The sequence below is a fragment of the Hyphomonas sp. genome, from assembly GCF_037969335.1.
Taxonomy (GTDB): Bacteria; Pseudomonadota; Alphaproteobacteria; order Caulobacterales; family Hyphomonadaceae; genus Hyphomonas.
Window position 1 is genome coordinate 1 of the sequence record NZ_JBBKXE010000021.1, and the last position, 43815, is coordinate 43815.

General features: G+C 61.3%; 33 protein-coding genes and 1 tRNA gene. 15 read left to right on the forward strand and 19 right to left on the reverse strand.

The genetic code is table 11. The features are described from left to right. Together AADA04_RS01320 and AADA04_RS01325 are read left to right on the forward strand one after the other, a co-directional pair. On the forward strand, positions 1 to 845 hold an 845-nt coding region (locus AADA04_RS01320; protein WP_340691425.1), incomplete at its 5' end, for a DUF817 domain-containing protein. A 48-nt stretch (positions 846 to 893) separates the two neighbouring features. Further along, positions 894 to 2798: a biotin carboxylase N-terminal domain-containing protein gene (locus tag AADA04_RS01325; RefSeq protein ID WP_340691426.1), complete on the forward strand. Its 1905-nt coding sequence runs from the start codon at positions 894 to 896 to the stop codon at positions 2796 to 2798. Here the strand turns inward: AADA04_RS01325 and gltX are convergent. Continuing rightward, positions 2795 to 4138: a glutamate--tRNA ligase gene (gene gltX / locus AADA04_RS01330; protein ID WP_340691427.1), complete on the reverse strand. Its 1344-nt coding sequence runs from the start codon at positions 4136 to 4138 to the stop codon at positions 2795 to 2797. The genes AADA04_RS01325 and gltX overlap by 4 nt on opposite strands. Before the next feature lie 134 nt (positions 4139 to 4272). Between gltX and AADA04_RS01335 the strand changes: the two genes are divergently transcribed. Beyond that, positions 4273 to 5094 carry a hypothetical protein gene (locus tag AADA04_RS01335; protein WP_340691428.1) on the forward strand — a complete coding sequence of 274 codons (822 nt, stop codon included), beginning with the start codon at positions 4273 to 4275 and terminating at the stop codon, positions 5092 to 5094. Between the two features lie 3 nt (positions 5095 to 5097). Here the strand turns inward: AADA04_RS01335 and AADA04_RS01340 are convergent, their stop codons facing one another. The 3 genes from AADA04_RS01340 to parE all read right to left on the reverse strand — a co-directional run bounded on the left by AADA04_RS01340 (position 5098) and on the right by parE (position 9773). Continuing rightward, a complete protein-coding gene (locus tag AADA04_RS01340) occupies positions 5098 to 6747 on the reverse strand; it encodes an NAD+ synthase (protein ID WP_340691429.1) in 1650 nt (549 codons plus the stop codon). 140 nt (positions 6748 to 6887) lie between these two features. Continuing rightward, positions 6888 to 7541, reverse strand: coding sequence for a peroxiredoxin (locus AADA04_RS01345; RefSeq protein ID WP_340691430.1), 654 nt, complete (start codon positions 7539 to 7541; stop codon positions 6888 to 6890). A 228-nt stretch (positions 7542 to 7769) separates the two neighbouring features. After that, positions 7770 to 9773, reverse strand: a complete 2004-nt coding sequence (gene parE, locus AADA04_RS01350; RefSeq protein WP_340691431.1) for a DNA topoisomerase IV subunit B — start codon at positions 9771 to 9773, stop codon at positions 7770 to 7772. 53 nt (positions 9774 to 9826) lie between these two features. Here parE and AADA04_RS01355 point away from each other — a divergent pair, with 53 nt between their 5' ends. The 4 genes from AADA04_RS01355 to AADA04_RS01370 all read left to right on the forward strand — a co-directional run bounded on the left by AADA04_RS01355 (position 9827) and on the right by AADA04_RS01370 (position 14642). Continuing rightward, on the forward strand, positions 9827 to 11128 hold the full coding sequence (locus AADA04_RS01355) for an NADH:flavin oxidoreductase/NADH oxidase family protein (protein WP_340691432.1): 1302 nt from the start codon (positions 9827 to 9829) through the stop codon (positions 11126 to 11128). A gap of 165 nt (positions 11129 to 11293) precedes the next feature. Next, positions 11294 to 13711, forward strand: a complete 2418-nt coding sequence (lon, locus tag AADA04_RS01360) for an endopeptidase La (RefSeq protein ID WP_340691433.1) — start codon at positions 11294 to 11296, stop codon at positions 13709 to 13711. Between the two features lie 129 nt (positions 13712 to 13840). Further along, positions 13841 to 14479, forward strand: a complete 639-nt coding sequence (locus AADA04_RS01365; protein WP_340691434.1) for an SDR family oxidoreductase — start codon at positions 13841 to 13843, stop codon at positions 14477 to 14479. Between the two features lie 87 nt (positions 14480 to 14566). Further along, positions 14567 to 14642 (forward strand) — tRNA-Val (locus tag AADA04_RS01370). Positions 14643 to 14731: 89 nt separating this feature from the next. Here AADA04_RS01370 and AADA04_RS01375 read toward each other — a convergent pair. Next, complete coding sequence (locus tag AADA04_RS01375) at positions 14732 to 16126, reverse strand: TetR/AcrR family transcriptional regulator (protein WP_340691435.1); 1395 nt, start codon at positions 16124 to 16126, stop codon at positions 14732 to 14734. Here AADA04_RS01375 and AADA04_RS01380 point away from each other — a divergent pair. Together AADA04_RS01380 and AADA04_RS01385 are read left to right on the forward strand one after the other, a co-directional pair. After that, positions 16102 to 18423: a TonB-dependent receptor gene (locus tag AADA04_RS01380; RefSeq protein ID WP_340691436.1), complete on the forward strand. Its 2322-nt coding sequence runs from the start codon at positions 16102 to 16104 to the stop codon at positions 18421 to 18423. The genes AADA04_RS01375 and AADA04_RS01380 overlap by 25 nt on opposite strands. Beyond that, the gene (locus tag AADA04_RS01385; protein WP_340691437.1) at positions 18362 to 19564 is read left to right on the forward strand and encodes a serine hydrolase domain-containing protein; all 1203 of its coding nucleotides are present in this window, start codon (positions 18362 to 18364) and stop codon (positions 19562 to 19564) included. The genes AADA04_RS01380 and AADA04_RS01385 overlap by 62 nt, the downstream gene beginning before the upstream one ends. Before the next feature lie 120 nt (positions 19565 to 19684). Here AADA04_RS01385 and AADA04_RS01390 read toward each other — a convergent pair whose 3' ends face one another. After that, positions 19685 to 20848, reverse strand: a complete 1164-nt coding sequence (locus tag AADA04_RS01390) for an acyl-CoA dehydrogenase family protein (protein WP_340691438.1) — start codon at positions 20846 to 20848, stop codon at positions 19685 to 19687. A 284-nt stretch (positions 20849 to 21132) separates the two neighbouring features. Further along, positions 21133 to 21633, reverse strand: a complete 501-nt coding sequence (locus tag AADA04_RS01395; RefSeq protein WP_340691439.1) for a Fe2+-dependent dioxygenase — start codon at positions 21631 to 21633, stop codon at positions 21133 to 21135. 80 nt (positions 21634 to 21713) lie between these two features. Here AADA04_RS01395 and AADA04_RS01400 point away from each other — a divergent pair, with 80 nt between their 5' ends. Beyond that, positions 21714 to 22577, forward strand: a complete 864-nt coding sequence (locus AADA04_RS01400; RefSeq protein ID WP_340691440.1) for a hypothetical protein — start codon at positions 21714 to 21716, stop codon at positions 22575 to 22577. A gap of 341 nt (positions 22578 to 22918) precedes the next feature. Here AADA04_RS01400 and AADA04_RS01405 read toward each other — a convergent pair whose 3' ends face one another. The 5 genes from AADA04_RS01405 to hlyD are packed head-to-tail and all read right to left on the reverse strand — an operon-like array spanning position 22919 to position 28575. Beyond that, positions 22919 to 23572, reverse strand: coding sequence for a CerR family C-terminal domain-containing protein (locus AADA04_RS01405; RefSeq protein ID WP_340691441.1), 654 nt, complete (start codon positions 23570 to 23572; stop codon positions 22919 to 22921). Beyond that, entirely contained in the window at positions 23573 to 24673 is a 1101-nt protein-coding gene (locus AADA04_RS01410; protein ID WP_340691442.1) for an ABC transporter permease, read from the reverse strand. It lies immediately after the preceding gene. 1 nt (position 24674) lies between these two features. Further along, positions 24675 to 25811 carry an ABC transporter permease gene (locus AADA04_RS01415; protein WP_340691443.1) on the reverse strand — a complete coding sequence of 379 codons (1137 nt, stop codon included), beginning with the start codon at positions 25809 to 25811 and terminating at the stop codon, positions 24675 to 24677. Next, positions 25808 to 27559 (reverse strand): ATP-binding cassette domain-containing protein, encoded by a 1752-nt coding sequence (locus AADA04_RS01420; RefSeq protein WP_340691444.1) that lies wholly within the window; start codon positions 27557 to 27559, stop codon positions 25808 to 25810. The genes AADA04_RS01415 and AADA04_RS01420 overlap by 4 nt, the downstream gene beginning before the upstream one ends. A gap of 8 nt (positions 27560 to 27567) precedes the next feature. After that, positions 27568 to 28575, reverse strand: coding sequence for a secretion protein HlyD (hlyD, locus tag AADA04_RS01425; protein WP_340691445.1), 1008 nt, complete (start codon positions 28573 to 28575; stop codon positions 27568 to 27570). A gap of 488 nt (positions 28576 to 29063) precedes the next feature. On the opposite strand from hlyD, the gene AADA04_RS01430 reads away from it, so the two are divergent. Both AADA04_RS01430 and AADA04_RS01435 read left to right on the forward strand, forming a co-directional pair. Continuing rightward, a complete protein-coding gene (locus tag AADA04_RS01430) occupies positions 29064 to 30491 on the forward strand; it encodes an aldehyde dehydrogenase family protein (protein WP_340691446.1) in 1428 nt (475 codons plus the stop codon). Positions 30492 to 30524: 33 nt separating this feature from the next. Beyond that, the gene (locus tag AADA04_RS01435) at positions 30525 to 31829 is read left to right on the forward strand and encodes a 3-hydroxyacyl-CoA dehydrogenase NAD-binding domain-containing protein (protein WP_340691447.1); all 1305 of its coding nucleotides are present in this window, start codon (positions 30525 to 30527) and stop codon (positions 31827 to 31829) included. Between the two features lie 21 nt (positions 31830 to 31850). Here the strand turns inward: AADA04_RS01435 and AADA04_RS01440 are convergent, their stop codons facing one another. The 4 genes from AADA04_RS01440 to AADA04_RS01455 all read right to left on the reverse strand — a co-directional run bounded on the left by AADA04_RS01440 (position 31851) and on the right by AADA04_RS01455 (position 38872). Continuing rightward, positions 31851 to 35075, reverse strand: a complete 3225-nt coding sequence (locus AADA04_RS01440; protein WP_340691448.1) for an efflux RND transporter permease subunit — start codon at positions 35073 to 35075, stop codon at positions 31851 to 31853. Continuing rightward, positions 35072 to 36148: an efflux RND transporter periplasmic adaptor subunit gene (locus AADA04_RS01445; RefSeq protein ID WP_340691449.1), complete on the reverse strand. Its 1077-nt coding sequence runs from the start codon at positions 36146 to 36148 to the stop codon at positions 35072 to 35074. Before AADA04_RS01445 ends, AADA04_RS01440 begins: the two co-directional genes overlap by 4 nt. A gap of 177 nt (positions 36149 to 36325) precedes the next feature. Further along, the gene (locus AADA04_RS01450; protein ID WP_340691450.1) at positions 36326 to 37354 is read right to left on the reverse strand and encodes a zinc transporter ZntB; all 1029 of its coding nucleotides are present in this window, start codon (positions 37352 to 37354) and stop codon (positions 36326 to 36328) included. Continuing rightward, positions 37355 to 38872, reverse strand: coding sequence for an amidase family protein (locus tag AADA04_RS01455; RefSeq protein ID WP_340691451.1), 1518 nt, complete (start codon positions 38870 to 38872; stop codon positions 37355 to 37357). It abuts the gene before it with no gap. 77 nt (positions 38873 to 38949) lie between these two features. On the opposite strand from AADA04_RS01455, the gene AADA04_RS01460 reads away from it, so the two are divergent. Beyond that, positions 38950 to 39864: an aminoglycoside phosphotransferase family protein gene (locus AADA04_RS01460; RefSeq protein ID WP_340691452.1), complete on the forward strand. Its 915-nt coding sequence runs from the start codon at positions 38950 to 38952 to the stop codon at positions 39862 to 39864. Here AADA04_RS01460 and AADA04_RS01465 read toward each other — a convergent pair. After that, the gene (locus tag AADA04_RS01465) at positions 39857 to 40444 is read right to left on the reverse strand and encodes a superoxide dismutase family protein (protein ID WP_340691453.1); all 588 of its coding nucleotides are present in this window, start codon (positions 40442 to 40444) and stop codon (positions 39857 to 39859) included. The genes AADA04_RS01460 and AADA04_RS01465 overlap by 8 nt on opposite strands. A 70-nt stretch (positions 40445 to 40514) precedes the next feature. Here AADA04_RS01465 and AADA04_RS01470 point away from each other — a divergent pair, with 70 nt between their 5' ends. After that, complete coding sequence (locus AADA04_RS01470; RefSeq protein ID WP_340691454.1) at positions 40515 to 41246, forward strand: TlyA family RNA methyltransferase; 732 nt, start codon at positions 40515 to 40517, stop codon at positions 41244 to 41246. Here the strand turns inward: AADA04_RS01470 and AADA04_RS01475 are convergent. After that, positions 41240 to 41983, reverse strand: coding sequence for a hypothetical protein (locus tag AADA04_RS01475; protein ID WP_340691455.1), 744 nt, complete (start codon positions 41981 to 41983; stop codon positions 41240 to 41242). The genes AADA04_RS01470 and AADA04_RS01475 overlap by 7 nt on opposite strands. A gap of 117 nt (positions 41984 to 42100) precedes the next feature. Between AADA04_RS01475 and AADA04_RS01480 the strand changes: the two genes are divergently transcribed. Then, a complete protein-coding gene (locus tag AADA04_RS01480; protein ID WP_340691456.1) occupies positions 42101 to 43174 on the forward strand; it encodes a class I SAM-dependent methyltransferase in 1074 nt (357 codons plus the stop codon). Here the strand turns inward: AADA04_RS01480 and aroC are convergent. Next, positions 43171 to 43815 (reverse strand): chorismate synthase (gene aroC / locus AADA04_RS01485; protein WP_340691457.1); only part of this gene is annotated, 645 nt, incomplete at its 5' end. The genes AADA04_RS01480 and aroC overlap by 4 nt on opposite strands.

The following is a 43815-nucleotide window of genomic DNA, read 5'->3' on the forward strand; positions in this document are numbered from 1 at the left end:
CCCCCTTGCCGCACCGCCTGCACACCGCCCGCGCCACCCTCCACGCCCGCTGGGTGAACGGGCCGGTGTCGCAAAGCCTGTTCGAATTCCTCGCCTTTGGCATCAAGCAGGCCTGGGCCTGCCTGTTCGGTGGCGCCATGCTCGGCCTGCTGCTGCTGACTTTCCTGTTCTACCCGGACGGGGCCCCGGTCTCGCGCTACGATTTCCTTGTGCTTGCGGCGCTTGCGATCCAGGCCACCATGCTCCTGTCCGGGCTGGAAACCTGGGAAGAGGCGCGGATCATCCTCGTCTTCCATGTGGTCGGCACCATTATGGAACTGTTCAAGACGCAGGCCGGCAGCTGGATCTATCCCGAGGAAAGCTTCCTGCGCATCGGCGCCGTACCGCTCTTTTCCGGCTTCATGTATGCCGCCGTCGGCTCCTATATCGCCCGGGTCTGGCGCATCTTTGCCTTCCGCTTCACGCATTTCCCGCCGCTCTGGCTGCAGGGCCTGCTGGCCGGGGTCATCTATGTGAATTTCTTCGCCCATCACTGGCTGCCGGACATCCGCCTCGCCCTCTTCGCCGCCACGTTCCTGATCTATGGCCGCTGCTGGGTGCGCTTCCGGCCCGACGTTTCGTACAGGCGCATGCCGCTGGTCGTCGGCTTTGGTCTGGTCGCGCTGTTCATCTGGTTCGCCGAAAATCTCGGCACGTTCGCGCAAGCATGGGCCTATCCGGGGCAGGAGGATGGTTGGGAAATGGTATCGCTCGCCAAGCTCGGTTCCTGGTACCTGTTGATGATCATCAGCTTCGTGCTGGTCGCCACGGTCCACCGCGTGCGGCCGGCAGACCTGACGGCCTGAACCGCTCGCAACTTGTCTTTTCAGGCAAAATCGGGTCTTGCTGCCGGCATGATCAAAAGCCTCCTAATTGCCAATCGCGGCGAGATTGCCTGTCGCATCATGGCCACCTGCCGCGCCCTCGGAATCCGCACGATTGCCGTCTATTCCGACGCTGACGCCTACGCCAAACATGTCCGGGAAGCCGACGAGGCCGTGCATATTGGCCCGGCCCCGGCTGCTGACAGCTACCTGCGCGCCGACAAGATCCTCGCCGCCGCGAAAGCTGCAGGCGCTGACGCCATCCATCCCGGCTACGGCTTCCTCTCGGAGAATGCCGAATTCGCCGAAGACGTGCGCAATGCCGGCCTCGTCTGGGTCGGCCCGCCACCCTCCGCCATCCGCTCCATGGGCCTCAAGGACGAAGCCAAGCGCATCGCCGAAGAGGCGGGCGTGCCCGTGCTGCCCGGCTATCGCGGCGAGGCGCAGGACCTGAAAACCCTCACAGCCGCGGCGAAAGATGTCGGCTACCCGCTCCTCATCAAGGCGATCGCCGGTGGCGGGGGCAGGGGCATCCGTCTCGTCGCCAAAGCGTCCGCCCTGAAGGACGAACTCGAAAGCGCCGTGCGCGAGGCTGAAGCCGCCTTTGGCGATGGCCGCGTCATGCTGGAAAAGCTGGTCGAACAGCCGCGCCATATCGAAGTCCAGGTCTTCGGCGACAGCCACGGCAATGTGGTCCACCTGTTCGAGCGCGACTGCTCGCTGCAACGCCGTCGCCAGAAAGTTCTGGAAGAGGCGCCTGCGCCCGGCATGCCGGATGACGTCCGCAAGGCCATGACAGACGCCGCCGTGAAACTGGCCACTGCGGTCAAATACGAAGGCGCCGGCACGGTGGAATTCATCGTCGATGGCAGCAAGCCGTTGAGCACTGAGAGCTTCTGGTTCCTCGAAATGAACACAAGGCTGCAGGTCGAACACCCGGTCACCGAAATGGTCACGGGGACAGACTTGGTCGAATGGCAGCTCCATGTCGCCGGCGGCGGCGAACTGCCCCTTGCACAGGACGAGATCACGCTTCGCGGCCACGCCATCGAGGCCCGCATCTGCGCCGAGGACCCGTCCGAAGGCTTCCGCCCCGGCGCGGGCCTCATCCTCGAGTTCGGCCTGCTGGAACCGGTGGACGGTGAACTTGTCCGTTGGGACACCGGCTTTGAAACCGGCGACCGCGTGCCCTCAAGCTATGATTCCATGATCGCGAAACTGATCGTGTCCGGCGACGACCGCGACGAGGCCGTCGACCGCCTGATCGACACGCTCGCCCACACCCAGCTTGTTGGCGTGCCCTCGAATGCGGGCTTCCTGCGCCGCTGTGCCATGTCAGACGCCTTCCTCGATGCCACCCATCATGTGAACTGGATCGCGGAACAGGGTGACGCCCTGACCGTTGCACCTGACGAACACGAACTGGCCTCCATCCTCGCTGTCAGCGATATTCAGCTCGACGCGCCGGAAGCGGCCGCGCCATGGGATATCAAGGACGGCTGGCGCTCGAATGGAGCGCCCATGCACCGTGCCGCGGTCGCCGTGGGCGCGGATTCCGACTGGATCGACCCCGATGCCTGGGACCTTCCTGAAGACATCCCGTTCCCGCTCGTGACGGATATCTCACCTCGCCGCTACGCCGTCACCACGGCGGGCGACAGCGTATTGGTCGAGGTGCCGGACTATGACGCCGATGTCGAAGCGCTGCTCGGCGGTGATGCGGTGAAGGCCCCGATGCCCGGCAAGGTCATCGCCATGAACGTCAAGGTCGGCGACACGGTCACACACGGCCAGACGCTCGCCGTGATGGAAGCGATGAAGATGGAACATTCGCTCTCAGCGCCGCGCGACGGCGTCGTCGAAGCCGTCGGCGGCACCGTTGGCGAACAGGTGGCCGAGGGTGTCGTGCTGGTTCAGTTGGTGGAAGAGGCCTAGGCCGCCTTGAGTCGTGCCAGCGCCCGCTCCCGTCCGATCAGCGGCATCAGGCTCGCCATGTCGGGCCCGTGTTCCTGACCGGTCAGCGCCTTGCGCAGGGTCATGAATAGACCCTTGCCCTTGCGGCCCGTCGCGGCTTTCACCGCATTGGTCCACTCGCTCCAGGTCTCGGCGGTCAGGTCACCAGCGGGCAGAAGGTCAGCCGCCTGCAGCACGAAATCCTTGTCCTCGGCATCGACCAGCGGCGGCACATCGCCGAACACCGTGTCGACCCAGGCTTTGACGTCCGGCAGCAGCGAACAGTTCTGGCGCACCACAGTCCAGAACGCTTCATCAGCGGCCTTGGGATCAATCGCCGCCAGCCGGTCCTTCACCTCATCAAAGGGCAGGCCGTGCAGGATCGCGGCGTTAAGCGACAGGAGGTCGGCTTCGTCAAACCGCGCCGGAGCCCGGCCGATCTTGCCGAAGTCGAATTCCTTGGCCAGCTCGTCGAGGCTGGTTCGGGCTTCGACATTGTCCGACGTGCCGATCTTGGCCAGCAGGCTGGTGATCGACATCGGCTCATAGCCTTGTTCGCGCAGTTCACTCATCGACAGTGAACCGAGCCGCTTTGACAGGCCCTGTCCATCGGCGCCGATCAGCAGCGGCGTGTGCGCCATTTGCGGTGCGGTGCCGCCAAGGACATGGAAAATCTCGATCTGCGCACCGGAATTGGTGACATGGTCTTCACCGCGCACGACATGCGTGATCTTCGCATCGATATCGTCGACCACCGAGGGCAGCGTGTAGAGATAGCTGCCATCCTCTCGGATCAGCACGGGATCTGACAGGCTCGACGTGTCGATGCTCTGCGGTCCGCGCACCAGGTCGTCCCACTCTACCCGGTTGCCGGACAGTTTGAAACGCCAATGTGGCTTCACGCCATCGGCTTCCAGCTTGGCTTTCTCGTCGTCGCTGAGGTCCAGCGAGGCGCGGTCGTAGACCGGCGGGCGCCCGCGCGAGAGGGCGATCTTGCGCTTGCGCTCCAACTCGTCGGCGCTCTCGTAGCAGGCATACAGCAGGCCCATGTCCTTCAGGCGCGCGGCGGCCTTGTCATATTCGCCAAACCGGTCCGACTGGCTGAACGTGTCGGCCCAGACAAGGCCGAGCCAGGTCAGGTCCTCGCGTAGGCCGTCTTCATAGGCCTTTGTCGAGCGCTCAACGTCCGTATCGTCGATGCGCAGGATGAATTTCCCGTCCTGGGACTGCGCAAACAGCCAGTTGATCAGGGCCGTGCGCACGTTGCCGACGTGCAGGCGGCCTGTGGGTGAGGGGGCGAATCGGACAATCGGGTGGGTCATAGGCGTGGTTTTCCAGTCATCAGAAGCCGCTTTCGACATCAAATTGCTTAAAAAGCCAAGGCATAGCCGTCACAATCTTGCTATTGTTTGTGCTAATCATCGAGACTTAAGCGAGTCGCCCGAAGGAGTGGGACATGAAATCTGGTTGGATCTTCGCCGCCGCCATCGCGCTGGCCGCCTGTGGTCAATCGCCCGATGTGCCACAGGAAAGCGATATTGTCGCCACGGACGGCTCCGAGCTTGATGCGGCTGATACTGCCCAGCAGGCCCGGGCGAGCGATTATGTTGCGCCCGACTATGCCAAACTGTCCGGCTATGGCGAGGGCTGGTACATCTCGCCCGGCTGGCCCGGCGAATATCCGGCCGGCTTTGTCGTGCTCGACGAGGGGGTCACCCTGCAGGGCCGCGCGCGCCCCAACCCGGCTGCGCCCAGGGAGACGGCCTGCACGCTGCCCCGCCTCGCCAATTACCAGCTCTGGAACTATCCGCGCGTCTCGGCTGACAAGCTTGAATTCTTCGTCGCCACGAAAACCTTCCCGGTCACACTCACGCAGGATGCGGCTATCGAATATGTCAGCGATGCTGGCAGCATGCAGCTGCTCGACCTGAAACAGGGCGACCAGCTCAACTACCTGCGCTATCTCGGTGAAGGCTTTGCTATCCTGTCATTCGGCGGCACCGAATATGACATCAATGAAGCCGAACTGATGGACACTACCGACATCCGGGATTCCAAGGGCGAGGAAGACGAATGGGTGCGCGTCACCTGTGCCGACGGCTCCCAGCCATGGCTCCTCTATGACGAAGTCGTCGCGGTGCCTGGAATCGCACCCTCGCCGATCACCGGCTATGGCGACGCGTCCGACATCACCGCCGACCAGGTCGACTCGATCCGGTTTGACGCCGAAGTGAATGCCGCCGCCGCCGCCGAGGCCGCGAACCAGCCGTTCGAATAGGACTCAGTCGTCGCGGAAGCGGTTGGTGATCGGATAACGCCGGTCGCGGCCGAAATTCTTGCCGCCCACCTTAACACCCGGCGGCGCTTGGCGGCGCTTGTATTCGGCAATGTACAAGAGATGCTCGATGCGCCGCACGGTCGCCGCGTTATGCCCGCGCTTCAGAATGTCGTCGATATCTTCCTCAAGGTCCACGAGGCCGCGCAGGATATCGTCCAGCACTTCGTAGGGCGGCAGGCTGTCATCGTCGCGCTGGTCTTCGCGCAGTTCCGCCGACGGCGGCTTGGTGATGATCCGTTCCGGGATGACCTCGCCACCCGGACCCAGCGCGCCGCGCGGGATCTGCGTATTGCGCCATTTCGCAAGTTCGAACACTTCGGTCTTGTAGAAATCCTTCAGTGCATTGTAGCCGCCGCACATGTCGCCATACAGCGTCGCATAGCCGACCGCCATTTCGCTCTTGTTGCCCGTCGTCACCACCATGTGGCCAAATTTGTTCGACAGGGCCATCAACGTCACCGCCCTCAGGCGCGACTGGATGTTCTCTTCCGTCGTATTCGGTTGCGTGTCCTTGAACTGCTCGGCCAGCATCTCGTCCAAGGCATCCACGCCAGGCCGGATGTTGATGATGTCATACTTGCAGCCGAGAAGTTCGGCGCAGGCCTTGGCATCTTCCAGGCTATCCGAACTCGTATATTTCGACGGCATCATCACGCACCAGACGCGCTCGGCGCCCAGCGCGTCCACCGCCATCGCCGCCGTCAGCGCGCTGTCGATGCCGCCGCTCATGCCCAGAACGACGCCCGGGAACCGGTTCTTGTTGACATAATCGCCCAGCGCCAGAACTGCCGCACGGTATTCCGCTTCCCAGCCCTCTGTCAGCGTCTCCTTTGGCCCACTCTGGAAGCTGCCGGTCGCGCCATCGAACGCGACCATGGCCGTGCCCGTTTCGAAATCGCCCAGCAACTGGTGTTCGGTGCCATCATCGTCCACGGCATAGCTCGAGCCGTCAAACACCAGCTCGTCCTGCCCGCCGACCTGGTTGACGAACAGATAGGGCAGGCCGGACTTGCGCCAGGCCGAAAAGGTCGAATGGCGCTCGGCATGCACCGTCCGGCGCCAGGGCGAGCCATTCGGCACGACCAGCACCTGCGCGCCCGCGCTTTTCAACGCCAGCGGCACCCGGTCGAACCAGATATCCTCACAGATCGCGACGCCCACTTTCACGCCCTTTAGCGAGAACACGAAGGGCGCTCCGGTGCCCGCATCAAAGATGCGCTTCTCGTCGAACACGCCATAATTGGGCAGTTCGCGCTTGTCACAACGTCCGGCCACATGGCCGTCTTTCAGCAGTACCGAGGAATTGTGGACCTTGTCGCCGTCCCGCCACGGCGCGCCGATCAATATGGCCGGGCCGCCTGCGGTCTCGCCTGCCAGCGTCTCCACAGCCGCCATCGACAATGTCACCGCCGAAGGCTTCAACACCAGATCTTCCGCCGGATAGCCGAGAATGAAGAGTTCGCTCAGCACCAGCAGGTCGGCGTCACGTTCCCGCGCCTCGGCATAGGCCTCGCGCGCCAGCGCCAGGTTGCCATTGATGTCACCAACCACAGGGTTCAGCTGCGCCGCGAGAATATCCAGGACTTTGCTCATTCTGAGCATTTAAAGGGGGAGGTTGGAGATGTCATGTATTTTACGCGCCGTCCTTCTACCAGCGGAGAAGGGTGGGCTCATTGCATGCATGAAAAAGCCGGCGGAACCCCGCCGGCTTTTTCAGATTTGTCCGGTTGGCCTCAGCCCGGGAGCTTGGCCTTGCGCAAATAGGGCAGGACAGCATCGAACTTGCCGAACTTGGCCGTCGCGTCGGCATCATTGAGGCTCGGCGGAATGATCACGTCTTCGCCGACTTTCCAGTTGGCCGGAGTCGCAACCGTGTATTTCGCTGCCGTCTGCAATCCGTCGAGCGCGCGCAGCACTTCGGCGAAGTTGCGACCGACATTCATCGGATAGGTCATCGACAGTTTGAGCTTCTTGTCCGGCCCGACGATGAAGACGACGCGCACGGTCTGGCTGTCAGCGGCGGTGGCATTATTGGGCAGGTAGGCCTCGGCGGGCAGCATGTCCAAAGCCTTGGCAACTTTGAGATCGCTGTCGGCGATGATCGGGAAGCTGGCTTTAGCACCGGCGACCTTCTCGATGTCGCCCTTCCATTTCTTGTGCTCTTCAACACCGTCGACGGAAATGCCGATCACTTTGGTGTCGCGCTTGGCCCATTCGTCGGCTAGCTGTGCGACAGCGCCGAACTCAGTGGTGCAGACCGGGGTGAAGTCCTTGGGATGCGAAAACAGGATGGCCCAGTGGTCGCCAATGAAATCATGCAGTGCGAACGCGCCCAGATCGGTCTCGACAGTGATGTTTGGAATCGTATCGTTGATGCGAAGTCCCATAGTGCTTGTCCTTCTTCAATTGATTGAGCATCTAGTTGCTCCCCTGTACTTAAGAAGAACTCCGACAGGTTGAAGGGCTGCAGCCTGTGATCGGTCGAGCAAATAGTCGCAGGCTCAGCGCAGGGCACCCACCTTGCCGTCCCCGCAAGAGCGCGCGCCGGAACCTTAGGCAACGGCAGATCGATGGATGCGGCATGAGTCTCCGGCCTGCACCGGAGATGCGGACAATCAGATATCCAGTTCGTCGACGAAGGCGGCGTTTTCCTGAATGAACTTGAATCGTGTTTCAGCCTTCTTGCCCATCAGGATGTTGATCAGGTCTGATGGCTTCACTTCCGTCAGCGCGTCGAGCGAATCCGGCAGCGTGATGCGGGCCAGCGTGCGGGTGGCCGGGTTCATCGTTGTTTCTTTCAGCTGCGACGGGTTCATCTCGCCGAGACCCTTGAAGCGCACCATGTCGACCTTCTGGTTCGGCTTGAAGTGCTTGGCCATGATCTCGGCGCGCTGGGTCTCGTCCATCGCATAGGCAATTGTGCCCTTGTTCGAAAGACGGAACAGCGGCGGCTGGGCCATGAACAGGCGGCCGCTCTCGATCAGGCCCGGGGTCATCCGGAAGAAGAAAGTGATCAGCAGCGCCGCGATATGCGCGCCGTCAACGTCGGCATCAGTCATGATGATGATGCGTTCATAGCGCAGCTCGTCGAGGTCGAACTTGCGGCCGAGCTGGGTGCCGAGCGCGAGGGCGAGATCGTTGAGCTCCTGGTTGCCCGCCAGCTTGTCGGCCGAGGCGCTTTCGACGTTCAGGATCTTGCCGCGAAGGGGCAGGATGGCCTGGGTTTTCCGGTCGCGTGCCTGTTTGGCGCTGCCGCCCGCCGAGTCGCCTTCGACGAGGAAGAGTTCGGTGCCTTCCGGGCCTTTCGAGGCGCAGTCGGCCAGCTTGCCCGGCAGGCGCAGGCGCTTGGTGACGGACTTGCGGCTGATCTCTTTCTGCTTGCGGCGGTTGGCGCGTTCTTCGGCCCGGTCGATCGCCCAGGTCAGCAGCTTGTCGGATTCCTTGGGGCTGCCGGCCAGCCAATGGTCGAAGCGGTCGCGCACGGCATTTTCCACCAGGCGGAAGGCTGCCGTGGTCGACAGCTTGTCCTTGGTCTGTCCGACGAATTCGGGATTGCGGATGAACACGGACAGGAGCAGGCCCGAATGGCCCATAATGTCTTCCGCCGTGATGTCGCTGCCCTTTTTCTGGCCGGTCAGTTCGGCAAAGTTGCGCAGGCCCTTGGTGATGGCCGACCGGAAACCGGCCTCATGCGTGCCGCCTTCGGGCGTCGGGATCGTATTGCAATACGAGCGGGCAAAGCCGTCGGCCTCGCCAAAGCCCGCGCGGGTCCAGGCAATCGCCCATTCGACCTTGCCTTCCTTGCCCATGTCCACGAGGCCCGTGAACGCGGTTTCGGTAATTGTCGCCTTGTCGTGGAAGACTTCGTCGAGCTGGTCGGCCAGGCCGTTCGGGTAGGAGAGGACCGCTTCGGCGGGAATCTTCGAATCTTCCGGCAGCAGGGCCGGATCGCAATTCCAGCGCACTTCGACGCCGCGATAGAGATAGGCTTTCGAGCGGGCCATCTGGAACAGGCGGGCCGGGCGGAAGCGCAGCTTCTCGCCGAATATCTGGGTGTCCGGGCGGAACTTGACGCTCGTGCCGCGCCGATTGGGCGCCGCGCCGACCTTTTCCAGCTTTCCCGTCGGCAATCCGCGGGAAAAGCACTGGCGGTAAAGCACCTTGTCGCGGGCCACCTCGACCTCGACCAGTTCCGACAATGCATTGACGACGGAGATGCCGACGCCGTGAAGGCCGCCGGCCGTTTCATAGGCCTTGTCGGAGAACTTGCCGCCCGCGTGGAGCGTGGTCATGATCACTTCAAGCGCTGATTTCTTGGGGAATTTCGGGTGCGGGTCGACCGGGATGCCGCGGCCATTGTCTGACACGGTCAGGAAGTTGTCGGCGTCCAGCTTGATCTCGATACGGGTGGCATGGCCGGCGACGGCCTCATCCATCGAATTGTCCAGCACTTCGGCGAACAGGTGATGGTAGGCGCGCTCATCTGTGCCACCGATATACATGCCCGGCCGCTTGCGAACGGGCTCCAGTCCTTCAAGAACTTCGATATCCTTGGCCGAATAGCCTGAAGAGTCTGGTATCATGGTGTCGAACAGCTTTGCTTGATTGGCAGCGCCCATATGTGGTCTCCCTTAGTGGGCAAGCGACTCAGTGTCGATATTGGGAGAACATAATGCCCGTCACGATTAATACCCCGTTAACCCTGCAGAGCGGCCTGACCTTTCCGAACCGATTGGTGAAAGCCGCCATGACAGAGGGACTCGCCGATCCGCGCAACCGGGTAACTGAGGAACATCTGACCCTTTATCGCCGCTGGGCGGAAGGCGGGGCAGGCGGCCTGATCACCGGAAATGTCCAGATCGACCGCCATCATCTCGAACGCGTCGGCAATGTCGTGATTGATGCGAAGACCGGCGAAGACGAGATGGACGGCTTGTCGCGCTGGGCCGAGGCCGCCAAATCCGGGGGCGCTGCCCTGATCATGCAGGTCAGTCATGCCGGTCGCCAGACGCCGAAACTTGTGAATCCGCGCCCGGCGGCCCCAAGTCCCGTCGCGCTTGGCCTGCCCGGCGGCCAGTTCGGTGAACCGCGCGCCATGACGCCGGACGAAATTCGCGCCGTTGTCGAAGGCTTCGGTCGCGCCGCCAAGGTCGCCAAACGCACCGGATTTGACGGCGTTCAGGTCCATGCTGCCCACGGCTACCTGCTCAGTTCCTTCCTCTCGCCCCTTGCGAAACGGCGCGAGGATGACTGGGGCGGCCCGCTGGAAAACCGCGCGCGCTTGCTGGTCGACTGTGTTCGCGAGGCCAAAGTGCAGGGCGGGGTAGGGTTTTCGGTCTCGGTGAAGCTCAATTCCGCCGATTTCCAGACGGGCGGCTTCAGCCACGCGGATTGCCTCATGGTGATCGACATCCTGAACGGGCTGGGCGTTGATTTCGTAGAGATTTCCGGTGGTAATTACGAGCAGCCCAAGATGATGGACATGGAAGGCCTGGAGCCTTCGTTCGAAGAAACCAAGCGCACATCGACCCGCGAACGGGAGGCTTACTTCCTCTCCTATGCAAAATCGGTCCAGGACCGGGCCAGCATGCCCCTGATGGTCACAGGCGGCTTCCGAACGCTGAGTGGCATGAATGCCGCGCTCGCATCGGGTGAAGCGGACCTGATCGGAATCGGGCGCCCGCTCTGCGTCGATACGGCGACGCCGGCGAAGCTTCTGGCGGGCGAAATCGAGACTGCCGACCGCTGGGAAGCGCAATTGCGCATCGGTCCTGGCCTGTTCGGGCCGAATTCGCCGATCAAACTGGTCAAGGCCCTTAACGGTTTCGGCGCACAGGGGTGGTATTATGAACAGCTTCGCTTGTTGGCGGCGGGAAAGGCGCCCAGCCCCAAACTCGGCGTTCTCAAGGCCTTCGTGGCCCATCAGAAACGGGAAACAGTGAGTGCCAAGGCGTGGCGGGCCGCGATGCCTTGATTTCAGGCGGATTTCCAATTCCCCAGAATCTTGCGCATTCTTCGGGTTGAAGCAGGGCCCCTTACAATCCACATCTTAGTCAATCGTTCGACTTTCTTCATGAGTGTCGGGCAGAGTACAAAGGGTCGCTGCCATGCGGGGCCCAAATTCCAAGGAGGCATTCAAATGCCAGTACTGAAGAACCTTCCGGTGTTGCCGCTACGGGACATCGTTGTTTTTCCGGACATGGTCGCCCCTCTCTTCGTGGGCCGCGACAAGTCTGTGCGTGCGCTCGAAATGATTGATGAGGGCGATAATGAAATCATGCTGGTGGCCCAGCGCGACGCTGCGATCGACGATCCTGGCGCCGATGACGTGCACGAGATCGGCACGGTCGCCACCATTCTCCAGCTTCTGAAGCTGCCCGACGGCACCGTGAAGGTTCTCGTCGAAGGCCAGACACGTGCGCGCCTGCAAAAACTGCATGATCGCGGCGACTATTTCGAAGCCGAAGTCGAAACCATTCCCGAGGCTGATTCCGATGGCGGCGACGTGCAGGCCTTGATGCGCGCCGTTCAGGAGCAGTTCGAGAATTATGTAAAACTGAACCGCAAGATTCCGCCGGAATCCGTCACCACGATCGGCCAGCTGACCGAGCCGGGCAAACTGGCCGATGCCGTTGCCTCGCAATTGTCGGTCAAGATTTCCGACAAGCAGGAATTGCTCGAACTTTCCGACATCAAGGACCGCCTCGAAAAGGTGTTCGCCCTGATGGAAGGCGAGATGGGCATGCTGCAAATGGAGCGGAAGATCAAAAACCGCGTCAAGCGGCAGATGGAGAAGACCCAGCGCGAATATTACCTCAACGAACAGATGAAGGCGATCCAGCGCGAGCTGGGCGAACAGGGCGGCGACGGCGGCGAACGCGACGAAGTGGCCGAACTGGAACAGAAAATCGCCGATACGCCTTTCTCCGAGGAAGCCCGCACCAAGGCCGAAGCCGAGGTCAAGAAACTGCGCCAGATGTCTCCGATGTCTGCGGAATCCACCGTCGTGCGCAATTATCTCGACTGGCTCCTGTCCCTGCCATGGGGCAAGCGCAAGGATATCCAGACCGATCTTGCGAAAGCCGAGAAGCAGCTTGATGACGACCATTACGGTCTCGAGAAGGTCAAGGAACGGATCCTCGAATACCTTGCCGTGCAGAAGCGCACCGGCAAGCTGAAAGGCCCGATCCTCTGCCTCGTCGGCCCTCCGGGCGTCGGCAAGACCTCGCTCGGCAAGTCAATCGCCGAAGCCACGGGACGCGACTTCGTGCGCGTGTCTCTCGGCGGTGTGCGTGACGAGTCCGAAATTCGCGGGCACCGGCGCACCTATATCGGCTCGATGCCGGGCCGGATCGTTCAGTCGCTGAAAAAGGCGAAGACCGGTAACCCGCTCTTCCTGCTGGATGAGATCGACAAGATGGGTATGGACCATCGTGGCGATCCTGCCTCGGCCCTGCTCGAAGTGCTCGACCCGGAACAGAACGCTACGTTCAACGACCACTATCTTGAAGTCGATTATGACCTTTCGGATGTGATGTTCGTCACCACGGCGAACTCGCTCAACATGCCCCAGCCCTTGCTGGACCGTATGGAGATCATCCGGATCGCCGGCTATACCGAGGACGAGAAGGTCGAAATCACCAAGCGTCACCTGATCCCTCAGGTGCGTGAGGATCATGGCCTGAAAGCCGACGAGTGGATCGTCACCGACGAAGCCGTTCGCGACCTTGCGCGGTACTATACCCGTGAGGCTGGTGTCCGGTCGCTGAAGCGTGAGATTGCGCGGCTTGCCCGCAAAGTCGTACGCAAGCTGGCCACAGACGAGACGCTGACCACGGTCACCATCACCGCGGAGTCCTTGCCGGACTATGCTGGCGTGCGGAAATTCCGTTACGGTCTTGCTGACAAAACCGACCAGATCGGTGCCGTCACTGGTCTCGCATGGACGGAATCGGGCGGCGACCTCCTCACCATCGAGGCGGTCAAGATGCCGGGTCGTGGGAACATGAAGGTCACGGGCAACCTGCGCGATGTGATGAAGGAATCGATCCAGGCGGCGAGTTCGCTTGTCCGGTCCCGGTCTGTCATGCTCGGCATCAAGCCGACTGTGTTCAGCACCAATGACATCCACGTGCACGTGCCCGATGGCGCGACGCCCAAGGATGGGCCGAGTGCCGGTGCGGCCATGACTACGGCCATCGTGTCGCTGCTGACCGGTATCCCGGTCAACCGCGAAGTCGCGATGACGGGTGAAATCTCGCTGCGCGGACATGTCCTGCCAATCGGCGGCCTGAAGGAGAAACTCCTCGCGGCCCTGCGCGGCGGCATCAAGACGGTGTTGATCCCGGAAGAGAACGAGAAGGATCTCGAAGACATTCCGGACAATGTGAAGACCGGCCTCCGGATCATCCCGGTGTCGGACATCAATGAAGTGCTCGAGCTTGCGCTCAGCGCCCCGTTGAGCCCGATTGTCTGGTCTGAAGCCGACGAAGCCGCCCTCCAGGCGAGCCTCTCAGGCCAGCCAGCCTCGGCTTCGGACGCTGTGCGCACGCACTAGTCCCTGACACATGAACAGGAAACGGCCGCGTCGATGACGCGGCCGTTTTTTTGGACTGCCGACCCGGTGGAACAGAGTCGGCAGGGGATCATTGGTCTGTCAGATATTAAAACTGACAGGAGACACGCTATGAGAATTTTGGTCGCAGGCGCCACCGGGAACACAGGCGCACGCCTCGTGAAGGCTCTCGCCGAGGCTGGTCATGCACCCGTCGCGATGGTGCGGGAAAGCTCCGATACAAGCGTGCTCCCAGCCGGGTGCGAAACGCGCATGGCCGACCTGGCGGACCTGCCCGCCGGTGTCGCGAGTGATGTCGATGCCGTGATCTTTGCGGCTGGCTCGGGCGGGCACACGGGTGATGACGTGACGGACAAGGTGGACCGCGACGGCGCGATCACGCTGATCGATGCGGCGGTTGATGCCAAGGTCGGTCGGTTCGTGATGCTGAGTTCCGTGGGCGCAGACGACCCGTCGAATGGACCCGTGGGCCTTCGCCATTATCTGGAAGCCAAGCACAAAGCCGACGAGCACCTGAAATCAGCGGACGTGGCCCATGTCATCGTCCGGCCGATCAGCCTGAGCGACGATTCGGGAAACGGTCTCGTGTCAATTGCCGAACAGGTGGACCGGGACGGCGAGGTGACGCGGGATGATGTTGCTGCGGTCCTCGCTGCGTCCGTGACGCAGGCAGGGCTTGGCGGCAAGGTGTTCGAAATGGCGGCGGGCAAGACACCGGTTGCGCGCGCCATCGCGGACGCTGCGGCCTGACGTTAAAGGTTGGGGTGCAACTCGTCTTTTTCACACGCGCTCTCTTGCTTTTTGGTTCAATAATCCGCAAAAGCCCGCGATTGGATAGGGCGGTTAGCTCAGTTGGTAGAGCATCTCGTTTACACCGAGAGGGTCAGCGGTTCGAGCCCGTTACCGCCCACCATTTTTTGTCTTTCAGGTACTTGATGGTCTCTGTCCGGCAGCCTGCGATTGCCAGCCAGTCGCGCGGCTAACGCGATCATGCCATGCGGGCTAGCGCGACGGCATGCGCATATCTGTATCGACCGCGCAGATACCCGATTTGATGAGCGTCGTCATTTGGTCGGCGATTTCCATTGGCGACGGCTTGGGATGGTTCTGCCGCCACTTCTGGATCCAAAAGAATGCGCCGGCTGACACACTGACAATCTCCGGGTCGTCATTTTCGATGCTGCCGGTCTTCACCGCTGATTCGAGCGCCGCACGCATCTTGCTGGTAATGGTGTTGGAGCGATCCAGATAGTGCTTTGGCAGCCGCGTTAGGCCGGGTTGAAGAGCAAGAGGCGGGGCGGAATTAGCCTGTGCCTGGCAATTGAGATGAAGTACCGAAAGCAGGATGTCCAAAGGACCGGCGCCGGACGCCTCGGTCCTGTCGATAATCATTTCATATTGCTTGAAGGCTCGCTCATAGCAACGCTCGACAAGGTCGGCCTTGTCCTGGAAATGATGATAGATCGCGCCCTTGCTGGCGCCAACAGCCTCGGCAATGGCCTCGATGGAGGCGCCATCCAGGCCCCGCCGGTTAAACAACAAAGAAGCCGCTGCAATCAGTTGCGACTGACGAAGCAGATTGGCATCTGACCTGTCGAATACATTGTAATTTTGATGGGTGAGGCTGGCATAGTCGAATTTGCAAACGAAATCCTCGCCATCCCTGGAACGAAGTCCATGGAAGAAGAGATTTTGTATCGTGACGATCAATTCTTGACGTTTTGTCCGCGCAGTATCTTCATTGTCGGTGAGCCAGTTCGTCCAAAGCAATGACCAACTCATCATTCCAAGCAACGCGTATGATGCTATCTCAGGATCGAAACCCTTGAATACGCCTTTGGCTTGCCCGGCCTTGAGTATGTTGCTGAGGTCGACGACGTGTGTGTCGCACCGCGATTGTAGTTGCTCACAATAGGGCTGCTCCAAGATATCGATATCGGCGAGAACGGCGCGCTGGGGGCGGTCTGACTGCAGCGTTTGCGCAATGAAGAGCGCAATCTGCTCCCTGGGCTCAGGCTGGGCGGCCACCACCGCCTTCAGATCCGATTCAATCGTTTCGCAGGATCTGATATAGCATTGCCGGACCAGGTCCGCTCGGTCTTTCACGTAGTAGTATAGCGCGTTTCGAGACAGTCCAAGCTGATCGGCAATATCACTCAACCTAACGCCACCAGCGCCTTCGTCATTCATCAGGCGCGCGCCGACGTCTAGTATGGCGTCGCGTTTGGAGGACCGCCGGGATGACCGTCCTGTGGCATTGCCGTCAAACTGTTTGCGGGGAGCTTGCGTCATGAGCTCTGGATAGCAGTCTGATATCAGAGACTCAAGAAAACAGTGCGCTTTGATATGTTGGCATACCCATTTGTCGAAAAATGCTTGCGTTGCATAATTTACCATGCTGTACCGAAAACATACTCAATCGTCGAAACAGCAGAATTGAGATTCGGGAGAAGACAATGATCAAGACAAATCGGTTACTCACAGCACTGATGACAAGCGCCGCACTTGCCGGGCTGTACGGTGGCCAGGCTGGTGCGCAGGAGGCGATGGAAACATCCGACCGTGTATTGAATACCGTCACTGTAACAGCCCAGAAACGCGAGCAGAGCACACTTGATGTGGGCATCGCAATTTCGGTCGTTGGCGAGCAGGAAATAGCCGCGCGCCGCATTGAAACGCCTTCTGACCTCGTCGTGTTCACGCCAAACGCGACGGTCAAAGAGAATATTCCTGGCCTGATGCCAGTCATTACCATTCGCGGCGTTGGGCTCAATGATTTCAATGCCACCAACAACCCGGCAACAGGCGTCTATGTCGACGAAGTGTCGCTGAGTTCACTTGCATTGCTTAGCTCGGACCTGTTCGACCTCGAGCGCATGGAAGTTCTGAAGGGGCCGCAGGGAACCTTGTATGGTCGTAATTCGACAGCGGGCGCTCTCAACATAATCTCGGCCAAGCCGAACCTTGATGCCGCATCGGGCCGCGCACAACTCGGTCTTGGAAATTATGAAAGCCGGGACCTGGAACTGATGGCCAATATCCCCGTATCCGACAGGCTGGCGGTACGTCTCTCAGGCAAGGGAGTGGTTCAGGACGAGGGCTTTTATTTCGACGAGACGCGCGGTCGTGACGTCGGCCGCCGCGAGGTATTGGCGGGACGCGCCCAAGCGTTCTGGACGCCCACCGATAAAGTCGATGTCCTCTTGAAACTGGAGGGCCAGCAAGGGCGCTCTGAACTTGGATCGCCAGAGTTCTTCGGCGCCCTGCCAACCCCGACAGAGACAGATTGCCCTGGCGCGACGGGATGTTCCAACTTCTTCGGATATACCGATACCGATGGCGATCCGTTCCGGGGCGCATGGTCTGTCGATCCCGAATACAATTACGATCAAGTGGGTGCGACGGCTCGCGTTGAGGCAGATCTTGGATCGGCCACGCTCACATCGGTGACGGGTTATATCAATTTCAGCCGTGAGTTTGCGTCCGATACGGATGCGGGGCCCCTGCGCCTGACGGATTTCAACAATAATGACGACGTCACCCAGGTGTCCCAGGAAGTGCGCCTGTCGGGAAACAATGATCTGCTCGACTGGCAGGTCGGCGTTTTCTATTCCCAGGATGATGTCAAAACCATCTATTCAGGTGAACTGCAGGACCTTTTCAACACGACGACACTTTCCATCGCCGACCAAGAATCGACGTCCAAGGCCATATTCGGAAACGCGGAATGGTGGCTGAGCGATACGCTCAGCCTGATCACCGGTCTTCGGTACTCTGATGAAACCAGGGAGACCGTCAACTCTACGCAAGATAACGTTTCCGAGATCGGCGGGAGCTTTTTGTCGATGGCGCCGTTTGGTTCACCGGCCATCGTGCTGGCATCTGTCGATGATGAAATCAATGACACAAGCTGGTCATGGAAGATTGGAGCGAACTGGAAGCCGCGCGAGGATATGCTCCTCTATGCGAGTGCCTCACAAGGCACCAAGTCGGGCGGATTTTTTGCTGGCGTGGCCACGAGTACGGCCCAGCTGATTCCCTACGAGCCTGAAACGCTTGTTTCCTATGAGGTCGGGATAAAGGGAAGCCTGGCGGCAGAGGGCGTATCCTATGACGCCAGTGCCTTTTATTATGACTATAGCGACGTTCAGACCTTTATCCGTGACACTGTAGGTGCCCTGGCCGTCCAGAGACTTGGTAATGTGAGCGAGGCTGAACTCTACGGCGCCGATCTCAGCGTCACATATCAACCGGCAGCGCTGGATGGGCTGTTGCTGAACGCGGGGGCAGGACTGCTATCGAGCGAGCTGGGCGCGTTCGATGCAACGGCGGGAACAGTACCAAAAGGCAACGATATGCCCGATGCGCCCGAACTCACACTCAATCTTGGAGCAGCGTACACAACCGATATAAGCGAACGCCTCGCCATACGCGTTTCACTGGATGGTCGCTATCAGTCGGAAACCTTCCGGGATGCACTGAACGATCCGTTGCTTCATTCTGATGGATACTGGGTCGCCAATGCCCGCGTGTCCTTGTTTGAAGAGGATAACTGGGATCTGTCGGTGTGGGGCAAGAACCTTGGCGACGAACAATACGTTACCCAGGGTGTGAACCAACTGGCGTTTGGCTATGGATTCCGCGTTTATGGTGCACCGCAGACTTACGGCGTTTCGCTCACGAAAAGTTTTTGAGGAGCGCCCCATGACGAATATAGAAGGTTTTTGCGACCCGAAATTCGATGCCGTGAAAGCGGCGTTCGAAAGCAATTTCAAGAGCCATGGTGAGATAGGCGCATCGGTCAGCATCTTTGATGGCGCGAATTGCCTGGTCGATCTCTGGGGCGGACATCTTGACACGGAACGTACGAAGCCGTGGCAGAAAGACAGCCTGGTCAATGTCTGGTCCACGACAAAGGGCGTTACGGCAGTGTGCTATGCGATGGCCGTTGATCGCGGCGTGCTGCGCTACGAAGACAGAGTGGCAGATTATTGGCCGGAGTTTGGTGCTGCAGGCAAGCAGGACATCACGATCGCGATGCTCCTGTCGCACCAAGGCGGGCTTTGCGGCTTTCGCCAACCCGCAGTCATCGACGACTATTATGATGTGGAAGCTGCCGCGGCGACCTTTGCTGCCGCCGAACCTATCTGGACGCCTGGAACCCAGTCAGGATACCACGCGATCAGCATTGGTGCGCTGGCGTCGGCCCTCTTCAAGCGCGCGGAAGGGCGATACATCCGCGAATTCGTCGCGGATGAATTGCAGGGGCGGATGGGCCTGGATATGTTCGTCGGACTGCCCGGGGATGAAGAAGGCCGCTGCGCGCCCCTGATCGCGCCACCCGAATTCAGCTCTGAATCAACCGCTGTGGAGTTCACCGAGGCTCAGATCGCTGCCCTGGTGAATCCTCCGATGAATGCGCTAGTTGCAAACACACCTGCGTGGCGTTCCGCTGAAATTCCTTCGGCCAATGGACACATGACTGCGCGAGCACTGGCCAAACTTTATGCGGCGCTGGCGACCGCCGGCGAGATAAATGGACAGAGGCTGATCAGCCAGGAAACCCAAGCCAAGGCGACAAATATGCAAATTCAGGGTGTCGATGCCGTCCTTGGTATCGACGCGCGATGGGCCTGCGGATTCCTGTTGAACACAAATGAACTGTATGGCCCCCAATCGCAGAGTTTTGGACATTCCGGATGGGGCGGTTCATTCGGGTTCGCCGATCCGAAATCCGGCATTGGAGTCGCCTACACAATGAACCGCATGGGGACTGATTTGGTCGGTGATCCGAGAAACATGGCTTTGATCGCTGCGATATACGCATCCCTCTGACATGCGCTTAAGATGCGTGTTGTCTTCTTTTGCACCAAAGTCAAAACCAGATTTTGGTGTGATAACTTGCTGCTATGAGCAGGAAGATCTGCGCAGCACAATTCAAGACGTCGTAATTTTCTACGGGCACCCAATTGCTCGTGAAAGGATGTTGCGGTGCACTTCGCTCGTGCCGGAATAAATGGTTGCTGCCCGTGTCGCGAGATACTTTGCTTGAGCGAATGCGCTGTGGGGCGCCGCTTCCAGGCCAATTTCGGTTATATCCTGGTGCAATTCGGTTGCAAGAAGTTTCAATGCAGACGTCGCTGGCGCCGGTGCAACGGAGACAAGTCCCGCAGCCACCCGCGTTTCGAATGCCTCGAAATCATCAATCCGCCTCCCCAAGTCCGATAGCTTTGCCTGCACAATGGAATCCGAGTCCGTCGCTTCGCGCTGTGCCGCCCGTAGCGCGCGACGGAGAACGCCGGTGGTTGTATTGTTGGAGCGTGCGATCGACATCAGGCGTTTGGCCATCTTCCAGCCTCCGCCAATCGTGCCAATCCGGTCCGAAGCGGGCGTGCGAACCTTGTCGAAGAAGACTTCATTGGTTTCGTGCTGGCCATCAATGAAGCGGATCGGGCGCACATCAATGCCCGGTCGGTTCATTTCCACCAGGAGGAATACGAGCCCTTCTCCGCCTCGCGAACCTGGGTCGCTGCGGGCCAGAAGAAACATGTGTGTGGCGTATTGTGCAAAGCTCGTCCACAGCTTGCTGCCGGTGAGGATAAAATCATCACCATCCTGTTCGGCCCGAAGGGATAGCGCGGAAAGGTCCGAACCTGCTTGAGGTTCGGAAAACCCCTGGCACCATTCATGTTCACCGCAAAGGATGGCTGGAAGATAGCGTTTCTTCTGTGCCGGCGAACCATCTTCAATGATCAGTGGACCAATCGTGCGGACACCAGAAGACTGCAGGACAGGCGCATCACGCTCGGCGCAGGCATTCTCGAAATAGAGTCGTTGCGCGGTACTCCAGCCTGCTCCGCCATGCTCGACCGGCCAGGAGGGCGCAAGCCATCCACGCGCAAGAAGACTGTCTCGCCAAGCTTCGCATGCGTCGCGTGCGGACTTCAGTCCGGTCGTCTCGCGGCCCGCGGCGGATAGGGCTTCGGTCAGCGATTCATCAAGAAACGCCTCGACCTCGGATCGGAAGGTTTGGTCAACACGTCGAGCGGCGCTGTCTCGGTCGTTTGGGTCTGGGGTTAAACCTGCACCATCCATTTCAATCTCCGTCAGCCATGCCACGTCCGCCACTACCGCGTGTGGCGCAACGGTCTGCAATAGGGGATTATACGGTGTGTGTCCGAACCCGCTGCCCTGATTGGGCAATGGCCCAGCGCACTAGGTGCTGAACTTGCGAATCATATTTCCGATTGTCTTGTCGAGTACCAATAGCTCTGCAGATTGCGGCACCAGTTGACCGGAAAGACTCGCCCGCAAATTTTCCAGATCAAACACCATTTCGCGGGCGCCAGCATCAGGGATGGTGCTTTCAATCCAGCCAATAAGAGCGAAGCGCGTTCCCCGTGTCACTTCAGCGACGCGGTGGAGAGATGACGAAGGATAGAGGACGAAGGATAGAGGACGAGCGATCCCGCTTCTGGTTTCTCGCAAAGTGTCACACCGGTTCGTTCTATCACGAGTTCTCCGCCGTCATAGGACTTAGGGTCGGATAGAAAAAGTGTATAGGACAGGTCTGTTCTGACACGGGCTTCACCGGTGCCAATATATGCATTGTCGACATGCAATCCATATGCGCCGCCTTCCGCGGTCTTGCTCAATATTGGTTTTGAGAACTTGCGCGGCTGACCCGCCGCGCGAATAACAGGATGCCCGGAAATCGTATCGAGTATTTGCTTGCGGAGCTTGACGCCCGTGCGCGAGGAAAGGTCAGCCTGGAGATTGCGTTTGACGCGTCTGGCGACCGATCCGGCCGTTTCTGCGCCGTCCTGCCACTGCAAGGTGTCGATCAGTGAGCGCGCTTCGCTCAGCATTTTTGCGTCAAGCACGTCTGAGATTGTGAGCAGCATTGCCTCTCCACTTGCGAATAAGTTGCAATTACGGCAGTAGGTCTAGAGCAATGCAAACGCGGTTTAAAGGTTTCAATCTCATGGGCATCACTATCAAACGCTGGACACGTCTTGGTCTTGGAACCGTGATGGCAGTCGGGGTCATCGGGGCATGTGGCCGTGCAGATGGCCCGACCAGTCCGCACCAGGGAGATTTGCCGCAATCTTCTCCGGAAATGACCACTGCGGTTCTGCCTCCACTCGAAGAGGGCAGCGCGGCGTTCGCTGGTGGTGGGGAGGGCGGAGAAGGCGAAGGTGGCGTTTCAGTGACGGCGGCTGCAACCGATGCTGTGGTCTACAATTCGGCGCTTGCAATTGCGGAAGCGCATGTCATCGCGGCGCGAGACGCCTATATCGAGGGTGAACACGAAGCTGCCGGTGAGATGTTTGCCCATCGGGTGTCGGAAGTTCTGTTTGATCTTCAGCCCGTGCTGGTGGCGCAGGGTGTAGACGATTTTTCCGATCTCCTCCTGGACGCGTCTGTCGCCGCCTTGTCAGGTGAAAGTGGCGAGGAGATCGCCGCGCGCACCGACAAGATCGTTGCGGCATTGAGAGAGGCTTCGACCAAGGCTCCCGACGACCAATCAAGCACCGCTTTTATTGCCGCAGGTGTTTGCGCCGATCAGATTGAACGCGCCGCGGACATGTATCGGATTGCCGCAACGTCCGACCGCTATGAGCCCTATCTGGACGGTTATGGATTCTACAAGGCAGCCACGGCCGCCTTCGAACGAAGCGAAGCCGCCATTCGGTCAGAAAACCCTGACGCCGCGGCGGCCATCGACGCAGCGTTGCGCTTGCTTGGGACTGCCTATCCATCCGCGCTCCGGCCGGCGACGCTCGACTCAGACCAGTCTGCGCTGACCGTTGCGGCGTCCAATGTTGTTCTCGCCACCGGGCAATAGTCGCGCTGCCTTCGCAGGGCGGCTAGGCGGTGACTGGGTGGACTGGCCCTCATTGTCAGCCGAGCTTTTTCAGGCGGCTCCCGATTTCGTGTTCGAAGCGTTTTGTCTTCAACGTCTTTCTACAAACCGCTCGGGGTTTCTCTATGGCGACGTGTGTGATGGTGTCGATCAGCAGCGGCTAATTGAACGGCGGTGCCCAATTCTTAGCGGTGCGACAGTGTAGGACGCTCCAGTTCATGAGAGGGGTCCAATCAGACGGATCCAGGGATGGAGCGGCCCTGCGATTGCGTCGCCCGGATGGCGGTCGGTGTGATCACAGGGCCCAGGACAGGTCAACGACGCTATGCGTATTGGAGCAGGCGTATATTCTCCCGGATGGATGCCGTAATCAGCGCGATTTCCTTCGTGCCAAGCGTATCGAGCTCGAGCGTTCTCAAAGACAATGCCCGCGCGGCGCGGAAGGCCAGCGCCTGGCCGATGAGCGTCATGCCCCGGATTCGGGCTGTTTGAGAGGCCGGAACGTCGCCGCTGGCGATCGCTGTCAGGTGGACCACAGCGCGAAAGAAGCGGCCGATAGCGCTGGCGTACAAAATTTCAAACGCCTGGGACGGAGCGGCCTGTTCGCGCAGCATGAACCGGGCCCACTTTTCACTTTCATCGCTTGCCAGCATGGTCACGAACGGCGTCATAATCTCTTCGAGCAGCGAGATCGCCTTTTTCCGGCTGAGCGTGTCACTGAAGATTTCAGATTCAAATGCGCTGAGTACCGGACCGAGCCTTTGGGATACCTGCTCTGCTATCGATGTCGCAGAGGCGAGATAGAGCTTTTCCTTGGTCTTGAAATGATAAGGGATCGCGCCGAGGGAGGCGCCCGCCTTGCTGGCGATAGCGCGGGTCGATGTTCCGTCGAACCCGATAAGGCCAAAGAGTTCGATGCCGGCTGCAACCAGCCGCTCGCGTGTTTCGATACTCCGGGAATCGTCTCGCTTGGTCATTTATGAAGTCTTCTTTCTCAGCAGCCAGGCCGCAGCCGGAAGGGTAGCCATGGCAATCAGGACGAGCGGGAGCGTGTTACGCGCGACATCGGCGAGCGGCAGGTCTTTCAGGAACACGCCTTGCGCCACCACGAGAAAATGCCGGAGCGGGTTGATCTGCGTCGCAACCTGCATCCAGCCGGGCATGTTCTCGATCGGCGACATGAAGCCTGACAGCAACACGGCGGGCGAGGCGAACACGAAGGCGCCAAGAATAGCTTGTTGCTGGGTGGCAGAAATCGCCGAGATGAAGAGGCCAATTCCGATAACGGCCAGCAAGTAGAAGAACATCGAGCCATAGAGTGCGAGCAAGGATCCGGCAAAGGGGATTTTGAATCCGAATATGGCGACAAGGATGAAGAAGGTTCCATGCAGGTAGCCGAAAATCAGGCCCGGAGCCGACTTGCCGACAACGATCTCCAGTGGCCTCAGCGGCGAGACCAGCAACTGGTCGAACGTCCCGAGCTCACGTTCGCGGGCGACCGACAGGGCCGTAACGATGATCGTGGTCAGGAGTGTGATCGTCGCGACCAGTCCCGGCAGGGTGAACCAGGCATATTCAAGATTGGGATTGTACCAGTGACGGATACGTATGGTGTCCGGCGTCGTGCCGCCTGAATATGCCGCTGCCGAGACACGTGAAATGATGGCGGCAAGATACGAATTGACGATCTGCGATGCGTTCGACTTGCGTCCGTCAAGGATGATCTGAACATCGGCCGACTGGCCCGCTTCGATCCGGCGCGTGAAGTCCGGCGCAATATGAACCACAGCAATGACACGTTGGCTGTCGATAGCCTCCTGGATCTGGCTGACCGATTGAAGCTGGATCACCTCATCGAAGGCGGACGCACCCCGGATGCCCGCTTCAACCTCCCGGCCCTGGCTCCCTGTGTCGAGATTGAGGACGGCGATATCGACATTGCGGACTTCCATTGTCATCGCGAAGGCAAAGATCACGAGCTGAAGAAGGGGCGGCACCACGATCACGGCGCGTCCCTTTGGGTCGCGCCAGATGGCAAGCATTTCCTTGATGATGAGAGAGCGGATGCGGTGCCACATGTCAGGCGATCCGCTTCGGCGTGGCCAGCCAGGTGAGCGTCAGGAAGAAGCCCCCGACGGCGAGCATTTTCGCAATCGCTGGCATGAGAACCGACCAGACATCGCCTGCCAGGAACAGTGTCTGCAGGCTGGTCACGAAATAGCGCGCCGGGATCACGGTCGTGACCGTTCGGATCGGCATTGGCATGGCGCTGATTTCGAAGATGAAACCCGACAGCAGGGTCGCTGGCAGGAAACCCGTAAAGAGGGCGAGTTGGGCGGCAACGAACTGATTTTTGGTCACCGCCGAAATCAGCAATCCCTGGCCCAAGGCAGGCACGAGGAAGGCGGCCGCGACCAGGACGAGGGCAAGCACGGAACCCCGGAACGGCACATCGAAGACGAACACTGCAGCCACCGCGCACAGCACCAGGGAACTCATGCCGAGCAGAAAATAGGGCACGATCTTCGACAGCAACAGTTCGGCACGGCTGACCGGTGTCGCGAGTACCGCTTCCATCGTGCCGCGTTCCCATTCGCGGGCAATCACCAGCGCGGTCAGCAATGTGCCGATGATGGTCATCACGACGGCGGTGGAACCCGGCACCAGATTGTAGCGACTGGTCAGTTCGGCGTTGAACCAGAAGCGGGGCTGCGGCGTGATCGCAGCCGGGGCCGCCAGGGCTGCATCACCGAGCTGGCGGGTTTGCCAGACCGCATAGACACCCTGGGCATAGTTGGCGACGAATTGCGCCGTGTTGGGCTGGGAACCGTCGGTCAGGACCTCAATCGGGACCGGATCGCGCGCCCGCATGCGTTCGGAGAAATCGGGCGGTATGACGACAAGTCCGCGCAGCTTTCCGGAAACAAGGTCCGGCTCCAGCGCAGTCTGGTCAAACGCTGTGACAACTTCGAAATAGTCGGACGCCGCAAATGCCTGAACGAGGCTCCGCGCATCGGCGCGTGCATCCTGAACCACCACACCAATGCGGATCGTATTGGAATCGAGGGATATCCCGAACCCGAACAGAAGGAGAAGGATCAGTGGCAGGATGAATGCGATCAGGATGGATGAAGGATCGCGGAAAATCTGGAAGGTCTCCTTGCGCGCAAGAGACAGGGTCCGGCGCAAGGGAGCGGCAAGTGACGAGCTATTCATGCTGCGGCCTCTTCTCGTTCCGAACGCTCGACCAGCTCAATGAACGCATCTTCCATGGTCACGACCGACCCGTCCGCATTGCTGCAGCTCGCCTTCAGTGCCTCTGGTGTGCCCTCAGCAATTGTCCTGCCGCGATATATCAGGTTGATCCGGTCGCAATATTCGGCCTCTTCCATGAAATGCGTGGTGACCAGAACGGCAACATTCTTCGCCGTCAGGGCATTGATGTGCGACCAGAACTCTCGCCGTGTGATCGGATCGACCCCGGACGTTGGCTCATCCAGGAACAGGACTTCCGGCTCGTGCAGCAACGCCGCAGCCAGCGCGAGGCGCTGCTTGAAGCCGAGTGGCAATTGCTTGGCCGTCGTGCTCCGATAAGGCGTCAGATCGAACGCCTCAAGCATGGCGTCGATCCGCTCTTTGGCGCGCTGGCGGCCAAGACCATACACACCCGCGAAGAATGAGAGATTCTGTGCGACCGAAATGTCGCCGTACAGCGAGAATTTCTGAGCCATATAGCCGAGCCGGCCGCGTGCATCGGCAGCCGCTGTGCGCAAATCGAATCCAGCAACACGTCCTTCGCCGTCGCTTGGCTCGGTCAGGCCGCACAACATCTTGAACGTCGTCGACTTGCCCGCACCATTGGGGCCGAGCAATCCCAGGATTTCACCGCGCTTCTGGGTGAATGTGATGTTGGACGCTGCGGTAAAGTCGCCATAGCGCTTGGTCAGTCCGCGCGCCTCAACCACGGCCTCGCCGGTATCTGCATGTTTGCTCATCGCATCGGCCAGGGGTGAGCGGCCATCCGGTCCGCCGCCGAGCCGATCGACAAACGCATCCTCGAAGCGTGGCGCGGCTGGAACGATCTCTGCGTTCACCAGCGTCCTGACATGCGCAAGAACTGCGCCTTGGCGGGTGATCAAGCGGATGGCGTCGCCGTGCAGGATCGCGTCTGCCACCGACGTGTCGCGCAACAGGGGGGCGATGGCGGCGCGGCGCTCCGCCGCCGGAACATGTGCCTGGAAAACGCGACCCGTCATCGGGCTTGTCAGTTCGCCGGGTGGCCCGGAATACAACAGCTTTCCATTGCTGAGCAGGAGGACGTCATCGCATTTTTCTGCTTCGTCGAGATAGGCCGTTGCCCAGACCACGGCCATCGTGTCATCGACGAGTTCGCCAACCATCGACCACAATTCCCGACGCGAAATGGGATCAACCCCCACCGATGGTTCATCCAGAAGGAGCAGGCGGGGCCGGGTCAGCAATGCGCAGGCAAGGCCGAGTTTCTGCTTCATGCCACCGGACAGGGCGCCGGCCAGCCGCGTGGTAAACCGTGCCAGATCGGTGAACTTCAGCAGATGGGAAAAGGTCTCTTCCCTCTGGTCGCCTGAGAGCCCCTTCAGGTCGGCAAACAGGTCCAGGTTCTCCATAACGCTCAGGTCCTCGTACAGGCCAAAGCGTTGCGGCATGTAGCCGAGCATTTCATGCAGGTGGCGTTGCGAAGCATGAGCGCGCTTTCCATCGATGAGCACGTCGCCGTCGCTGGGTCGGCTAAGGCCGGTCAACAGGCGTATCAGGCTGGTCTTTCCGGCTCCGTCGGGGCCGACGAGTCCGGTTATCTTGCCGGTCTCGATGGTTCCGGATACGGCATCAAGTGCCGCCGGACCCTTTGCGGAGAATCGCTTCGTCACCTCGTTGATCTGGACGAAGGGGAGGGGCTTCGGAGAGGTGATCGCGGCATCGCTCATCTGCGCCGTCAATCTGCCGCGGCCGAGCGACTCAATTTGACCGTTACCGGCATGCCTTGGCGCAAGCCGCCGTCTGGCGCATCGATGATGATCCGGACCTGATAGACGAGATCTGTACGCAGATCCGGCGTCTGAACCGCACGAGGCGTGAATTCCGCGACGGGGGAAACAAAGCCAACCTGTCCCTGATAGGCGCTGTCTGGTGCGCTATCGGTGAATACTTTCGCTGCCTTGCCCGGTACGACGACGCCAAGATCGGTCTCGTCGACATAGGCGCGCACCCAGACCGGCTTGGTCAGGGCCAGCGTGGCAACCGGTACGCCAGCGCCAACAATTGACCCAGGTTCACGTACCCTTGCAAGCAATACGCCGTCCGATGGCGCGAGCAGGCTTGTGTCTCCAAGGCTCAATTCAGCTTGCGCGACGGCTGCCTCGGCAGCTTCAACCCCGGCCTCGCCCGCAGCGATATCTTCTGCGCGCGGTCCGATTTTCACCAGCGCCAGATCCTTCTGACCTGCGACAAGGCGCTTTTTGGCTGCGTCGAGTGCGGCGCGGGCAATGTCATAGGCTTGTGGTGACGCAAATCCGCTGTCGCGCAGCTTTGCCTGTCGGTCAAAGGTCTGCTGTGCGACCAGAACATTCGCCTCCAGTTCTTCGACATAGGCGCGTGCCCGGTCGACTTCCTGCGACCGGCTTCCAGCCTTTAGCCGTGCAAGCTCCGCCTTTCGCACTGACGCCTCGGCCGTGGCTTGCGCAACAGCATCACGCAAAGGCGCGATGTCCAGAACCGCGATCACGTCGCCAGCCGAAACCGTGTCACCTTCTTCGAAATTGACGACATCGAGACGGCCCGGAACCCGAAACGCCAGATCCACCTGTCGGATTTCGACATTGCCATAGAGCGTCAGCGCGCTGTCGGTGCCGCCTTCTGCCGGATTGAGACGAGGCCAAATGACGAAGCGCCCAAAAATCAGGGCAACAATCAGAGCGGCTGCGATAATGGCGATACGTTTCATTGATAACTTTCCGGGACAGACGCGATGCCCGTCTGAACTGAGTGACGTGTTGGCGCCAAGTAGTACGATTGTACTGAATCGATTTCAAGAACCTAATTTCGAAACACGAAGCCATTTCGCTATGCAGAAGATGACGCGGTCGGGAATGATTTGCGGATCCAGCGTATGGTCAAACCTGCATAATCTTCCGGAGAAGTACGAGTGTACAAGTAAAAGTGCCGCGAGATGACGCGCCACTTTCGGTTCGGGAGCGCGCATGCGTTGCTCCAGGCGTCAGAACGCGTCGCTCACACCGAGCAGGTCGGCGGTCGGGGCACGTTGTCGCTCTGCGCCGGAAAACCTTCTTTCCATTCGAAGCTGCCGTAGGGACCCGACTGGCGAAAGTGCCCGCTTTCTGCTTCAGTCACTCCCAACAAGGCGCTGGCGCGATATTCAGGCGACCAGCCCGAACATGCCGAGACAAGGCGCCATTCCGGAGGACCACACGCATGACCGACCTGAACATCACGATGACCATCAATGGGCAGGCTGTTTCAGGCTCTGAGGCGTTCGATGTCGAGAACCCAGCGACCGGCAAGGCCTTCGCCAAGGCGCCCGACTGCACCAAAGCGGACCTTGATGCCGCCGTTGCCGCCGCCCGTGCGGCGCTTCCAGCATGGAAAGCCACGCCGATCGCCAAGCGCCGCGAACTCCTCAACGCCATGGCGGGCGTGATCATGCAGAACCTGCCCGAGCTGTCGCGCCTGCTGACGCGCGAGCAGGGCAAACCGCATCCGGATGCCGAGGGCGATGTTGGTGGCGGTGCCTTCTGGCTGATGGAATCATCGAAACACGATATCCCCGAGCATGTCTCGGAAGATTCCGCAGAGCGCCATGCTGTCACCCGTTATGGCCCCATCGGCGTGGTCGCGGCCATCGTTCCGTGGAACTTCCCGATCATACTCGCCGCTTTCAAGCTGGGCCCGGCATTGCTGGCGGGAAATACGGTCATCCTGAAGCCTGCCCCGACCACGCCGCTGACCACGCTGCGCATTGGCGAACTCCTGCGCGGCGTGCTGCCCGACGGCGTGCTTAACGTGATCTCCGGGTCGGACCGCCTCGGCCCCTGGCTGACGGCCCATCCGGGTGTCGACAAGGTCAGCTTCACCGGCTCGACCCAGACCGGCAAGAAAGTCATGGAAAGCGCGGCGCATTCGCTGAAACGGGTGACGCTGGAACTCGGCGGCAATGATCCGGCCATCGTGATGCCGGACGTGGATGTGGAGAAGGTGGCTGAAGACCTGTTCTGGGCGGCGTTCCGCAATACGGGCCAGATATGCATCGCCACCAAGCGCATGTATATTCACAAGGACATCTACGAACCGCTCAAGGCCGCCATCGTCGCTTATGCGAAGACCGTGAAGGTCGGCGACGGGGCAGAGCAGGGCACGCAGATCGGCCCGATCCAGAATTCGGCCCAGTACAAGCGCGTGCTCGAGCTGATCCAGGACGCCAAGGACAATGACTACAAGTTCCTGATCGGCGGCGACGCAGCCGACGTGCCGGGCTATTTTGTACCGATCACGATTCTCGACAATCCGCCGGAAACTGCCCGCATCGTGCAGGAAGAACAGTTCGGCCCGGTCCTGCCGCTCCTCAAGTTCGACAATCTCGATGAAGTGGTCGGACGCGCGAATGACAGCGAGTACGGGCTCGGCGCATCAATCTGGAGCTCTGACATCGAGCGCGCACAGGAGATTGCCACAAGCCTTCAGGCAGGCACGGTCTGGATCAATGAGAGCCAGCACCTCAGCCCGCATGCGGCCTTTGGCGGCTTCAAACAATCGGGCATCGGTGTTGAAGGCGGACAGGAAGGTGTGCTGGAATTCTGCCAGGCCCAGACCGTCTTTACACGCAAGCCACAGCCCGCTGCCTGAGCACGGACCAAACATGACAATGAGGAAACAGACATGACACAAGCCCGCGAAATGACCCCTGAACAGGTCTCCGCCTATATCGCCGAATCCGGCCGCAACGCGTGGGACGTGCCTGACGTGCCGGCCAGCACGCCGCGCCGCACGATCAAGACGGTCGGCATCATCGGCGCCGGTACGATGGGCGGCGGCATCTCGATGAACTTTGCCACGGCCGGGTTCGAGGTGCGCATTCTCGAGACGAAACAGGAAGCCCTCGACCGGGGGATCGGCGTCGTGCGCGGCAATTACCAGCGCAGCGCCGACAAGGGCCGCTTCCCGCAGGACGAAGTCGAAACCCGCATGTCCCGCATTCAGGGTACGCTCGACATGGAAAGCCTCGCTGATTGCGACTTGGTCATCGAAGCCGTGTTCGAGGACATGGATATCAAGAAGAAGATCTTCACCGATCTTGACCGGATCATGAAGCCGGGCGCGATCCTCGCGACCAATACATCCGCCCTGAACATTGACGAGATCGCCAGCGTGACGTCCCGTCCGGGCGACGTGATCGGCCTGCATTTCTTCTCGCCGGCCAATGTGATGAAGCTGCTGGAGATCGTGCGGGCGGACAAGACGGCCGATGATGTCATTGCGACCTGCATGGACCTGGCACGCACGATCAACAAGATCGCGGTTCTGGTCGGCGTCTGCCCGGGCTTTGTCGGCAACCGTATCCTGTTTGCGCGTCAGGCGCAGGCGCAGAAACTCGTCAATGCCGGGGCCATGCCCTGGGATGTCGATGCTGCGCTGAATGCGTTCGGTTTCCGCATGGGGCCTTACCAGATGTCAGACTTGGCCGGCCTCGATATCGGCTGGAAGAAGGGCGCCAAGACGGCGAACCCGATCCGCGATGCGCTGTGCGAACTGGATCGCCGCGGCCAGAAAACCGGCGCCGGTTATTACGACTATGATGAGAGCCGCAAGCCGATCCCGTCAGAGGTCACCGCCGGTATCATCCGCGAGATCACCGGCGTCACTGAGGGCAGTGCGCCCTCGCAGGACGAGATCATCGCGACCTGTATCCATCCGATGATCAATGAAGGCCTGAAAATCCTTGAGGAGAAGATGGCCCAGCGCGCGTCGGACATCGATATCGTCTGGCTGAACGGCTATGGCTGGCCTGCCGACAAGGGCGGCCCGATGCTGTACGGCGACATGGTTGGCGCCGACAAGGTGCTCGCCACGATGGAACGGCTGGGCGCCGAGGACGACCGGTTCAAGCCGGCGGCCACGCTGAAGCGTCTCGCCAAGGATGGCGGACGGTTCACGGAAGTCCAGCCGGGCGGTGTCGTCGCCTGAAGGACGCCTTAGCCAGCAGATCTATTCCGCGGCCGGCAGGATCCGGTCGCGGTCTTCCTGTTTGCGACCGTCAGACCGGACGTGCGCGGCATCGGCCGGGTCGCGGCGCAGGGCCCGGTCACGCATCCGGCGGCCCCAACGGCCAACACGGTACGGGACCAGCAGCCAGACCGGTGTGACCAGCAGGATCATGATCGTCGAGAAGGCGAGGCCGAACACGACGGCTGTGGCGAGTTGCACCCACCATTCCGACGAGGCGCTGCCGAAATTGATCGCGCCATGGGCAAAGTCCACGTTCAGCTGGAACACCATCGGCAGCAGGCCGCAGATCGTCGTGCCGGTGGTCAGCAGGATCGGACGGATGCGCTGGGCAGCCGTGGCGATCGCTGCGTATTCCGGCGAGCGGCCATCGCTGCGCAGGCGGTTATAGGTGTCGATCAGGACGATATTATTGTTCACCACAATGCCGGCGAGTGCGACGACCCCGGTACCGATCATCAGGACGGACACATAAGGCAGCATCAGCTGGATGCCGACCAATACGCCAGCGGTCGAAATGATCACGGCCGTCAGCGTCAGCAGGACCTGCCAGAAATTGTTGAACTCCCAGAGCAGGATGACGGCCATCATGAACAGGGCCGACAAGGCGGCGCCCACGAAGAATGCGCCGGCATCAGCGGCATCTTCATCTGCGCCCTCGAACCGGACCTCGACGGAACCGGGAATATCCTGCTGCGCAATCCAGTCCTTCAGGCTTGCGACAACGTCGGCGCCTGCGCCTTGCTCGATCGCGTTGGCGCGGACATCGATGACGCGCAGGCCATCACGGCGTTCGATCTGGCTGACCCGCGGCGCGGGAACGCGCGTGACGAACAGTGACAGCGGCACATTGCCCGCCGGCGTTGCGATGCGAAGCTGGTCGATCGCTGTTGCGCTGCGGTCGCTCTGCGGGAAGCGGACGCGGATATCGACTTCGTCCGGCGCATCGTCAGGCCGGTAACGGCCGACAAGAATCCCGTTGGTGATCAGCTGAACAGCCGCGCCGACCTGTGAAATGTCGACGCCGAACTTGCCGGCTTCCGAACGATCCACGTCCAACTGGTATTCGATACCCGGGAGGGGACGTGTATCGTCAATCTCGTGCAATTCGCTCATGCTTTCGAGCTTGATGCGCAGAAGTTCGGCGGTCGCATTCAGGGCGGCGGCATCCTCCGAGAGGAGAGCGATCTGCACGTCCTTGCCCGCAGGCGGACCATTTTCACGGGCCTGTATCTGGTACCTTAGACCGGGAACGGCATCGAGCAGCTCGCGGACATGCACAAGCGTCTTGCGCCCGTCATGCACGCCGTCATCCGTCGCCAGGTCGAGAAGAATCTGGCCGATCGTGTCAACCGGAGGGGACGCCCCACCGAAACTGAACCCGCCTTCGTTTGAATTGCCTGTCCGGGTCGAAATGTCTTCGATGCCATCGACATGGTTGATGGCCGCTTCGGCGCGGTGAACGAGGACGGCTTCTTCCGCTGCCGACAGGCTGCCCTGTGCCTGGATGAATACGTAAGCCTGCTCAGGTTCGATATCGAGGAAGAATTCGGATTTGTGGGGTGTCGCGCCGAACCACATGAAGATGAGGATCACTGAACCGATCGCGGCGCCGGTCACCATCAATGGGCGTGCAATCAGGCCTTTGACGAGCCGGACATAGCCGCCGAGCCAGCCTTTGGCCTGTCCGGGATCAGCGTCGGCGGCGAGGGCCGCGAGGTCTTCGTTCGTGCCGCTCGGCCGGGCGCCGATCACGGAGCCAAGCACGGGCAGGAAGATAAGCGCCATCACGAGCGAGGCCGACAGCACGAAGATCAGCGTGATCGGCAGGTAGGCCATGAACTTGCCGGGCATCGAATTCCAGAACAGGAATGGCACGAAGGCGGCGAGCGTGGTCGCGTTCGATGCCACAACGGGCCAGAACATGCGCTTGCCGGCGAGGCCGTAGGCTTCCTTGCGGTCGAGTCCTTCCGCCATCTTCCGGTCGGCATATTCCGTCACCACAATCGCGCCATCGACGAGGATACCGACGGCGATCACCATGCCGAACATGACCATCATGTTGATCGTGTAGCCAAAGGCGCCAAGGATCAGGAAGGCCATCACGAACGAGGCCGGGACCGAAATGCCGACGAGCAGGGCAGAGCGCCAGCCAAGCGCGGCGACGCAGATGATCATCACCAGCAACACGGCCGTGACGATCGAGCTTTGCAACTGGCCAAGCTGTTCGCCGATCAGTTCGGATGCATCAGATGTGACCTGTGCCTTCACGGTGGAAGGCCAGGTCTTTTCCTGCTCCTTGATTGTGTCGCGCACGAAGTTTGCCGTGTCGAGAATGTTCGCTCCGGTCCGCTTGACTATTTCTATCAGTAGGGCGGGCTGGCCGTTGAACGTCGCATAGCTGGTCGCATCCTTGTACGTGCGGCGTACGTCGGCCACGTCCGAAAGGGTCACGACCGAGTTTTCCGTGCGCCGGATGGGCAGGCTCAACGCGTCCTGAGCGGTGCGGATCAGGCCGGAGACCTTGACGGCGAAACTGCCTTCGCCCGTATCAATCTGGCCGGCTGGCACGAGTTGGTTGTTTGCCGAAACGACCTGATAGATTTCCTGATAGGAGATGTTGTAGGTTTCGAGCTTGACCGGATCGATGACAATTTCCAGCACATCTTCGCGGCGGCCAACGATACGCGCCTCAAGGATGCCGGCGTCCCGTTCAAGGCGATCCTGGAGATCCTCGGCGATGGCGTTCAGGCCCCGCTCGGGCGCGTCACCATACAGGTTCACCACCATGACGGGGAATTGCGCGGCGTTGATTTCGGTAATGATGGGCTCGCGCGCGTCTGCCGGGAAATAGCGCTTGGCCATGTCCACCTTGTCTTTCACGTCGAGGATGGCCTGGTCGATATCGGAGCTCAGTTCGAATTCCAGAACAAGCTGGCCGGCGCCCTCGACGCCATAGCCGCTGAAGGTCTTCAGGCCTTCGAGCGACTGGATTTCCTGCTCGATCGGCTTGACCAGAAGGCGTTCGGCATCTTCAGGCGTCACGCCGGCAAGCGGCACAGTGATGCCGACAAAGGGGATCTGGATGTCGGGATCGGCTTCCTTGGGCAGGCCGATATAGGTAACCGTGCCGGCGATGATCGCGCACACGAGAATGGCGAGCACCATGCGGGCCCGGCCAATCGCACCATCGATCAAATTGTTCATTGTACGGCTCCACCAGCGGCCACGGGTTTCACTTTTACCCCTTCGCTGAGATAGTCCTGACCCATCGAGATGATGCGTGCCGTGTCTGGCAGGCCGGTCACCCAGATGCCACCGACGCCCTCGTCGATCACCCTGACCGGCGCAAACTGTACCGTGTCATCCGCCTCGAGATAGCGCAGGCCAAGTTCGCCCGCGTCCGACAAGGTCAGCAGCGCCGGCGAGATCAGTGTAGCGGGCACAGTGTCCACGGGCAGGATCAGCGATGCGGAAACACCGGCTGGGACGAGGGCATCGCCTGTTTTGAGTTCGGCTTCGACCAGGAAGGTGCGCGTCGCTTCACTTGCGGTACGCGAAATGTAGCGAACGCGAGCGGGATAGGATTCGCCGCTGGCCAATTTCGCCGTTGCGTCCATACCGAGGTTCAGGCGACCGGCATATTCCTGGGAAACTTCGGCGACCACGATCACCGGTGTCATGTCGACCATGACGCCGCAGGCTGCGCCGGGCGCAAGGAAGTCGCCGGCCTCGGCGAGGCGCGTCTCGAATACGCCGTCGAACGGTGCGCGTATCTGGGTTTTCGAAAGCTCAACCTTCGCGGCATTCACGGCGGCCTCGGCCGCATCCAAGGTTGCCTTCGCCGATGCTTCGCGATTGGCGGGGGTCAGGCCCTTTGCGGCGAGCGACTGCGCAGCGTCGAATTCGATCTTCGCGGAATCGCGCTGGGCCTCGGCCTGCTTGACCTGGGCACTACGGGCCTCGACGTCGAGGCCGCAGAGCAGCGCGCCCTTGCGCACGAAACTGCCTTCCCGCGCGGGCGTCGCGACCACGGTGCCGGTCGTTCCCGCCTTCACCGTGACGGCCTTGTCGGGCGCTGTCCGGCCTTTGGCTTCAAGCACGACACGGTGCATTGAACTGGACACGTTTTCGATAATCGCCTCGGGGACTTTGGGCGCAGTATCGGCCACGACAACGTCGCTCTGTGAGCTGATACTTCCGCGCATGATGCTGCGAATGCCAAAATAGGCAACGATAACAACGAGAAGGCTGGTGGCGATGGCGACAGAGCGGTTCACTGAATATGTCTTCCCGGGGATTGGTTTATGCCAATATAGGTTTGTGCGCCGCTGAGGTAAGCGCCACTTCGCGCTTTAACTACGTGAACATCGTTGAATTATAGCGAAAGCACTGCGTCGTTTTCGCGGCAGGCCGAAAGTTATGGTTAACACGTGACGCCGGGGAAGGCCTGGTTGTCAGATCCAGCGGCGCCAGCGGAAGACCGCCAGCATGATGCCCGTGGCCACCACAAGCGAGACAATCAGGATACCGAATGCCATCGGACTGTCCACGCCTGGAATGCCGCCGACATTGACCCCGAACAGGCCTGTCACGAAGCTGATCGGCAGGAAGACAGCCGACAGGATCGACAGGACGAACAGGCGCTGGTTCATCAGGTCGGAGCGTTCTTCCATGATCTGTTCCTGAAGGACAACCGAGCGCTCCCGGATGGCATCAAGGTCTTCCGCAAGGCGGGTGACGCGGTCGACGGATTCCCGCAGGTAGAGCACGTCCGTCTCGGAAAAGAAGGCTGCCGCGCTGCCCTCCCGCGCGAGCTGCGACAATGCCTCGCGTTGGGGAACGATATAGCGGCGCAAGGCCAGCACCTTGCGGCGGAATTCTGCCAGTTCGGCGCGGCCGACGCGGACGTCCGGATCAAGGATGTCATCCTCGAAGCCATCCGCCTGTTCGTCGAACGCCGCGATTTCCGGCTCCATCTGGTTGGTCAGTGCGTTGGCCAGCGCGGCCACGAGACCGCCCGTTGAATGAGGGGCCTCTCCGGCCTTCACCATGGCGGCGACATCGCGTGTCGCCTGGATCGGCTTCGACCGCAGCGTGATCAGCATCCCCTCGCTCGCCCACATGCGTAGGGCCAGCATGTCTTCCAGTGCTTCGCCGGCATTCAGGTTCACACCGCGCAGGTTGATCAGGAAACCGTTGCCGTGACGCGATGACCGCGGCCGCGTGTCTTCCTGCAACAGGGATTGCGCCGCCAGCTTGTCGAGCCCGCTCTTGCGGTACAGCCATCCCTGTGCCTGGCGTGACAGGCGATTGAGGTGCAGCCAGACGCGCGCATATTTCGCGATGTCGCCGGACAGGACGTCTTCCCATTTCAGCGGTGTGGCCGCACCATCGGCCGCGAACCCGAAACCAAACAGGAAGGGCTCGATGCCAAGGACATCGTCCGTATCAGGGCTGGTCACGGGTGCGGGCTCGATAATCATCTAGGTGGCGACAACGCCCGGCAGCCTGTCGGCCCATGGCCGGGCGGCTTCCAGTTCCAGCGCCAGTTCGAACAGGAGCTGGTCGTCGCCCCGCTTGCCCGAGAACATCGAGCCGATGGGCAGGCCCGATGGTGACCATGACAGCGGCACGCTCATGGACGCGGCGCCGGATACGTTCATTGGCGCGGTGAAGGCGGCGAACGTAATGATGCGGTCGTACAGCGTGTCGTAAGGCACTGTCGGGGCCTGTTCGCCAAGCTTCACGGCGGGGCTGCCCGTCGTCGGGGTGAGCAGCAGGTCAATGCCCTGATCGACGAAACCGGAATCGTAGACGGCCTCGAAGGCTTTCAACCAGCCGACAGTCGCATCCATCTCGTCCTTGCGGGCCATGAACATTTCGGTCAGGCCCAGCGTCCACGGCTCCACAATGTCCGGGCCGATCGGCTTGCCGGAATAGGCGCTGGCCTGCTGGGCGAAGTCAGCCGCACCGGCGGCCCAGTAGAGCAGGAACTTGTCGATGAATTCCGGCCCGGAAAAGGACGGCGTGTAGGGGACGATCTCATGCCCGAGCCCGGCGCAGAGGTTCGCAACATCATCCAGCGCGGCCCTGGTTTCCGGTGCCACCGGCGTGCCGCCAAAGGCATCGGTCGTGAAACCGATCTTCAGGCGCCGCTTCAGCGGCTGGAGGTTTGCGTCGAGCGGCGCAAACGTGCCGTCATTCGTCTGGGTGTCGCGGAACAGGTTCACGGAGTCGCGTACTGAGATCGTCACGGCGTGCTGCACCGAAATGTCGACCGGCGGGCCGTCCGGGCCGTCATGTGCGGGCAGCTGGCCGCGCGAGGGTTTCAGGCCGAACACGCCGCACGTGCTGGCCGGGATGCGGATCGAACCGCCGCCGTCACTGGCATGGGCAAACGGCACGACGCGGGCGGCGACCAGTGCTGCCGATCCGCCGGAGGAGCCGCCGACAATACGGGTCGTGTCCCATGGATTGCGCGTATCGCCGGTGACCAGCGGTTCGGTCGAGGCCATCAGGCCCATTTCCGGTGTGGTCGACTTGCCGAGCACGACCACGCCTTCGGCGCGCCATCTGGCCGGCAGCGGATCATCCTTGCCGGGCAGGTATCCCTCGAAGGCGCGGCTGCCATAATAGGTCGGCGCGCCATTCCAGTTGTGCAGGTCCTTGATGAACGTCGGGACACCCTGGAACGGACCGGCCGGTGTCTGGCCGGCCTCGGCGCGTGCCGTGTCATAGATGTCCGATGCGATGGCGTTGAGCTGGCCGTTCACAGCCTGTGCCCGCGCAATCGCGGCGTTGACCTGTTCGAGCGCCGTGGTTTCGCCTGCCGCAATGGCGGCGGCCATGGCCGTGCCGTCCATGCGGACGGGCGCAGCTGGCGGCGGGGTTGCGGCGACTACGGGCGCAGCCTCAGGCGTCGCTTTTTTTTGTCTGCAAGCGGCCAGGGCGGCAAGTGCGCTGCCGCCCAGCAGGGCGCTGCGTCGGGTCATTCGGGTCATTGGTGTGTCCTCCCACGTCTTTTTCTTATGGGGCACACCGTGTATCGGTCCGCTGGCGAGCGCAAGAGGACGATAGGATGACAGCAGACGCCCCCGCATCGCCACAGGCTGAGGTGGAGATCACACCGGACCTGCTGCGCGCGCTGCTGCGCGACCAGCACGCCGACCTGGCGCACCTGCCGATTCGCCTGCTCGATGCCGGTTGGGACAATGTCATGTTGCGCATCGGCGATGACCTTCTGGCGCGCCTGCCGCGCCGGGCGATTGCTGAAGCCTTGCTGAAGAACGAGCAGGCCTGGTTGCCCCGGCTTGCCCCCAGCCTGCCGCTACCGATCCCGGCGCCGCTGCGAACGGGCATGCCGGGCGCGGGCTATCCCTTCGTCTGGAACATCCTGCCCTGGATCGAAGGCGAGGCTGCCGACCTCGCGCCGCCGGATTCTTCGGAGGCACCTGTACTCGCCCGGTTCCTCCGGGCGGTGCACCAGCCTGCACCTGCCGATGCACCGAAGAATCCCGTGCGAGACTGCCCGCTTACCGGCAAGCAGGCCGACACTGAGCGCCGCATGGCGATCCTCAAGCAGGAGACGGATGCCATCACGCCTGCGATCGAACAGGCCTGGGCCGAAGCCCTTAGTGCGCCGATGGATGTGACGCCCACCTGGATTGCCGGCGATGTGCATGCGCGCAATGTGCTGGTCCATCAGGGCAAGCTGGCCGCCTTCATCGACTGGGGGGATATGTGCGCCGGGGATGCGGCCACGGACCTGGCGTCTATCTGGTCGCTGTTCGCGGAGCCCCGGGCGCGGGCCGAGGCGGTCGCAGCCTATGGCATGTCAGGCGCGACCTGTTCACGCGCCATGGGCTGGGCCGTGTTCTATGGGGTGACCCTGCTCGAAACAGGACGGCGGGACACGCCGCGCCATGCTGCCATGGGCGAAGCGATCTTGCGCCGCCTGTCTGAGGATGTCGGGCTTTCAGGCCGCCCTATTTGATGACGCCGCAGGCCACGCGCGCGCCAGCCCCGCCGATGGGCTGGCTCATGTGGTCGTCTTCGCCTTCATGGATCAGGATGGCTGATCCGTCGGCGTCGGTGAGGTCCGACATCTGCGTCAGCGTGGTGAACGCTTCATAGCCTGCCGCGCCGTCCGCCCCGGCCCAGATGTTCGGGATGTCGCCGCTCTCGGGACCTTTCGGGTTGAGCAGGCCGTGGCCGCCCTCGATCATGCCGACATGCCCGCCGGAGGCCTTGAACGTCCCGATATCGGAACAGTCGCCGACCATGTGCAGGTGCAGGCCGTGCCAGCCCGGTGTCAGGCCGCCGGGCGCAATTTCCACGCGGAGCAGGATGCCATTCGGTCCGCCGAGCAGGTTGGCCGTGCCGATCTCGGTGCCTTCGTCGCCGATGATCGAGGCCGTTGAGCGCATCATCGAGGGATAGACGCCGTCCGCCGGGCCGGGCATTTCTGCGACGGTCGGCAACGGCTCGTCCGGCAATTCCTGTGGCTGGGCGGCCTCCTGGCTACAGGCAGCGAGGGAAAGGGCAAAGAGTGAGATGGCGAGTCGGTCCAGCATGGCGGGTCTCCTGTCGATCTTGAAACCATTATAGGGCACAACGCAGGAATTGCAGGGGAAGTTTCATTAAATGAAAGACCGGGCCGATAAACTCCTCGTGTCTCTCGGGCATTTTGACAGCCGGGCAGGGGCGCGTGCCGCCATCGAGGCAGGCCGGGTCAGCGCGAATGGCGTGGTCGTTGCCAAGCCGTCGCAGATGCTTTCATCCGAAGATGTGATCCTTGCGGAGGCGGCGCACCCTTATGTCTCGCGCGGGGGGCTGAAGCTCGCGCATGCGCTTGAGGTGTTCGGCGTTGATCCGGCGGGGCGCCACTGCCTCGATATCGGCGCGTCGACCGGCGGCTTCACGGATGTGCTGCTGCGGGCGGGCGCGGCGCATGTCACTGCCATTGATGTTGGCCGGGAGCAGTTCCATGCCTCCCTGCGGGGCCACGCGCGCGTCACCTCGCTGGAGGCCCAAGACGCCCGCACCCTGACCGCCGCCATGATGCCCGCGCCGCCGAGCCTGCTTGTCTGCGATGCCAGTTTCATCGGGCTTGAGAAACTGCTGGACGTCCCGCTCAGCCTCGCGGCGTCCGGCGCTGACTTTGTTGGCCTGTTCAAGCCGCAATTCCAGGTCGGCCGTGCCCATGTCGGCAAGGGCGGGCTGGTCACGGATGCTGCCGCCACCGAACGGGCGGCTGAGGCATTTTCTGAATGGATGAATGAAAAAGGCTGGCCCATCCATGCCTGGACGGCCAGCCCGATTTCAGGCGGCGATGGCAATGCCGAACGCCTGTTTCACGCGGTCAGGGCTCAGTAGCCGTAGAGTTCCTGGTCCTGCGCGCCGTCGCCCACCACGCGCCAGGTTTCGGTGGGACTATTGCGGCAGGCGAGCACGTGTTCGCCGTACTGATAGATTGTGCGGCACTCTTCCTGTCCGTAAGCCTGTTCGCCGTAATAGGGCTGGTTGTCATAGCCCTGGTCGGAATAGCCATCATTGTAGCCGGAGGAGGCCGGATAGGCACGCGGCGGCGGCGGCGTGGCCGGGTAGCGCGGTTGCATCACTTCCGGACCGCCATAGAGGCCGTCGGTCGTGCGCGGAATGGAGCCGCCCTGGTATGTGTTTGAAGGCTGGTAGGGCGTCGGACCGGACGATCCGCAATTCGCGCTGGAGCTGCTCGCCATTTCGCTGCCGGCAATGCCGCCGACGAGCGCGCCGAGCAGGGCACCCACGACGACCTGATCGCTATTGTCGCTGCTGCGGGAATGGCCGCGATTATAGCTGCGCCTGTAGCCGCGATCATATCCGCGGCCACGATACCCGCGGCGACCGCGATAATGGTCGTCATTGCCATCTATGTTATTGCCGATGGCACCGCCGATGAGGCCACCGATCAGGGCACCTGCCACGCCGCCAGCGAGCTTGTCGTCGCCGCGCTGACGTTCGCATGCCGTGTTCTGCGGCGCATAGCCATACCCCGCCTGTGCAGCGGCTGTTTCAGGAACCGCCAGCGCCAAAAGGGCTGCGGCTCCGGCGAGAAGCGACAGTTTCATCATCGCATGTCTCCTTTTCGGCAGGCACGATGCCGCCAGACTAAAGGGCAGCATCGCAAGGCCAACCTGAACCGGACCTGAAAGCTGGACGCGCCTCCTGCTGCGTCCCATATTGCCTGCATGGGATTGCTCGGTATCGCCTCGAAAACGGCTGCACGCGCACGCTATGCGGCGGAACAGGGCCTGCGCTCGGCCTGGTATGGCGCGCAGATGTCCGCCGCCCGGCGCAATGTCGGCGGCTTCAACCGGGCCGGCGAACCGAAATTCGAGCCGACTCGCGGCACGCCGGACATGGCAGCGCTGCGCAAGGCCTATCTTGATCTGTTCATCCAGGACCGGCTGAATGCGGAAGCGGGCCTGTATCCGGCGCCGCATGATGTGCGCGTGCGCGACCTGCCCAATGCCCTGAAATCGGCCCGGGCCTTTCGCGCCGATGTTGCCGAAGTCGACCGACGGCGCCAGGCCCGCGACGGCACGGAAATCCGCGACACGCTGCCTGAAGATTCCAACCGCTACCCGGACTATTACCGCCAGAATTTCCACTACCAGTCGGGCGGCTGGTTCACCGACGAGAGCGCCGAGCTTTACGACACGCAGGTCGAGGCGCTGTTCACGGGGACGGCCGATGCGATGCGCCGGGCGGCGCTGGCCGAAATCTCGCGTGAGCTGAAAGGCCGCGACCAGCGCACTGTCAGCCTACTCGACCTGGCCTGTGGCAATGGCCGGTTCCTGTCGCGGGTGATGAGCGTGTATCCGCGCCTTCAGGCCACCGGGCTCGACCTTTCGCCGAGCTATACCGATGCGGCGCGCAAGCGCCTCGCGCGCTGGCCTCAGGTGAGCGTATTGCATGAGGCCGCCGAGGCCATGCCGATTCCGGATGCCAGTCTCGACATGATCGTGTCGGTGTTCCTGTTCCATGAATTGCCGCCAGAGGTGCGCGAGCAGGTACTGGCAGAGGTGGCGCGCGTCCTGAAACCGGGCGGCCTGTTCATCCTCGCCGACAGTACCCAGTTCGGCGATTATCCCGAGATGGACGGCCTGCTGGAATATTTCCCGCACGGCTTCCACGAGCCTTACTACGAGACCTACCTGTCATGGGACCTGGCGGCATCCTGCGGTGCGGCGGGCCTCACGGACGAACGCGAAACGCTCGCCTTCCTCACCAAGGTTACGACCTGGCGCAAGCCGGCCTAGCGACCGGTCTGGCCCCGGTGACGCAATTTCGCGTCGGCCAGGACACAGGCCATCATCGCTTCGGCGACCGGTACGGCGCGAATGCCGACACACGGGTCGTGGCGTCCGACAGTACGCACGTCGACGTCCTCGCCATCGCGGGTGACGGATTTCACTTCGTTGAGGATGGACGAGGTTGGCTTGATCGCGATGCGGACCACGACGTCCTGCCCGGTCGAGATGCCGCCTGCAATGCCGCCATTATTATTGGCGAGGAAGCGGACACCGTCATTGCCGGCGCGCATCTCGTCGGCATTCTGTTCGCCGCTGAAGGCGGCGGCGGCAAAGCCAGCGCCGATCTCGACGCCCTTGACGGCATTGATGCTCATCATTGCGCCGGCGAGTTCCGCGTCGAGCTTGCCATAGACCGGCGCGCCCCAGCCGGCGGGGACGCCGCTGGCATGCACTTCGACGATGGCGCCAGCTGAACTGCCGGACTTGCGGGTGGCATCAAGGAAGGTTTCCCATTGCGCGGCCATGTCGGCATCGGGGCACCAGAACGGGTTCTTTTCCGTCTGCGCCCAATCCCATTTTTCGCGGTCGATGGCATGCGGGCCGATCTGCACGACGGCGCCGCGAAGGATGATGCCATTGGCAATGGC

Bases quoted from the DNA above. Each gene is read 5' to 3' on its own strand.
- AADA04_RS01325 (WP_340691426.1), top strand. From the start codon at position 894: ATGATCAAAAGCCTCCTAATTGCCAATCGCGGCGAGATTGCCTGTCGC.
- gltX (WP_340691427.1), bottom strand. From the start codon at position 4,138: ATGACCCACCCGATTGTCCGATTCGCCCCCTCACCCACAGGCCGCCTG.
- AADA04_RS01335 (WP_340691428.1), top strand. From the start codon at position 4,273: ATGAAATCTGGTTGGATCTTCGCCGCCGCCATCGCGCTGGCCGCCTGT.
- AADA04_RS01340 (WP_340691429.1), bottom strand. From the start codon at position 6,747: ATGAGCAAAGTCCTGGATATTCTCGCGGCGCAGCTGAACCCTGTGGTT.
- AADA04_RS01345 (WP_340691430.1), bottom strand. From the start codon at position 7,541: ATGGGACTTCGCATCAACGATACGATTCCAAACATCACTGTCGAGACC.
- parE (WP_340691431.1), bottom strand. From the start codon at position 9,773: ATGGGCGCTGCCAATCAAGCAAAGCTGTTCGACACCATGATACCAGAC.
- AADA04_RS01355 (WP_340691432.1), top strand. From the start codon at position 9,827: ATGCCCGTCACGATTAATACCCCGTTAACCCTGCAGAGCGGCCTGACC.
- lon (WP_340691433.1), top strand. From the start codon at position 11,294: ATGCCAGTACTGAAGAACCTTCCGGTGTTGCCGCTACGGGACATCGTT.
- AADA04_RS01365 (WP_340691434.1), top strand. From the start codon at position 13,841: ATGAGAATTTTGGTCGCAGGCGCCACCGGGAACACAGGCGCACGCCTC.
- AADA04_RS01380 (WP_340691436.1), top strand. From the start codon at position 16,102: ATGCTTGCGTTGCATAATTTACCATGCTGTACCGAAAACATACTCAAT.
- AADA04_RS01375 (WP_340691435.1), bottom strand. From the start codon at position 16,126: ATGGTAAATTATGCAACGCAAGCATTTTTCGACAAATGGGTATGCCAA.
- AADA04_RS01385 (WP_340691437.1), top strand. From the start codon at position 18,362: ATGGATTCCGCGTTTATGGTGCACCGCAGACTTACGGCGTTTCGCTCA.
- AADA04_RS01395 (WP_340691439.1), bottom strand. From the start codon at position 21,633: ATGCTGCTCACAATCTCAGACGTGCTTGACGCAAAAATGCTGAGCGAA.
- AADA04_RS01400 (WP_340691440.1), top strand. From the start codon at position 21,714: ATGGGCATCACTATCAAACGCTGGACACGTCTTGGTCTTGGAACCGTG.
- AADA04_RS01405 (WP_340691441.1), bottom strand. From the start codon at position 23,572: ATGACCAAGCGAGACGATTCCCGGAGTATCGAAACACGCGAGCGGCTG.
- AADA04_RS01410 (WP_340691442.1), bottom strand. From the start codon at position 24,673: ATGTGGCACCGCATCCGCTCTCTCATCATCAAGGAAATGCTTGCCATC.
- AADA04_RS01415 (WP_340691443.1), bottom strand. From the start codon at position 25,811: ATGAATAGCTCGTCACTTGCCGCTCCCTTGCGCCGGACCCTGTCTCTT.
- AADA04_RS01420 (WP_340691444.1), bottom strand. From the start codon at position 27,559: ATGAGCGATGCCGCGATCACCTCTCCGAAGCCCCTCCCCTTCGTCCAG.
- hlyD (WP_340691445.1), bottom strand. From the start codon at position 28,575: ATGAAACGTATCGCCATTATCGCAGCCGCTCTGATTGTTGCCCTGATT.
- AADA04_RS01430 (WP_340691446.1), top strand. From the start codon at position 29,064: ATGACCGACCTGAACATCACGATGACCATCAATGGGCAGGCTGTTTCA.
- AADA04_RS01435 (WP_340691447.1), top strand. From the start codon at position 30,525: ATGACACAAGCCCGCGAAATGACCCCTGAACAGGTCTCCGCCTATATC.
- AADA04_RS01440 (WP_340691448.1), bottom strand. From the start codon at position 35,075: ATGAACAATTTGATCGATGGTGCGATTGGCCGGGCCCGCATGGTGCTC.
- AADA04_RS01450 (WP_340691450.1), bottom strand. From the start codon at position 37,354: ATGATTATCGAGCCCGCACCCGTGACCAGCCCTGATACGGACGATGTC.
- AADA04_RS01455 (WP_340691451.1), bottom strand. From the start codon at position 38,872: ATGACCCGAATGACCCGACGCAGCGCCCTGCTGGGCGGCAGCGCACTT.
- AADA04_RS01460 (WP_340691452.1), top strand. From the start codon at position 38,950: ATGACAGCAGACGCCCCCGCATCGCCACAGGCTGAGGTGGAGATCACA.
- AADA04_RS01465 (WP_340691453.1), bottom strand. From the start codon at position 40,444: ATGCTGGACCGACTCGCCATCTCACTCTTTGCCCTTTCCCTCGCTGCC.
- AADA04_RS01470 (WP_340691454.1), top strand. From the start codon at position 40,515: ATGAAAGACCGGGCCGATAAACTCCTCGTGTCTCTCGGGCATTTTGAC.
- AADA04_RS01475 (WP_340691455.1), bottom strand. From the start codon at position 41,983: ATGATGAAACTGTCGCTTCTCGCCGGAGCCGCAGCCCTTTTGGCGCTG.
- AADA04_RS01480 (WP_340691456.1), top strand. From the start codon at position 42,101: ATGGGATTGCTCGGTATCGCCTCGAAAACGGCTGCACGCGCACGCTAT.